General features: G+C 73.6%; 38 protein-coding genes and 1 tRNA gene. 17 read left to right on the top strand and 22 right to left on the bottom strand.

Annotation, left to right across the window (positions count from 1 at the left end):
* Positions 1-179: 179 nt before the first annotated feature.
* A complete protein-coding gene (locus tag ACWGKU_RS22210; protein WP_452179622.1) occupies positions 180-380 on the bottom strand; it encodes a DUF397 domain-containing protein in 201 nt (66 codons plus the stop codon).
* A gap of 402 nt (positions 381-782) precedes the next feature.
* Between ACWGKU_RS22210 and ACWGKU_RS22205 the strand changes: the two genes are divergently transcribed.
* The 3 genes from ACWGKU_RS22205 (at position 783) to ACWGKU_RS22195 (ending at position 2552) form a co-directional block, all read left to right on the top strand.
* Complete coding sequence (locus ACWGKU_RS22205; RefSeq protein ID WP_452179621.1) at positions 783-1880, top strand: N-acetyltransferase family protein; 1098 nt, start codon at positions 783-785, stop codon at positions 1878-1880.
* Positions 1877-2230, top strand: a complete 354-nt coding sequence (locus tag ACWGKU_RS22200; RefSeq protein WP_452179620.1) for an antibiotic biosynthesis monooxygenase family protein — start codon at positions 1877-1879, stop codon at positions 2228-2230. The genes ACWGKU_RS22205 and ACWGKU_RS22200 overlap by 4 nt, the downstream gene beginning before the upstream one ends.
* Before the next feature lie 64 nt (positions 2231-2294).
* Positions 2295-2552: a hypothetical protein gene (locus ACWGKU_RS22195; RefSeq protein ID WP_380539172.1), complete on the top strand. Its 258-nt coding sequence runs from the start codon at positions 2295-2297 to the stop codon at positions 2550-2552.
* 97 nt (positions 2553-2649) lie between these two features.
* Here the strand turns inward: ACWGKU_RS22195 and ACWGKU_RS22190 are convergent, their stop codons facing one another.
* The 3 genes from ACWGKU_RS22190 to ACWGKU_RS22180 all read right to left on the bottom strand — a co-directional run bounded on the left by ACWGKU_RS22190 (position 2650) and on the right by ACWGKU_RS22180 (position 4238).
* Positions 2650-2775: a hypothetical protein gene (locus ACWGKU_RS22190; protein WP_452179619.1), complete on the bottom strand. Its 126-nt coding sequence runs from the start codon at positions 2773-2775 to the stop codon at positions 2650-2652.
* 83 nt (positions 2776-2858) lie between these two features.
* Positions 2859-3530, bottom strand: coding sequence for a DsbA family oxidoreductase (locus ACWGKU_RS22185; protein WP_452179618.1), 672 nt, complete (start codon positions 3528-3530; stop codon positions 2859-2861).
* A gap of 198 nt (positions 3531-3728) precedes the next feature.
* The gene (locus ACWGKU_RS22180) at positions 3729-4238 is read right to left on the bottom strand and encodes a hypothetical protein (RefSeq protein ID WP_452179617.1); all 510 of its coding nucleotides are present in this window, start codon (positions 4236-4238) and stop codon (positions 3729-3731) included.
* Between the two features lie 51 nt (positions 4239-4289).
* Here ACWGKU_RS22180 and ACWGKU_RS22175 point away from each other — a divergent pair, with 51 nt between their 5' ends.
* Positions 4290-5153 (top strand): hypothetical protein, encoded by an 864-nt coding sequence (locus ACWGKU_RS22175; RefSeq protein WP_452179616.1) that lies wholly within the window; start codon positions 4290-4292, stop codon positions 5151-5153.
* On the opposite strand, the gene ACWGKU_RS22170 is transcribed toward ACWGKU_RS22175, so the two are convergent.
* Positions 5123-5572 carry a MerR family transcriptional regulator gene (locus ACWGKU_RS22170; protein ID WP_452179615.1) on the bottom strand — a complete coding sequence of 150 codons (450 nt, stop codon included), beginning with the start codon at positions 5570-5572 and terminating at the stop codon, positions 5123-5125. The genes ACWGKU_RS22175 and ACWGKU_RS22170 overlap by 31 nt on opposite strands.
* A 74-nt stretch (positions 5573-5646) precedes the next feature.
* Here ACWGKU_RS22170 and ACWGKU_RS22165 point away from each other — a divergent pair, with 74 nt between their 5' ends.
* Positions 5647-6633 (top strand): SDR family NAD(P)-dependent oxidoreductase, encoded by a 987-nt coding sequence (locus ACWGKU_RS22165; RefSeq protein ID WP_452179614.1) that lies wholly within the window; start codon positions 5647-5649, stop codon positions 6631-6633.
* Positions 6634-6955: 322 nt separating this feature from the next.
* On the opposite strand, the gene ACWGKU_RS22160 is transcribed toward ACWGKU_RS22165, so the two are convergent.
* Positions 6956-7672, bottom strand: a complete 717-nt coding sequence (locus tag ACWGKU_RS22160) for a chitinase (RefSeq protein WP_452179613.1) — start codon at positions 7670-7672, stop codon at positions 6956-6958.
* A gap of 236 nt (positions 7673-7908) precedes the next feature.
* On the opposite strand from ACWGKU_RS22160, the gene ACWGKU_RS22155 reads away from it, so the two are divergent.
* Positions 7909-9882 (top strand): tetratricopeptide repeat protein, encoded by a 1974-nt coding sequence (locus ACWGKU_RS22155; RefSeq protein ID WP_452179612.1) that lies wholly within the window; start codon positions 7909-7911, stop codon positions 9880-9882.
* 52 nt (positions 9883-9934) lie between these two features.
* On the opposite strand, the gene ACWGKU_RS22150 is transcribed toward ACWGKU_RS22155, so the two are convergent.
* The gene (locus ACWGKU_RS22150; protein WP_452179611.1) at positions 9935-10201 is read right to left on the bottom strand and encodes a DUF6011 domain-containing protein; all 267 of its coding nucleotides are present in this window, start codon (positions 10199-10201) and stop codon (positions 9935-9937) included.
* Between the two features lie 60 nt (positions 10202-10261).
* Between ACWGKU_RS22150 and ACWGKU_RS22145 the strand changes: the two genes are divergently transcribed.
* The gene (locus ACWGKU_RS22145; protein WP_401045907.1) at positions 10262-11029 is read left to right on the top strand and encodes a TetR/AcrR family transcriptional regulator; all 768 of its coding nucleotides are present in this window, start codon (positions 10262-10264) and stop codon (positions 11027-11029) included.
* On the opposite strand, the gene ACWGKU_RS22140 is transcribed toward ACWGKU_RS22145, so the two are convergent.
* Entirely contained in the window at positions 11013-11414 is a 402-nt protein-coding gene (locus ACWGKU_RS22140; RefSeq protein WP_359899842.1) for a winged helix-turn-helix transcriptional regulator, read from the bottom strand. The two genes, ACWGKU_RS22145 and ACWGKU_RS22140, sit on opposite strands and share 17 nt — an antisense overlap.
* A 101-nt stretch (positions 11415-11515) precedes the next feature.
* Between ACWGKU_RS22140 and ACWGKU_RS22135 the strand changes: the two genes are divergently transcribed.
* Both ACWGKU_RS22135 and rarD read left to right on the top strand, forming a co-directional pair.
* Positions 11516-12364, top strand: a complete 849-nt coding sequence (locus ACWGKU_RS22135) for an SDR family oxidoreductase (RefSeq protein ID WP_452179610.1) — start codon at positions 11516-11518, stop codon at positions 12362-12364.
* A 142-nt stretch (positions 12365-12506) separates the two neighbouring features.
* Positions 12507-13475: an EamA family transporter RarD gene (gene rarD / locus ACWGKU_RS22130; RefSeq protein ID WP_387692705.1), complete on the top strand. Its 969-nt coding sequence runs from the start codon at positions 12507-12509 to the stop codon at positions 13473-13475.
* Here the strand turns inward: rarD and ACWGKU_RS22125 are convergent.
* From ACWGKU_RS22125 to ACWGKU_RS22115, 3 genes are read right to left on the bottom strand one after another with little or no spacing between them, the layout of a single operon-like run.
* Positions 13465-14358 (bottom strand): ABC transporter permease, encoded by an 894-nt coding sequence (locus ACWGKU_RS22125; RefSeq protein WP_401045901.1) that lies wholly within the window; start codon positions 14356-14358, stop codon positions 13465-13467. The two genes, rarD and ACWGKU_RS22125, sit on opposite strands and share 11 nt — an antisense overlap.
* Complete coding sequence (locus tag ACWGKU_RS22120) at positions 14345-15439, bottom strand: ABC transporter ATP-binding protein (RefSeq protein WP_452179609.1); 1095 nt, start codon at positions 15437-15439, stop codon at positions 14345-14347. The genes ACWGKU_RS22125 and ACWGKU_RS22120 overlap by 14 nt, the downstream gene beginning before the upstream one ends.
* Positions 15440-15442: 3 nt before the next feature.
* Positions 15443-16693 carry a LolA family protein gene (locus ACWGKU_RS22115; RefSeq protein WP_452179608.1) on the bottom strand — a complete coding sequence of 417 codons (1251 nt, stop codon included), beginning with the start codon at positions 16691-16693 and terminating at the stop codon, positions 15443-15445.
* A 183-nt stretch (positions 16694-16876) separates the two neighbouring features.
* Between ACWGKU_RS22115 and ACWGKU_RS22110 the strand changes: the two genes are divergently transcribed.
* Both ACWGKU_RS22110 and ACWGKU_RS22105 read left to right on the top strand, forming a co-directional pair.
* Positions 16877-19465 carry a bifunctional FO biosynthesis protein CofGH gene (locus tag ACWGKU_RS22110; protein WP_401051937.1) on the top strand — a complete coding sequence of 863 codons (2589 nt, stop codon included), beginning with the start codon at positions 16877-16879 and terminating at the stop codon, positions 19463-19465.
* Between the two features lie 161 nt (positions 19466-19626).
* On the top strand, positions 19627-20742 hold the full coding sequence (locus ACWGKU_RS22105) for an ADP-ribosylglycohydrolase family protein (RefSeq protein ID WP_401051935.1): 1116 nt from the start codon (positions 19627-19629) through the stop codon (positions 20740-20742).
* A 107-nt stretch (positions 20743-20849) separates the two neighbouring features.
* Here the strand turns inward: ACWGKU_RS22105 and ACWGKU_RS22100 are convergent, their stop codons facing one another.
* The 3 genes from ACWGKU_RS22100 to ACWGKU_RS22090 all read right to left on the bottom strand — a co-directional run bounded on the left by ACWGKU_RS22100 (position 20850) and on the right by ACWGKU_RS22090 (position 23257).
* Positions 20850-21065 carry a DUF397 domain-containing protein gene (locus ACWGKU_RS22100; RefSeq protein WP_359899826.1) on the bottom strand — a complete coding sequence of 72 codons (216 nt, stop codon included), beginning with the start codon at positions 21063-21065 and terminating at the stop codon, positions 20850-20852.
* The gene (locus ACWGKU_RS22095; RefSeq protein WP_359899824.1) at positions 21062-21925 is read right to left on the bottom strand and encodes a helix-turn-helix domain-containing protein; all 864 of its coding nucleotides are present in this window, start codon (positions 21923-21925) and stop codon (positions 21062-21064) included. The genes ACWGKU_RS22100 and ACWGKU_RS22095 overlap by 4 nt, the downstream gene beginning before the upstream one ends.
* A 591-nt stretch (positions 21926-22516) precedes the next feature.
* Positions 22517-23257 carry a GOLPH3/VPS74 family protein gene (locus ACWGKU_RS22090; RefSeq protein WP_452179607.1) on the bottom strand — a complete coding sequence of 247 codons (741 nt, stop codon included), beginning with the start codon at positions 23255-23257 and terminating at the stop codon, positions 22517-22519.
* A 298-nt stretch (positions 23258-23555) separates the two neighbouring features.
* Between ACWGKU_RS22090 and ACWGKU_RS22085 the strand changes: the two genes are divergently transcribed.
* The gene (locus tag ACWGKU_RS22085; protein WP_401053855.1) at positions 23556-26006 is read left to right on the top strand and encodes a hypothetical protein; all 2451 of its coding nucleotides are present in this window, start codon (positions 23556-23558) and stop codon (positions 26004-26006) included.
* A 191-nt stretch (positions 26007-26197) separates the two neighbouring features.
* Here the strand turns inward: ACWGKU_RS22085 and ACWGKU_RS22080 are convergent, their stop codons facing one another.
* Positions 26198-27736: a glycosyltransferase family 39 protein gene (locus ACWGKU_RS22080; RefSeq protein ID WP_452179606.1), complete on the bottom strand. Its 1539-nt coding sequence runs from the start codon at positions 27734-27736 to the stop codon at positions 26198-26200.
* A 177-nt stretch (positions 27737-27913) separates the two neighbouring features.
* On the opposite strand from ACWGKU_RS22080, the gene ACWGKU_RS22075 reads away from it, so the two are divergent.
* Positions 27914-27986 (top strand) — tRNA-Arg (locus ACWGKU_RS22075).
* Positions 27987-28277: 291 nt separating this feature from the next.
* Positions 28278-30746 (top strand): FtsX-like permease family protein, encoded by a 2469-nt coding sequence (locus ACWGKU_RS22070; RefSeq protein ID WP_452179605.1) that lies wholly within the window; start codon positions 28278-28280, stop codon positions 30744-30746.
* Between the two features lie 80 nt (positions 30747-30826).
* Here ACWGKU_RS22070 and ACWGKU_RS22065 read toward each other — a convergent pair whose 3' ends face one another.
* Positions 30827-31708 (bottom strand): carbon-nitrogen hydrolase family protein, encoded by an 882-nt coding sequence (locus ACWGKU_RS22065; RefSeq protein WP_401050919.1) that lies wholly within the window; start codon positions 31706-31708, stop codon positions 30827-30829.
* 101 nt (positions 31709-31809) lie between these two features.
* Positions 31810-32658 carry a phosphatase PAP2 family protein gene (locus ACWGKU_RS22060; RefSeq protein ID WP_401050918.1) on the bottom strand — a complete coding sequence of 283 codons (849 nt, stop codon included), beginning with the start codon at positions 32656-32658 and terminating at the stop codon, positions 31810-31812.
* 424 nt (positions 32659-33082) lie between these two features.
* Between ACWGKU_RS22060 and ACWGKU_RS22055 the strand changes: the two genes are divergently transcribed.
* Positions 33083-34054: a sigma-70 family RNA polymerase sigma factor gene (locus ACWGKU_RS22055; protein WP_359899812.1), complete on the top strand. Its 972-nt coding sequence runs from the start codon at positions 33083-33085 to the stop codon at positions 34052-34054.
* 177 nt (positions 34055-34231) lie between these two features.
* On the top strand, positions 34232-34453 hold the full coding sequence (locus ACWGKU_RS22050; RefSeq protein WP_359899810.1) for a hypothetical protein: 222 nt from the start codon (positions 34232-34234) through the stop codon (positions 34451-34453).
* A 35-nt stretch (positions 34454-34488) separates the two neighbouring features.
* On the opposite strand, the gene mscL is transcribed toward ACWGKU_RS22050, so the two are convergent.
* The 5 genes from mscL to ACWGKU_RS22025 form a co-directional block, all read right to left on the bottom strand.
* Positions 34489-34908 (bottom strand): large conductance mechanosensitive channel protein MscL, encoded by a 420-nt coding sequence (mscL, locus tag ACWGKU_RS22045; RefSeq protein ID WP_452179604.1) that lies wholly within the window; start codon positions 34906-34908, stop codon positions 34489-34491.
* A gap of 30 nt (positions 34909-34938) precedes the next feature.
* Positions 34939-35223, bottom strand: coding sequence for a hypothetical protein (locus ACWGKU_RS22040; protein ID WP_452179603.1), 285 nt, complete (start codon positions 35221-35223; stop codon positions 34939-34941).
* 338 nt (positions 35224-35561) lie between these two features.
* Entirely contained in the window at positions 35562-35879 is a 318-nt protein-coding gene (locus ACWGKU_RS22035) for an FmdB family zinc ribbon protein (RefSeq protein WP_359899804.1), read from the bottom strand.
* Positions 35880-36005: 126 nt separating this feature from the next.
* Positions 36006-37379 carry an MFS transporter gene (locus ACWGKU_RS22030; RefSeq protein ID WP_452180967.1) on the bottom strand — a complete coding sequence of 458 codons (1374 nt, stop codon included), beginning with the start codon at positions 37377-37379 and terminating at the stop codon, positions 36006-36008.
* Positions 37380-37763: 384 nt separating this feature from the next.
* On the bottom strand, positions 37764-39248 hold the full coding sequence (locus ACWGKU_RS22025) for a potassium/proton antiporter (protein ID WP_401051715.1): 1485 nt from the start codon (positions 39246-39248) through the stop codon (positions 37764-37766).
* Between the two features lie 239 nt (positions 39249-39487).
* On the opposite strand from ACWGKU_RS22025, the gene ACWGKU_RS22020 reads away from it, so the two are divergent.
* The gene (locus tag ACWGKU_RS22020; protein ID WP_452180966.1) at positions 39488-42208 is read left to right on the top strand and encodes a penicillin acylase family protein; all 2721 of its coding nucleotides are present in this window, start codon (positions 39488-39490) and stop codon (positions 42206-42208) included.
* Positions 42209-42313: the final 105 nt, after the last annotated feature.

The following is a 42313-nucleotide window of genomic DNA, read 5'->3' as shown; positions in this document are numbered from 1 at the left end:
ATGGTACTGCAGGGGGGACCCTGTGGGAGAGTAGGACGCCGCCGAACAATTCTTCAGAAGAACCCCCATCCGGGATCCGGATGGGGGTTCTTCGCATTTCCCGGCCGGACGGACGCCTCGGAACAAGCCCTCGGAGTGAAGACCGCCCGCTCGCCGGAGCGGCGAGCGGGCGGGGAGCTTCAGATGAGGTGGTCGAACTCGCCGGCCTGGGCGCCGAGGAGGAAGGCCCGGAGCTTGGTGGCTGTGGTGGTGAGGATGACGGAGGGGTCATCGGATTCGCGGAGGTGGCGGATGTCGTGTCCTCCGGTGGCCAGCTCAACGCAGGTGCTGCCGCCATCGACGTCGCTGAAGGACGACTTCTGCCAGGCCAGGTCGGACATTGGATGCCTTTCAGTGCTGGAGCTCGTAGAGAATGTGTTGAGGCAGCCCCCAGGAGTCGCGAGAGCTTTCACGCCGGGGCTGGCTGGTGTCGACAGCGGGTAGCGCGAGATCCCGGAATTCATGAAACTTCTGGTGGTAGGCCGCCACGTCGTCCGGGTCGCCAAGGTGAACCGCCCGCTTCGGTCCATCCAAGATGATGGTCGAGAGGGCCGTGCACGGCGCCCGCCTCCACGCTCTTCAACCTCCTCACCCTCCTCTTCGACGCCGGTCACGGCGAGCGCCGGCGACCTCCGCGCGCAACCTTGCAAAGCCCGACGAACAGGAGCCCCCCACCCCCGCGCCGACGCCGTCCCCGGCCCGCGGTAGGCGGTGGCATCGGCCCGGACTGGCAGCATGTCCCCATGGACGCAGTGGACCTGGGCGAGTTCGTGGTGCGGCGCGGCAGGGAGGCCGACGCGGACGCGTTGGTCGGTATCGACTCGGTCGCGCTCGAAGGCGACGAGGACCGGGCGGCGAGCATCCGCAGGTGGTGCCGACAGGGCCCGATCAGCCCGCTGTTCGTGGCGGAAGGCGCGGCCGGCCCGCTCGGCTACTGCGTCGTCGAGTACACGTTCTTCGAGCAGGGCTTCGTCACGATGCTGATGGTCGGACCGTCCGCTCGTGGCACCGGCGTCGGCCGTCGGCTGCTGGACGCCGTGGCGGCCTCCTGCGAGACCCCGAAGCTGTTCACCTCGACCAACGTCTCCAATCATCCGATGCGGCGACTGCTGCAACGGGCCGGGTGGCGGCAGGTCGGCCTTCTCCACGGCCTCGACGAGGGCGACCCGGAACTGTTCTACCTCCACCGACCGCGGAGCGGCACGCCCGGATCTCCGTCGCCGACCGGGTTGCGACCCGGCCGGGTGGACGAGTTCACGGCGCGTCTCGACAGCGCCTGGGAGTGGTGGCACGCCGCCGTCGAGGATGCCCAGGAGGGCCGCTGGACCCGCACCGCCCTCGAACGGCAGGTGATGGACGACCTCGCCGCCGCGACCGTCGGACTCGGATACCTGGACCCTTCCGTCGAACTGCCGTTGCGCAACAGGCTCTGCCGGATCGCCACCTGGGCGGGTGTGCTCCGGCTCGCCGCCCGGGCGGGCGGCTGGGACCTCGTTCCCGTCACCGGAGCGGTCCCACCCCGCCCGGCGGGGATGGCCGAACTGCTCTCCGCGGTCCACGCGGTGGGGGAGCAGGGCGAGGCCTGGCTGCGGCGGCTCTCCGCTGACGGACCGCCACCGCTCCGCGCGGTCAACGGGTTCGAGGCCTTCCTCTTCGGCCCGGGCTCGGTCGAGGACCTCCGCCAGTTCTTCTACGACGAGGACCGCACCGGCCGGCGTGCGCCCCGGTGTTCCTCGTCGGAGGGGCCCGGGCGGCTTGGCAAAGATCTGGATCCCTTGTGGATCCCGTTCGGCAAAGACGCTGGTACGCCGGGCGGGTCCCGCTCTACGGTGACGCCGTGAGCAATGATGCGAATGCGCCTGCCGTGCCCGTCGAGGCCTTTGAAACTCCCTACTACGCGGCGGTCTTCACCGCGGTGCCGACCCAGGACCGGGCCGGCTACAGCGAGACCAACGACCGCATGGAAGACCTGGTGAGGGACATCCCGGGGTACCTGGGGATGGACCACGCGCAGACTCCCGGCGGGCTGTCCATCACCGTCGGGTACTTCCGTGACGCCGACGCCCTCACGGAGTGGCGGACCAACGCCGAGCACCGCGCGGCGCAGAAGCGCGGGCGGGCCGAGTGGTACGAGCGCTACACGCTGCACGTGGCGAAGGTGGAGCGGAGCCACGGGTTCGTGCGGGAGTAGTTCCCCGAAGCCCGGCCGCATCGTCGGGTCCGGGACGGCGGGGCGAGGCCCATAACCTGGTGGTATGACGACTCCCTGGCCCGACGAGGCCACGTTCGCCCGCGGTGAGCGGGTGGCGCTGACCACCCCGGACCCGCCTCGCCCCGAACTCGGCCACCTGGGCGGCGAGATCCTCGGCACCCGGGGCGTGGTCCTCGAATGCGCCGTCGAGGCCGATGACCGCGACGGTGGCCACGTCGGGCCCGTGTACCAGGTCGAGACGGAGGACGGCAGTCCTTGGCGGCTGCGGCCGGAGTTCCTGAGGTCCCTCGACCGCCGGTAGTGCTTCGTCAGATCGGTCCCGGGCATGGTCCCGGTCCCGGGCGTGGGCGCGGGGCGGCATCGGCGTAGTGATCGGGCGGACCGTCCGGGCCTCGTCGTCAGCGGCCCGAGCGGTCCCCCGTCCGGTCGGCGAGCCAGACGGTGATGCGCCGCTTCTCCTCGCGGGTGGCCCAGGGGATGCCGGGCTGCGCGAGCCACTCCAGGGTGGACGGCGCCCGTCCCACTGCTTTTCGCCGCCTCCGCCCGACCGGCAGGACCGTTCCTGGAGCAGGAAGTCGGCCGGGCCGACTTCCTGCTCCTCGGCTGCTCAGTCCTTGGGCACGAGCGGCGTCAGCGGCAGGGCGACCCGGCTCTCCCAGGCCTGCTCCAGCGCCCGGCCGAACGTCTCCGCGGGCTGAGCGCCCGAGACACCCAGCCGCCGGTCCAGGACGAAGAACGGCACGCCCGTCGCCCCCATGGCGCTCGCCGTGGCCTCGTCCTCGCGCACCGCCTCCGCGTACGCCTCCGGGTCGGCCAGGACCGCCGCGGCCGCCTCGCCGTCCAGCCCCGCGTCGACCGCCAGCTCGACCAGCCGGCCCGCCTCGAAGGCCGACCGCTCCTCGGCGAAGTTCGCCCGGTACAGCGCGTCCAGCAGCTGCCCCTGCCGGCCGTGCTCCTCGGCGAAGTGCAGCAGACGGTGCATGTCGAAGGAGTTCGCCGCGTCGCGCCCCTCGCGCAGGTACGGCAGTCCCTCGGCGTGCGCGTTCTCCGCGATCCGGGCCTCCGCCGCCTCGGCCTGCTCCAGGCTCATCCCGTACTTGGCGGCGAGCAGCGGCAGCACCGGCCGGGCCTCGTGCGGCGCCCGCGGGTCCAGCTCGAAGGAGCGGTGGACGACCTCCACCTCCTCGCGGTGCGGGAACGCCGTCAGCGCCTGCTCGAACCGGGCCTTGCCGATGTAGCACCACGGGCAGTTGATGTCGCTCCAGATCTCCACGCGCACGGCGCCGCACTCCTTCCAGCCTCGCGCGGACCTCCCGCGCCTACTCCTGCCGGAACGCCTCCGTCCACCTGGATATTTCTCTCACTGAAATATCCAGGTCGGTCGGCGGCCTCCTGTCTCAGCGCCGATCCCGGGCCTCGCGCTGGGCGGACACCGTGGGGACGGCGGCGACGGCCTCGGCGTAGTGGCCGTGCCTGCTCAGGATCTCGGGGCGTGCTCGTACGGGGCGGGTTCCACGTGCTCGCCGGTGGCCAGCTCGCGGAGCCGGTCGATCCGGCCCTGGCCGGCGAGGAGGTCCGCGTACCGCCAGGCGATGCGCGGGACGACGGGCAGGACCGGGCCCAGCAGCCGGATCGCCTCGTCCGCCCGGCCCATGCGCTCCAGGACCCGACCGAACAGCGCCAGCACCTCCGACGGCTGGTGCCGGCACTCGCCCTGACCCCCGGCCGCGGAGCACCGGCAGTCCGCCATGCCGCCCAGGGCCCGTTCGGCGCCCTGGGCGAGCAGCTCCAGGACCGTCAGGGCCCGTTCGAACGCCCCCACCGCGCACAGCTCACTGACCGCCACCTCGGCGCAGAACCACTCACCGCGGTCCCGGGGGGTCTCGATCAACAGCTCCAACTGCCCCTGGCGGGCCAGGTATTCCGCCATGGGAGGCGTTATTCTGCCGTCGAACTGCCGCTGCCGGGCGAGATCGTCGAGATTCACCGGGCCACGCTGTGGGACGGGGGCGACGTCCTGCCCGGAGATAATCGGCGGATGTCCGAAACCTTCGTTGACCTGGGATTTGTCACGGCGCCCTCCGGGGTGGTGGTGCTGGCGATGGCCAGCTGGATCGACGAGTGGCCGAGGGTGGGGGAGCCGCTGTCGGTGCGCGCCGCGGCTGCGGCGGAGGCGGGTGGCGGGCACCTCCAGGAGTGGGAGTACGAGGCGGTCGCCGTTCCGGCCGCCGCCGACCGGCCGCTGGCGGTGCGGGCCACCACCGCGCCGTCGGTGTTCGACGAGGAGCCGACGATCGCGACGCTGGAGATCGCCCTCGGCCTGCCCTGGCCCGAGGGGGTGGACAGCCCGGTGCTGCTCGGGGACCTGCCGGTCGACCGGGGCGGTACGGCGGTCGGCGACGCCGTGGGGCTGGACGCGTGGACGGGGCTGGAGCACGAACCGGCCGACGGACTCGCCGACCTCTCCTTCTGGGGCCGGTACGGGAAGGACGCGCACGAGCGGTTCGGCGGCGAGCGGCTCTCCCCGCACGGCGGGGAGGACGGGCCGTACGGGCGGCTCGACCTCCCGGTCGCGGAGGCGGTCGCGCGGGAGGTCGAGATCGGCACCTGGCAGGGCGGCCTGCGCGGCAGGGGAGTGGCCACCATGGTGGAGAAGCACGTCGACTACCTCCGCTTCCGGCGGGCCGGCCTGCACCACCCGCTGCACGTGGGCGCGATCGAGGTCGGCGGCTGCCAGGTGCTCGGGATCGACTGGGACCCGGGCGACCATGCCGTCCGGCACCACGGTGGGCGGGACTGCGGCCAGGTCTTCCCGGTCACCCTCGAAGCCGACGGCGCCGGCGGCACGGTCCTGCGCTGGACCGTCCCGCCCTACGACCTCGACGAGAGCGAGGACGACTGACCGGGAGCCGCCGGCGAGCCCGCCGTCGGGTCCCAGAGCCCGGCGGCCTCGCCGCGCGCCAGGTGGTCGGCGTAGACGGCGGTCTTCCAGGCGATCAGCGAGCGGCACTCCTCCAGCTCCCGGATCCGCTCGTCGACCCGTTGCCGGTGGGCGTCCAGCAGCCGCAGCCGTTCGGCCTCGTTGCCCGGGCCCTGCCGCACCAGGTCGGCGAAGCGGCGGAGGTCGGCGAGCGGCATGCCGGACTCGCGCAGCCTGATGCAGATCTCCAGCCACTGCACGTCGAGCACGGCGTACCGCCGGCGTCCGCCCGCCGTGCGCCGCACCGGGCCGACCAACAGGCCCTCGCGCTCGTAGAAGCGCAGGGCGTGCACGCTGAGCCCGGTGCGCTCGGCCACTTCGCCGATGCTGAGTTCCGTCATGGCGTCAGAGCATAGGAGCGGCGAGGCCCGCGGGGCTTGATCTAGACCGCGCTCCACTTCCTACCGTCGTCTCCATGACCACCACCAACAAGGCCGTCGTCGACCAGCAGCCGACCGGTTCGCCCTTCTCCGCCGCCAGCACCGCCGAGGACGTCCTGGCGGGCCTCGACCTCTCCGGCCGCACCGCCGTCGTGACCGGCGGCTACTCCGGCCTCGGCCTGGAGACCACCCGGGCGCTGACCGGCGCCGGGGCCACCGTGATCGTCCCGGCCCGCCGCCCGGACGTCGCCCGTGCCGCCCTCGCCGGAACCGGCGGCCGGGTCGTCCCCATGGACCTCGCCGACCCCGTGAGCGTCCGTGCCGCCGCCGGGCTGATCCGCGAGGCCACGGACCGCCTCGACCTGCTGCTGGCCGTCGCCGGCGTCATGGCCACCCCCGAGCGGCGCGTGGGGCCGGGCTGGGAGGGGCAGTTCGCCACCAACCACCTGGGGCACTTCCTCCTCGTCTGCGAGCTGTACCCGCTGCTGGCCGCCGCCCCGGACGGCGCGCGCGTCGTCGTCAACAGCTCCGCCGGGCACGCCCTGACCGACATCCGTCGGCACGACCCGCACTTCCGCACCGGCTACGACAAGTGGCTGGCGTACGGCCAGTCCAAGACCGCCAACGCCCTGTTCGCCGTGCACCTCGACGCGCTCGGCAGGGGCGACGGCGTCCGGGCGTTCGCGCTCCACCCCGGGAAGATCATCACCGGGCTCCAGCGGGAGATGACCTGGCGGGAGCAGGTCGAGCGCGGCTGGGTGGACGACCGGGGAAACGTGATCGGCGCGGACTTCAAGTCCCCTTCCCAGGGCGCGGCCACCGGCCTGTGGGCGGCCACCTCCCCACTGCTCGACGGCCGCGGCGGGCTCTACCTGGAGGACTGCGAGGTGGCCCGCGTCAGCGGCCCGGACACCCCGATGGACGACGGTGGCGTCCGCCCGTACGCCCTCGACCCGGACGGGGCGGCCCGCCTCTGGGAACTCTCGCTGGCCGCGACCGGCGCCACCCCGGTGCCGCGCTGACAGGGTCGCGACCGGCGCGTCCAGCGGTGCGGCCGCCGGCCGTCGCCCGCCCGCGTCCGGCGGGGGCGGCAGCGACAAGGAGCGGGAAGTCGGCCCGGCCGACTTCCCGCTCCGCGACGGCCCGGAGGGGGGCCCCCCCCCACCGGCCGGGCGTCCGGCCCCGCCCCACCCCCCCCCCCGCGACGGCCCGGAGGCGTCAGGCGGTCAGCTCGGGGCTCCACGTGACGCCCACGTTCCCGCCCCAGGTGACGATGAGCCGGGTCTGGTGGACGTGGCCCGGGGTGGGGTTGGGACACCGCGCACCGAGTGGCCGAAGCGCCCGTCAGCAGGAGATGTTGCCGCCGCCGGCGTCGGTGCCCAGCACGCCGACGAACTGCTTGTAGAGGTTGATCCGATCGTTGCGCTGGTCCGGGTTCTTGCCGTCGCACTCCAGCGCGCCGTTGATGGTGCGGATGGTCTCGCCGAAGCCCTTGTTGTTGACGACGGCGTCGTGCGCGGTCATCCGCCCGGCGCCGCTCTGGGTGTTCCAGAACCAGAGGGCGGTCTTCCAGGACGTCGCCGGGTTCTTCTCGACCTGGTACGGGTCGTGCAGCAGGTCGATGTGCAGGGCGTCGCCGGCCGCCTTGTAGTTGAAGTTCCAGCTCAGCTGGAGCGGCCCGCGCCCGTAGTACGCGGACTGCCCGGCCGGACAGCCGTACGACTGCGAACTGTCGCAGTAGTGCGGGTAGTTGGCGGTGTTCTGTTCGACGACGTACCGCAGGCCGCCGGTCTCGTGGCTGACGTTGGCCAGGAAGGCGGCCGCTTCGCGCTTGCGGGTGGCGGTGTCGCCGGTGGTGGTGAACCCGGGGAAGGCGCCCAGGGCGTCGGTGAGGCCCTGGTAGCTGTAGAAGGAGTTCCGGTTCGGGAACATCTTGTTGAACTGGGCCTCGCTGACCACGAAGGACCCGGCGGCGGAGGCCGGGGCGGTCTGGCCGGCGACGGCGAGGGTGCTCAGCACGGCGGCGGAGGCCGCCAGGGACAGGGTGCGCGAGAGCTTCATCGATCTCCTCGATTCCGGTGGCGGGACTGGCATTTCGCGTGCGAAGAGCCTTCGTCATCCTCACGGTCGGAAAACGTCAAATATGGCCATCAGAGGTCTAAACCACTCGTACGGGTCGTATCCGGTCCGGTCGCTGGACGCCGCCCGTCGGCGGGGGCCCACCGGGCTGTCGGTCGCACCGGATAGCCTCCTTCCGAGCGGGACGGCACCACCGGGGGAACGGGGAGCAGGGGCGAATGAGCGGGCACACCGACGACACGGGCGACGGGCGCCTGGCCGCCGAGGGCGAGGTCGCCCTCGCCCGGCTGGCGATCGACTCCGGCGACCTGGCCCACGCCGCCGACCACCTCGGCGACGCGATCCTCGCCGACCCCCAGCTGCCCGAACTGCACGAGGCACTGGCCGAGTTGTGCGCGGCGGCGGGCGGACCGGCCGCGGCCCGCGCGCTGTTCCCGCTGGACGGCCAGGTGTATCTCGGCACGGTGGCCTGCCGGGCCCACGTGGAGGCCGCCGCCGGGGACTGGGACACCGCCGTCGGCCTGCTCGCCTCCGCCGTCCAGCACGAGCCGGCCCGCCCCTGGGCGCACGCCGCCTGGCTCGCCCGCGAGGACCTGCCCGGCCTGGTCGACCCGGACGCCGTCGCCCAGGCGGTGGCCCGCGCCACCGGCGCGCTGCCCGACCCGCTCCCGGCCGAACCGGCCGAAGCCGTACGGCCGTTCCACGACTTCGTGCGGGCCGTCCTGGCCCGGCACGAGGACCACGTGCCGCTGCTGGCGATGGTCTCCGGCCTGACCCGCCGGCTCGGCGACACCGACCGCGCCGTCGAACTCGCCGATCGGGCCCACCGGTTGGCCCCCGGCTACCTGACCGCCGTGATGCTCGGCAACGCCCTGCGCTCGGCCGGCCGGCCGGAACGGGCGCTCGCCGTCTGGGAGGCCGAGCTGGCCCGGGTCGCGCCGGACCGCGACGACTCCAGCAGCTACCTCGCCGTCGACGTCGCCGAGCTGTACGGCGCCCTCGGGCGCCCCGCCGAAGGCCTGCCCTGGCTCGACCGGGTGCTCGCCGCCGAGCCCGACCACCCCAAGGCGGGCCCGGCCCGGTACGGGCTGCGCCACGCCCTCGACGGCGACCCGGCCCACCTGCTCGGCCTGGCCGACCACCACCGCTCCCACCCCGAGCACGAGTACGCCCAGGAACTGCTGGAACGGCTGAGCCACCGGGAGCCCTGGCTCGGCCTGGTCTCCGGCGCCACCGAGGCCACCGTCAACGTGCTGCACCAGGTGCTCGCCGCCCCCGACACCGGCCGCGACACCGAGATCGACTGCACGACCTCCACCGTGGAGCCGCCCAGCTCGGTGCTGGCCGTCCGGCTCGCGCTGCCGCGCTCCACCGTCGGCTACCGGGCCGTCGGCGAGCCCGACCCCCGGCTGCCGCTGACCGAACCCACCACCCGGATCTGGGCCTGGGACGGCACCGACCCGCGCCCGGCCGTCGCCCCGCCCGCGCCGCGCAGCGCCGAACTCGTCCGCGCCACCGCCGAGATCTTCTGGCCGACCGTCCCCGCCGCCTACGACCACGCCGTCCGGCTGGCCGGACTGCCACTGGACGACCTGCTCGGCGTCCTGGTCCACCCGCCCGTGCCGCGCGAGGACGAACTCGGCCGCGCCCTGCTCGCCCACCAGCCCGAACTCTGGGTGCGGGCCGTCCAGGTCTTCGCCTGCCTCGGCATCGCCCACCACCGAACCGACCAGCCCTGGGCCGGCTCCGAGCGCCGCCGGGTGCTGCGCGACCTGCTGCTCGGGCCGGAGGACTGGGTGGTCGAGGCGGCCGGCTTCGCGCTGGTCGCGATCGGCTGGACCCAGCCGCAGACCCGGGCCGACGTCGCCGCCCTGCTCCAGCAGCGGCTGCACCACGGCGCCCGGGCCCGCCGCACCCGGGCGGTGACGATCCTCCGCTCGCTGTCCGCGCTGGTGCTCGCCGCGCCCTGGACGTCCGACGAGGACCGCGCGCTCGCCCGGCACCTGATGGAGCAGGAGGACGCCGCCGACGCGGGGGCGGAGGCCGCACCGGAGGCGGCGGACCAGGCCGAGGCGGCGGAGCACCCGGGGACCGGGGAGCACCCGGAGGCGGCGGAGCGGTCGGAGGCCGAGCGGGCCGCCGGGGAGGAGCCCCGCCCCGGCCGCCTGCGCCGCCTCTTCGGCCGGGGCTGAGGCGCCAGATCTGAGGCCAGGTCTGAGGCCAGGTCTGAGGCCGGGGCCGGCCCTAACCCATCCCCGGCAGCGGTTCCTGGTCGACGTCGAACCGCGCGACCCGCTCCGCCGGGTCCCGGCACTCCGGTCCCAGCCGCAGCATCCGCGACTCGGGGTCGTGCAGCGGCCGGTGGCAGCGGCGGCAGGTCACCCGCGGGCGGAGGGTCTGCGCGGTGTCCGTCCCGGGAAGCGGCTCGGGGCCGGACGCGCCGGACGCGCGGGTCGGACCGGTCGCGCCGGGCAGGCCGGTCGAGCCGGGAGGGTTGGTCGGGCTGGTCATGCTGAGACGGTAGCCGCCCACGCCGTCAAGGCCCCTGCCGGTGCGTGAAACGATGGCCCCATGGCGAGCGACCGCAGCAGCGCAGGAGACCCGGCACGCACCCTCGCTCTGCTCTGGGGGCTCACCGCCGAGGAGAAGCCCGGCCGGCGCGGGCCCCGGCAGGCGCGCTCGACCGGTGAGATCGCCACCACCGCGATCGCCCTCGCCGACGCCGAAGGAGCGGACGCCGTCACCATGCGCCGGGTCGCGCAGGAGCTGGGGCTCTCCCCGATGGCGCTCTACACCTACGTGCCCGGCAAGGCCGAGCTGCTCGACCTGATGCTGGACACCGTCTACGCCACGATGCCCCGCAGCACCCCCGCCGACGAGGGCTGGCGCTCCCGGGTCACCGCCGTCGCGGACGACAACCGGGCGCTGCACCGCGCCCACCCGTGGGTCGCCGCCGTCTCCACCAGCCGTCCGCCGCTGGGGCCCGGCCTGATGGCCAAGTACGAGTACGAGCTGCGTGCCTTCGAGGGCACCGGGCTCTCCGACGTCGACCTGGACGCCGCGCTGACCCACCTGCTCGGCTTCGTCCAGACCTGTGCCCGGATGGCCGCCGACGAGCGCGCCGCCCGGCAGGACAGCGCGATGACCGACGCGCAGTGGTGGGCGGCCAACGCCGGGCTGCTCGCCCGGGTCTTCGACCCCGAGCGCTATCCGGTCGCCGCCCGGGTGGGTGCCGCGGCCGGTGCGGCGCACGGCGGCGCGTACAGCCCGGACCACGCCTACGCCTTCGGTCTGGCCCGGGTCCTGGACGGGCTCGACGCCCTCATCGCGGGGCGGTAGCCCGCCCGTCGTACTCCTGGCGGGCCGTCTCGACCTCCGGTACCCGCCGCTCCGACCAGTGCGCCAGCGCCGCGACCAGCTCCGCCGCCTCCCGCCCCAGCGGGGTGAGGCTGTAGTCGACCCGGGGCGGGATCACCGGGTGCGCCTCGCGCAGCACGAAGCCGTCCCGCTCCAGCGTCTGGAGGGTCTGGGCGAGCATCTTCTCGCTGACCCCGGTGACCTTGCGGCGCAGTTCGCTGAACCGGTAGCCGCGCTCGTTCAGCGCACCGAGCACCAGCACGCCCCAGCGGCTGGTGACGTGCTCCAGCACGCCCCGGGACGGGCACATCCGGTCGAAGACGTCGGCGGGGGGCAGCCCGCCGGCCTTCAGCTCGCTTACCTTCATGTCAGTACCCTACTTTGAAGTGCGTACTTTCGAAAGGTTAGTGCCACCCCTAGGGTGAGTTTCGAGGCCAGAACCCCGTAGCAACCCCTGAGGAGCACGCCATGTACGTCGTCACCGGTGCCACCGGCCAGCTCGGCCGTCTCGTCGTCGAGGGCCTGCTGGCCGAGGTCCCCGCGAGCGAGGTGGCCGTCGCCGTCCGCTCCGCCGAGAAGGCCGCCGACCTGGCCGCCCGCGGCGTGACCGTCCGGGTGGTCGACTACGACAAGCCGGAGACCCTGGCAGGCGCCTTCGCCGAGGGCGACCGGGTGCTGCTGATCTCGGGCAGCGAGGTCGGCCGCCGGATCCCGCAGCACCGGGCCGTGGTGGAGGCCGCCAAGGCCGCCGGCGTCGCGCTGCTCGCCTACACCAGCATCCCGGGGGCGGCCACCTTCCGGCTGGCCGACGAGCACAAGGCGACCGAGGAGCTGATCCTCGCCTCCGGCCTGCCGCACGCCTTCCTGCGCAACGGCTGGTACACCGAGAACTACCTGGGCGACGCGGCCGGCGCGGTGGCGCGCGGCGTGGTGCTCGGCAGTGCCGGGCAGGGCCGGGTCGCCACCGCCCCGCGCGCGGACTACGCGGCCGCGGCGGTCGCCGTCCTGGTCGGCGAGGGGCACCGGGGCGAGGTGTACGAGCTGAGCGGCGACGCCGCCTGGAGCCTGCCCGAGCTGGCCGCCGAGCTGGCGAAGGCCTCCGGCCGGCCGGTCGGGCACCGGGACGTCACCCCGGCCGAGCACCTGGACGCGCTGGTCGGCGCGGGCCTGCCGCAGGGCTTCGCCGAGGCCCTGGTGGACGTGGACGCGGGCATCGCGCGCGGCGAGCTGGCCGGCACTCCGGGCGACCTGGCCCGGCTGATCGGCCGTCCGACCGTCCCGCTGGCCGAGTCCGTCCGCGCGGCCCTGAACTCCTGAGGCGCGGCGCTCCGGGCCCGGAGCGGCGGCGCCGTCCGGCCCGCAAGCAATGTCATGACCAAAATCCGGAAACGGAGATGACAGCCTGCCCTCCCGCCCGCTACCGTCGCCTCGACACACGCGCGCGGGAAGGCACTCGGCCATGGCGGGAACAGACCAGCAGGACTACGGCCGGGGCCTCTGGTCCGGCGTCGCCGCCTACGGCATCTGGGGGCTCTTCCCGCTGTTCTGGCCGCTGCTGGAACCGGGTGCCGCCGACGACATCCTGGCCAACCGGATGGTCTGGTCCCTGGTCGCGGTCGTCCTGCTGCTGATCGCCCAGCGGCACTGGGGCTGGATACGCCCGCTGCTGCGCCAGCCCCGCCGGCTCGCCATGCTGGCCGGCGCGGCCGCCGTGATCTCGGTCAACTGGGGCGTCTACATCTGGGCCGTCAACGCCGGGCACGTGGTCGAGACCAGCCTCGGCTACTTCATCAACCCCCTGGTCACCATCGGCTTCGGCGTCCTGGTGCTCAAGGAGCGGCTGCGCACCGCGCAGTGGACGGCGGTGGGCATCGGCGCCGCCGCCGTCGCGGTGCTGGCCGTCGCGTACGGGCAGCTGCCCTGGATCGCGCTCACCCTGGCGCTCTCCTTCGCGACCTACGGCCTGCTGAAGAAGCAGGTCGGGCTGAGCGGGCTGGAGAGCCTGGCCGCCGAGAGCGCCTTCATGTTCCCGTTCGCCCTCGGCTACCTGGTCTACCTGGAGGTCAGCGGGCGCGGCACCTTCGGGCACACGGTGGCCGGCTCGTACGGCTGGGGGCACTCCGGGCTGCTGATGCTCAGCGGGGTGATCACCGCGATCCCGCTGCTGCTCTTCGGCGCGGCCGCCGTCCGGGTGCCGCTGACCGTGCTCGGGCTGCTGCAGTACCTGGCGCCGGTGTTCCAGTTCCTGATCGGCGTCGCGGTGTTCCACGAGTCCATGCCGCCCGCCCGCTGGGCCGGCTTCGGCCTGGTCTGGGCCGCGCTCGCGCTGCTGACCTGGGACGCGCTGCGCCAGGTGCGGGCCGACCGCGCGGTGCGGGCCGCGGCACGGCCGCAGCCCGCACCCGCCGAGGCGGCCGTCACACGCTGATGTCCCGGCTGGTGAAGCGGGACCAGGCCGCCGAGCCGAACACGGCGACGTAGGCGGCCTGGAGGCCGAGGTCCTTCAGCACGCCGTCCCAGTACATCGGCGCCCGCAGCAGGTCCGCGAAGCTCAGCCAGTAGTGGGAGAACAGGAACGGGCTGACGGCGTGCAGCTGCGGGAAGACGTCCAGGATCTGGACGGTGACCACCAGCCCGACGGTGGCGGCCATCGCCGCGATGCCGCTGCCGGTGAGGGTGGAGACGAACAGCCCGATCGCCACCAGCCCGGCCAGCGAGGCCGCGACCACCAGGGCCACCAGCAGCGCGCGCAGCAGCGCGTCGCCGAGGCCGATGGTGTCCCCGGAGAGCAGCGTGACCCGGCCGAGCGGGAAGAGCGCGGCGCCCGCGGCCAGCGCCGTCACCGCGACCGTCGCCGTGGCGGCCGCGCAGAACACCAGCCCGGCGGTGAACTTGGCGGCCAGCAGCCTGGTCCGCCCCGCCGGGGCGACCAGCAGGTAGCGCAGCGTCCCGGCGGCCGCCTCGCCCGCCACCGAGTCCCCGGCGACCACGCCGACCGTCATCGGCAGGAAGACCGGCAGCGCCACCGCGAGCGCGGTGAAGACCAGGAAGAGCCCGTTCTGCGTGGTCTGCGCGATGAAGCTCGGACCGCCGCCGCCCTCGTGCGGACTGTCCGTGTTGAGCTTGACCACCACCCCGATCAGGACCGGCAGTGCCGCCAGGATGCCCAGCAGCACCGTGGTGCGCATCCGGCGGAAGGTCAGGTGCAGCTCGCTGCGGAACAGCGCCAGGAACCCGGCCGCGGTCTGCGGCCGGCGGCCGGTGCCGATCGGCGGCGCCCCGGCCCGCGACAGCGCCTCAGCCCGCGACATCGAAGCCCTCCCCGGTCAGCGCCACGAAGGCGTCCTCCAACGTGCCCCGCTCCAGCCCGAAGCCGTGCACCCGCACCCCGGCCTCGACCAGCGCCGCGCACAGCCTGGGCAGCGCCTCCTCGCCCAGGACGCCCGGCTCGCCGTCCACCCGGTCCTCGCCCGGCACCAGGGCGGTGACCCGGTGGGCCGCCAGCACCTCCGCGGCCCGCGCCACGTCCGGGGTCCGGACCACCAGCCGGCCCTGCGCCCGGGCGGCCAGCTCGGCGACGGTGCCCTGCACCACCAGCCGGCCCCGGGACATCACCGCGGCGTGGGTGCAGACCTGCTCGATCTCGTCCAGCAGGTGCGAGGAGAGGAACACCGTGGTGCCCTCCGCCGCGACCTCCCGGACCAGCGTCCGGATCTCCCGCATGCCCTGCGGGTCCAGCCCGTTGGTCGGCTCGTCCAGCACCAGCAGTTCGCGCGGCTGCAGCAGCGCGGAGGCCAGGCCCAGGCGCTGCTTCATGCCCAGCGAGTACGCGCGGGCCTTCTTGCCCGCCGCGGCGCCCAGGCCGACCCGCTCCAGCGCCGCCTCGACCCGCTGCCGGCGGGTGCGCGGGTCGGCGGTCGGGTCGGCGGCGTCGAAGCGCACCAGATTGTCCCGGCCGGAGAGGAAGCCGTACAGGGCCGGGCCCTCGATCAGCGCGCCCACCCGGGGCAGCACGGTGGCGACGGACTGCGGCATCGGCTCGCCGAGGACGCTGGCCGCGCCCGAGGTGGGGGCGATCAGGCCCATCAGCATCCGGATGGTGGTGGTCTTGCCGGAGCCGTTGGGGCCCAGGAAGCCGAAGACGGAGCCGCGCGGCACGGCCAGGTCCAGGCCGTCCACGGCGAGCTGGCCGCCGCGGAAGCGCTTGGTCAGGCCGCGGGTCCGGATGACGTCGTCGGCGGCCTCACGCGAGGCCGGAGCGGCCGGGGAGGCGGCGGAGACGGGGGAGGAGGCGGGGGAAGCGGATCGGACGGGCGCGGGGGCCGGACGCGGCACCGCGCCCGTACCCCCGGCCGACTCCGTAACGTCCCCCGTTACGGGAGCCTTGGTCATCCGTCAGTTCACCCCGGCGGCGTGCTGGAGGACCGGCAGGGTCACCGCGCCGGCCAGGACCCGGCCGTCGTCGGTGAGCAGGACGTTGAGCACCTTGGTGCTCACCAGGGTGCCGCCGGCGACCGGCTTGCCGAGCGACTTCACCATCGCCTGCGGGTTCAGCGACTGCGCCGCCCCGTTCCCGCGGCCGCCGTGCTTGCCGCCCTTGGCGTCGCCCTTCGGCGCCCCGTCCACCGCGTCGGGCAGCCGAGTGGAGACGACCGTCGTCCAGCCCTCGCCGATCACGTCGACGCCCTCGGGCGCCCCGGTGCCCCGGTGCTCCCGGGCGTCGCCCGGCGCGCCCTTGGCCACGTCCCCGGCCTTCTGCTCCGTCACCTTGGCGCCCTTGGGGGCGGAGAAGTCGAAGGTCTTGTCGGCCGGCTTGGCGAAGGACACCTGGGTGAAGCGGACGTTCAGCACGGTGCTGCCGTCGACGGACTTCACCGCCACCGCCAGCGGCACCCCGTTGTCGGCGGCCACCGCGATCCGGACCTCGGCCAGCGTCGAGCCGGACTGGGTGGGCTTCACGCTCAACTCGTAGGCGTTCTGCCCGGCCACCTTGGCCGTCCCGGCGACGGTCACCGAGGTGGTGCCGGCGCTCCCGGTCAGGAACTGCCTGGCGGCCTCCTGCGGGGTGGTCGGCAGCTCGGACAGCGGCGCCTTGCCGTGCTGCTCGGCGGCGGCCGCCCGCCCGGTCATGTGCACCGCGGAGTTGGACGAGCTGTCCCAGGCCCAGGCCTGGTCGCCGTTGCGGACCAGGGTGTAGCCGGCCATGTTCTCCAGCACGTCCACCCGCTGGCGGTCCGGGCCGTCCACCGCGACCCGCAGCGTCTGGTCCCCGCCGAGCAGGCCGAGCAGCTTGGACTGCGGGTCCGCGGCGGAGCCCCGGCCGTCACCGCCGTGCCCGCCGACCGCCCCGCCGAGGCCGCCGGCCGCGCCGAGCAGCTGGCCGGGCACCCCGAGGTCGGTGCTGATCGACACCGTCCCGGACAGCGTCTGGGCCTCCGACCCGAGCACCTTGGCGACCAGCTGCTCCGACGTCAGCGTCGGCAGGTCGGGCGCGCCGTCGGCGGCCAGCGCCGGGACCAGCCCCACCCCTGCGGCGATCACCGCGACCACCGCCACCGGCACCCCGGCGCGCATCAGGACGCGTCGCCGGGAGCGGTACGGCGCACCGCCGTCCAGATCGTCCCCCGCCGCCTTCTCGTTGGTCATGGCGTCCTCAACTCCTCCGCGAACACGTGTGATTGGCCTTGCCCGTCCATTAGAGGCCGCCGCGGCGCCGCCGTCATCGCCCTGTGGGGCCAGATCGGGTTGACCTTCTTGGGTACGCCGACCCTGAGACGGCCTCAGGGTTGTCTCCACCCGCGGTACCACCGCCTGGCGTAGGGTCGCGCCATGGACGGAACCGCCATGGACGCCAGCACCCCGCCGACCGAGAACGCGATGCGCCGAGCCCTGCGCCGCGCCCGGGACGGCGTCGCCCTCGACACGACCGAGGCCGCCGTGCTGCTCCAGGCCAGAGGCGACGACCTGCTGGACCTCTGTACGAGTGCCGCCAGGGTCCGGGACGCGGGCCTCGAAGCCGCCGGCCGTCCCGGCGTCATCACCTACTCCAAGAGCGTCTTCATCCCGCTCACCCGGCTCTGCCGCGACAAGTGCCACTACTGCACCTTCGTCACCGTCCCCGGCCGGCTGCGCCGGGAGGGCCACGGGATGTACATGTCCCCGGACGAGGTGCTGGACGTGGCCCGCCGGGGCGCCGAACTCGGCTGCAAGGAAGCCCTGATCACGCTCGGCGACAAGCCCGAGGACCGCTGGCCGGAGGCCCGCGAGTGGCTGGACGCGCACGGCTACGACGACACCATCGCCTATGTGCGCGCCATGTCGATCCGCATCCTGGAGGAGACCGGCCTGCTGCCGCACCTCAACCCCGGGGTGCTGAGCTGGACGGACTTCCAGCGGCTCAAGCCCGTCTCCGCCTCCATGGGCATGATGCTGGAGACCACCGCCACCCGGCTGTGGAGCGAGCCCGGCGGCCCGCACCACGGTTCCCCGGACAAGGAGCCGGCCGTCCGGCTGCGGGTGCTGGAGGACGCCGGGCGCAGCTCCGTCCCGTTCACCAGCGGCCTGCTGATCGGCATCGGCGAGACGTACCAGGAGCGCGCCGAGTCGCTGTTCGCGCTGCGCAAGGTCTCCCGCGCCTACCACGGCGTCCAGGAACTGATCCTGCAGAACTTCCGGGCCAAGCCGGACACCGCGATGCGCGGCATGCCGGACGCCGAACTGGACGAACTGGTGGCCACGGTGGCGGTGGCCCGGCACCTGATGGGCCCGGCCGCCTGCCTCCAGGCCCCGCCCAACCTGGTGGACGGCGAGTACGAGCGGCTGATCGCGGCCGGCATCGACGACTGGGGCGGGGTCTCCCCGCTCACCCCGGACCACGTCAACCCCGAGCGCCCCTGGCCGCAGATCGAGCGGCTGGCCGAGCGCTCGGCGGCGGCCGGCTTCGAACTGCGCGAGCGCCTCGCCGTCTACCCCGAGTACGTGCGCCGCGGCGAACCCTGGCTGGACCCGCGGGTGCTGCCGCACGTCCGCGCCCTGGCCGACCCGGCCACCGGCCTGGCCGACCCGGACGCGGTGGTCCGCGGCCTGCCCTGGCAGGAGCCCGAGGACCTGCCGGTGTCGTACGGCCGCACCGACCTGCACGCCACCATCGACACCGAGGGCCGCACCGGCGACCGCCGGGCCGACTTCGAGGACGTGTACGGCGACTGGGAGGTGCTGCGCGAGCAGGTGCTCGCGAAGGGCGCGCCCGAGCGCCTCGCCGGAGACCTGCGGGAGGCCCTCGCGGTGGCCGCCGACGACCCGACCGGACTGACCGACGACCAGGCGCTGGCCCTGTTCCACGCGGACGGTCCGGCCCTGGACGCGCTCTGCCGGATCGCCGACGACGTCCGCCGCGACACGGTCGGGGAGGACGTCACCTACTGCGTCACCCGGAACATCAACTTCACCAACGTCTGCTACACCGGCTGCCGCTTCTGCGCCTTCGCCCAGCGCCGCACCGACGCGGACGCCTACACCCTCTCGCTGGAGCAGGTCGCCGACCGGGCCGCGCAGGCCTGGGAGGTGGGCGCCACCGAGGTCTGCATGCAGGGCGGCATCCACCCGGACCTGCCCGGCACCGCCTACTTCGACATCGCCCGCGCGGTGAAGGAGCGGGTGCCCGGCATCCACGTGCACGCCTTCTCGCCCATGGAGGTCGTCAACGGCGCGACCCGCACCGGGCTGTCGATCCGGGACTGGCTGCAGCGGGCCAAGGAGTCGGGCCTGGACAGCATCCCCGGCACCGCCGCCGAGATCCTGGACGACGAGGTCCGCTGGGTGCTCACCAAGGGCAAGCTGCCGGCCGCCACCTGGGTCGAGGTGGTCACCACCGCGCACGAACTGGGCCTGCGCTCCTCGTCCACGATGATGTACGGGCACGTGGACACCCCGAAGCACTGGCTCGGCCACCTGCGGCTGCTCGCCGGGATCCAGCAACGGACGGGCGGCTTCACCGAGTTCGTGACCCTGCCGTTCATCCACACCAACGCGCCCGTCTACCTGGCCGGCATCGCCCGGCCCGGCCCGAGCGCCCGGGACAACCGCGCGGTGGTCGCGATGGCCCGGCTGCTGCTGCACCCGCACATCCCCAACATCCAGACCAGCTGGGTCAAGCTGGGCGCCGAGGGCGCGGCCGAGATGCTCCGCTCGGGCGCCAACGACCTCGGCGGCACGCTGATGGAGGAGACCATCTCGCGGATGGCCGGCTCGGCGTACGGCAGCTACAAGTCGGTGCGCGACCTCCAGGCGATCGCCGAGGCCGCGGGCCGCCCGCACCGCCAGCGCACCACCACCTACGGCGAGGTGCCGGCCGAGCGGCGGGCCGCGGCGCTGGCCTCGGACGGGCACCTGCCGGAGCTGCTGCCGGTGCTGGACTGAGACCCGTGCCGTCCCGGCCGCCGCCCGCACGGCGGCCGGGACGGGGGCGCCGAACTCCCGGGGAGGGGCCGATTCGATCGGCTCTTCGAATACAGTGCCAGGGCGCGCTCCCGGCCGAGCGACGCGCGGACCCCACACCCGAGGAAAGGCGCCCCGTCGTGATGCCACTGTGGTCACGCGCCCAGCAGCAGGACTACCGCAGCCGGGTGCGGGGCTGTCTGCTCGGCGGTGCCGTCGGGGACGCGCTCGGCGCCGGCGTCGAGTTCGAGTCGCTGGAGAAGATCCGGGCCCAGCACGGCCCGCAGGGCGTCACCGGCTACGTCCCCGCGTACGGGCGCACCGGCGCCGTCACCGACGACACCCAGCTCAGCCTCTTCACCGTCGACGGGCTGATCCGCGCCCACATCCGGCGCGACACCGGCAGCTGGCACCCGCCCACCGACCTCCACCTGGCCTACCTGCGCTGGGCCGCCACCCAGCGCGACTGGGGCCCCGACGAGCGCCGCCCCGACCTCGGCTGGCTCGGCCGCGAGGAGTGGCTCTACGCCCAGCGCGCCCCCGGACAGGGCTGCCTGTCGGGCCTCAGCGGGGCCCACGCCGAGCGGCTCGGCACCCTGGAGGTCCCCAAGAACCCGCACTCCAAGGCCTGCGGCACGGTGGTGCGGGCGGCGCCCTTCGGGCTGCTCACCACCTGGGAGCCGGGCCTGGTGTTCCAACTCGCGGTGGAGTGCTCGGTGCTCACCCACGGCCACCCCACCGGATACCTCGCGGCGGGCGCGTTCGCGGTGATCGTCCAGTCCGTCGCCCGCGGCGGCACCCTGGAGGAGGGCGTCCACCTGGCGCTCGCCCTGCTCTCCGAGCGGCCGGCGCACGAGGAGACCACCGCCGCGCTGCGGGCCGCCCTGGACGCGGTGCGGGCCGGCGAGCCGTCCGCCGACCGGGTCGAGGCGCTGGGGGAGGGCTGGGTGGCCGAGGAGGCGCTGGCGATCGGCGTCTACTGCGCCCTGGTCGCCCACGACGTGCGCTCGGGCCTGCTGCTCGCGGTCAACCACTCCGGGGACAGCGACTCCACCGGCGCGATCTGCGGCAACCTGCTCGGGGCGCTGCACGGAGACACCGCGCTGCCGCCGGGCCTGCTGGCCGGGCTGGAAGGGCGCGGGGCGATCCTCGAACTCGCCGACGACTTCGTGCTGGAGCTGGTGCACGGCACCGAACTGCACGACCGGCGGACCCCGGATGGCGCCAACTGGGCCACCCGCTACCCGGTGACGGGCTGAGCGACCCGGGACCCCGGAACGGGAGTTGCCCGTAGCGCGGGCCGCCGCCGGGGGGCGACGGCCGCCGCTACGGGCAACTGGTCCGAGTGCGGAACCGGGCGGGAGGGTCAGTCCGGGAGGCCGCCGAAGGCGCCGTCCCCCACCGCCGAGGCGAAGGCGTTCCAGGCATCGGCCGAGAAGCGCAGCTGGGGCCCCCGGGGGTCCTTGGAGTCCCGGACGGCCACCTCCCCCGCGCCTGGGACGGCGATCTCCACGCAGGCGCCTTGGCCCCCGCTGTGACTGCTCTTGCGCCAACGGGTTCCGTACTCGGACGGGGTGATCATTCGTGGAATTCCTTCTCGATGTCGGCTATCAGCGACCGGCTCTCCGCGACACCGAGTGCGGCCGCTCTCAGGTAGTCGTATAGACCGGTATAGCGGCGCACGTCCGCCTCCTTCTCCAGGTAGAGATCGCTCGTCACACCTTCGAAGTAGACAACTGTGGAATCGGCTGACTCCGGGAACTCCAGCAGCGAGAATGTCCCGGTCATGCCGGGATGGGCGCCGTGCGAGAACGGGATCACCTGGATCGTGATGTTCGCGCGCTGGCTGAGCTCCAGCATCTGCTGCAGCTGCTGGGCCATCACGGCCTTGCTGCCGACCTCGCGGCGCAGCACCGCCTCGTCTATGACGGTCCACAGGCTGCCCAGCTGGTTCTCGCCGTGGATGCGCTCCTGGCGCTTCATCCGGACCTGCACCCGGCGCTGCACGGCGACCGCGTCGGTGTCCGGCTGGGTGCCCTCGACCACGGCCTGGGCGTAGTGCTCGGTCTGCAGCAGGCCGGGGACGAAGGAGGACTCGTACGCGCGGATCGAGGAGGCCTCGGCCTCCAGTCCGATGTAGACGCTGTACGGGGTCGGCATGTCGTTGAAGTCGTGCCACCATCCGCGCTGGCGCGACTCCTTGGCCATCTCCATCAGGCTGGCGCGCAGCTGGTCGTCGGGCACGTTGTAGACGTCGCAGAGGTCGCGCACATCGCGCTGGCTGATGCTGCGGCGGCCGTTCTCCAGCCGGCTGATCTTCGACTGGGAGACCATCAGCCGGCCGGCGACCTCCTCGGCCGTCATGCCCAGGCCCTCGCGGAGCTTGCGCAGCTCCGAACCGAGGCGCCGGCGGCGCACGGTGGGATTGACGTTGGCGGACACTTCGACCTCCGGCCGGACCTCTGGTGCTCGTTGGAGCGGCAGCCCTCGGAACACTTCGGACATTGGGACCAACCCCCCTGACTTGGAGCAGCATGTCACCTTGGGCCAGGTCGGCGCCGGGGAATCACAGCAGCGCGGTAGCACAGATCATCGGAAAAGCACTTCCGCGAGACAGCGAAAGCCCCCAGGTGGTAATGCGGCTCGGACGACTCGGACAGGTACTGCGGAGGCCGCCCCCGGACCGGCCCGCACCTGCCCCGGCACGTGCGGGGGCGGGCGGTTGCCGGGCGTCCGGGGACGGCGAAGGGGCGGTCGCCGGGCGACTCGCGTCGCGGGGCGACCGCCCCTCGGTGCTGTTGGTGGTGCCGGTTGTGCCGGTGGCACCGGTGGTGCGTCGGGGCGCTCAGCGCCTTCGGGTGGTGCGAGGGGGACGGCGTGCGCCGCCGGGTGCGCGGCCGGTGGTGTCGGGCGCCGTGATGGCTGCCCGCCGGGCCGTGCGGACCGCTGCGGCCGTCGAAGCCCTCCAGGACTCCCCGGCCCTCGTGCCCTCCCCGGTTCTGGTGCCCTCCCGGGGTCTGGTGCCCTCCCGGGTCAGCGGACGCCGACCCGGGAGGCGGGGACCCGCCCGCCCGAACCCCGGCCCGCCGTACGGGCGCCGGGGCGGCCGGCAGCGGCCCCGGAAGCCTGGGAAGAACGGTTCTGCTGCGCCGGCAGGCCGTTCTGCACGTCCATCACGGCGTGCGCGACCATCCCGCCCAGCGGGTCGTACCGGATCAGGTCGCGCAACCGCGACCGTGAGGACCGGCCCTCGTTGCCCGGGTACAGGTGCTTGCCCAGCCCGACCGAGTGGGCGAGCGCGGCGAGCGCGGCCGTCCGCGGATCCGGCGGAACACCGGTGCGGATCGCGGTGTCCAGCCGCTGCTTGATCGCGGCGTTGGTGCAGTCGTCGGACGCCTGGTACCGGGTCGTCGGCAGCACCCCGCACACCTGGCCCGGCACGGCCGTGACCATGCCGCAGCGCTCCAGGTGCGCCAGATAGGTCTGCCGCAGCCCCAGCCGGGGCCCGCCGATCCAGTGCGCCGCGCGGACCGGACTGCCGCGTCGGCGCAGCAGTTCCAGTGCGTGGTCAAGGGTCGGGTCGCCGGTCGGTCGTGCGAGCACGACGGCGATCCGGTCTCCCTCCGGTACGATCCGTCCGGCCAGGGACAGCTCGACGAGCTGCGCCCCGGCGAGTCCGAGGTCGAGGGTCTGCGGCTGCGCCGTGGTACCCGTGGTCGGGTCCAAAGCGAGCAGCAAGAGTTCCTCGGGAACAGTTCTGCGGCTCTTGCCCATCCAAGCCTCCCCGCGTGGATGAGAGACAGGGTGACGCCTCTCACACGGGCTTGTCGAGTACGCCTCCGAATCGTGACCTTGCGGTGAAGGTGCGGAACCGGCGGCGGCGGGCCTTGCGTCTGATCGGTGAACAGGCCGCGGCGCGACCGGGTGGCGACAATAAGCGCCGGTCGGGCGGGGTGTGTGCGGCCGGAACGGTCGCCGGTGGCGGAGACTGTACAGGTACACGGGGCGGGGCGTCGGCTTCCCGAAATCGGGTTCGCCGGTGCCCCGCCGGGCGTTGAGGAGGCTGGGATACGTGGGCGAGTCCCCCGACAGGGTGCTGAGGGACGGCGACGAGCGGCAGCGCGACCGCGAGCGCGAACGGACCGGTACGGCGGCCGACGCCGCCGGGCCGGCCGAGGGCGGCTCCGGTACGGCTGCTGACGGGCCGTCGGCAACGGCCGCCGCCGAGGCGACCGCCGAGACCTCCTCCGACACCTCCTCGGACAGCCCCGCGGAGGCCTCCGGTGAGGCGGCCCCGAAGGCGCCCGTCGACGCTCCGGAGGCGGCGCCCAAGGGCGGTTCGACCGTACAGCTCCGCGTCCGGGATGTGGACAGCCGGACGACGATGCTGCGGCTGCCGGTGGACAACAGCACCACCGCGCTGCGGCTGCCCGATGAGCTGGTGAAGGCTGCCGGCAAGGGGAGTTCCGAAGGTGGGGAGGGGGAGAAGGCGACTTCGCCGGAAACCGCGGAGGAGGCCGAGCCCGCCGGGCGTCCGGTCGCCGCCGACCCGCGTCTCGCCATGCGGACGGGTGCCACGGCGGCCGGGAAGGCCGGGCGGAAGGCGGCCGAGCCGTCCGGGGAGACCGGCTCCGAGGGCGGTTCCGAGGGCGGCCCGGGGTCCTCGGCCGCACCGGCCGGGACGGCGGACGAGGCGGAGAAGGCGGCCGACGAAGCAGCCGACGAAGCGGCCGACAACGCCGACAACGCTTGTAACACGGACAACGCCCGTAAGGCCGACGGCACCGACGAGGCCGACGGCGCGGAGCGGACCGGGAAGGCCGAGCAGACCGGCCCGGCCGAGCAGACCGGGAAGGCCGGGGACGCCGGAACCGAGGACGACCCGGAGGACACCGGGGACGCCGAGGACGCCGACGCCGACGCCGAGGACGCTCCCGCCATCGGCTCCGTGACCCTCGCGCTGACCAGGACCGGGCAGCCCGGTCAGCGGCCGGACCGGGCCGAGAAGCCGGAGAAGCCCGCGCCGCCGCGCGCCTCCGCCGCGGGCACCGCCGCCCCGGCCGGCACCGTGCCGGAGCCGAAGCCCGAGCCGCGTCCGGAGCCCGGGCCCGTTCCCGAGCCGGAGCCGACCCCCGGCCCGACGCCGCTGCCGAAGCCGGCCCCCGTGCCCGCGCCCGTGCCGGCCCCGAAGCCGCTGCCCGAGCCCGAGCCGCTGCCCGCACCGGAGCCGCTGCCGTCGCCGGAGAACACCGCCGAGGCGATGGAGGTCCTGGCCTCCCTCAACGCCCGCCCGGTCTCACCGCTGCGGCGCGCTCTCAAGCGGGTGACCATCTGGACGGTCTTCCTCGCCGTGGTGCTCGGCGCGCTCGCGGTGGCCCAGCTGCTGCGCCCGCTGCCGGACCCCAGGCTGAGGTCGACCGCCGCCGGCAGCTACAGCTTCTCCGGTGACGCGCTCGACCTGGCCTGGCCGGCCAAGGGCCAGTCCGCCGCCGAGGTGGTCGGCGTCGGCAGCCTCGGCAGTTCGGGTCCGGAGACGCCGGCCTCGATCGCCAGCGTCACCAAGGTGATGAACGCCTACCTGATCCTGCAGAAGTTCCCCCTGAAGAAGGGGGAGGCCGGCCCGAAGATCACCGTCGACAAGCAGGCCGCGCAGGAGTCCGGCAACGTCGACGAGTCCAAGGTGACGCTCGTCGAGGGCCAGGTGCTCACCGAGTACCAGGCCCTGGAGCTGCTGATGCTGCCCTCGGCCAACAACGTGGCCCGGCTGCTCGCCCGCTACCACTCCGGCTCCGAGGCCGAGTTCGTCAAGCTGATGAACGACACCGCGACCAAGCTGGGCATGACCAACAGCATCTACGCCGACCCGGCGGGCTACAACCCGGACACCAAGTCCACCGCCAAGGACCAGCTGAAGCTGGCCGAGCAGGTCATGCAGGACGAGATCTTCCGGCAGATCGTCTCCACCCCGGAGACCAACTTCAACAACGCGAAGGTCCCCAACACCAACAACCTGATCAACCCGAAGACCGGCGTCATCGGCGTCAAGACGGGTTCCAGCACCCCGGCCGGCGGCTGCCTGATGTGGGCCGCCTACAAGGAGGTCGGCGGCGTGAGGCGGCTGATCCTCGGTGTCACGCTGGGCCAGCAGGCCACCTCGCCCAACCCGGGCGACGGCATCCTGCCGACCGTGCTGAAGGTCAGCGGCAAGCAGATCCAGGCCGCGCAGAACGGCGTGACCGGCCAGACCGTGGTGAAGAAGGGCGACGTCGTCGGCTCGGTGGAGGACGGGCTCGGCGGCAAGGTCGCGGTCGTCGCGACCAAGGACCTGGTGGTGGCGGGCTTCCCCGGCATCACCGGCACGGTCACCCTGGACACCTCGAAGATCGACCACAGGGAGACGGCCGGCAAGGAGGTCGGCGTGCTGCGGGTGGGCGCGGGCGACGACAAGGCGGAGGTCCCGGTGGCCCTCCAGTCCGACCTGAACCCGCCGTCCATCCAGTCCCGGCTGCTGCGCACGCTCTGAGCCGTCGAGCCGTCGAGCCGTCGAGCCGTCGAGCCGTCGAGCCGTCGAGCCGTCGAGCCGTCGAGCCGTCGAGCCGCTGGGCCGTCGAGCCGCTGGGCCGTCGAGCCGCTGAGCCGCTGAGCCGCTGAGGCATCGAAAGAAGAAGGGGAGCCGGTCCGCACCGGCTCCCCTTCCTCCTTCTCCGCCGGAGGCTAGGCGTCCCGGTCGAGCAGCGCGAGCGTGAGACCGCCGAGCGGCGTCACCCGGTCCGGGTCGCCGTACTGGGCGCGGAGCACCTGCGCCTGGTCCGCGGGCATCGCGCCCAGCGGGTCCTGGGTGTCGCCGAGGACCAGCAACCAGATCCGGGACACCCCGCCCAGGCAGTCCGCCGGCTGCGGGCAGGGCATCGGCGAGAGCTCCCCGGCGTCGTCGGCGCTCTGCGCGACGAAGACCGGATAGGGGCGCACGTCCGAGGGCAGGTAGTAGTCGACGCCGGGCCAGGCCAGCGCCCAGGACTGGTCGCCCAGCGGGGCCGCCATCCCGTCCCCGGAGCGGTAGCCGGCCGAGATCTCCCGGGCCGCCGCCTTGAACGGCTCCTCCGAGCCGTTGTGCGAGCCCACGTACCGCACCTCGGGCTGCTGCGGCAGCGACGCCACGGCCGGTGCCGCGAGCAGCCCGACCGTCAGCAGCCCGGCCGCCGAGACGACCCCCCGGGGGGCCCGGCCGCGTCGCCGGGCCAGGGCCGCCACCGCGCCGTACAGCGCCCCGGCGCCGCCGCCGGCCAGCACCGCCCAGGCGGGCACCGTGAACAGCAGGTACCGCCCGAGGAAGTACGAGGTGTCGGTCAGGCGGGACACCAGCCAGACGCCCACCACCGGCAGTTCCGCGAGCAGCAGCGCCTGCCAGGCCCGGATCCGCCGGCCGGGCAGCGCCAGTGCCAGCAGCGCCAGCGGGACGAAGGCGTAGAACACGACGTCCGAGCCGAACAGGCGCTCCCCGAAGTAGGCGAGGCCGCGCAGGGAGGGGGTCGGTATCCAGCCCAGCTGCCGGTCCGACTGCCGGCTGCCCAGCAGCACCACCGGCAGCACCGGCAGCGCCGCCACGGCGACCGCTAGCGGGTAGTGCCACAGCAGCCGCCGGTCCGTCTCCGGGCGGGTGCGCCACAGGTGCAGCGCCAGGAGCGCCACCTGCCCGGCGACCGTGCTGAAGGACACCAGGTGCCCGGCGCCGGCCAGCGCCATGGCCACGCAGTACGGCGCCCAGCGCCGCCAGGTCGGCCGCTCCAGCGCCCGCAGCAGGAAGTACGAGGCCGCCGCGATCGCGCAGGTCACCAGCGCGTAGGAGCGCGCCTCCTGGGCGTAGCGGGAGATCTCCGAGGGGACGGTGAACAGCAGCCCGGCCCCGACCGCCGCCACCCTGCCGCCGAACAGCCGCTCGGCGGTGAGCGCCACGAACGCCGCCGCCCCGGCCATCGCCAGCACGGAGGGTATTCGCAGCGAGACCGTCGAGTCGCCGAACACCGCCGTCCAGCCGTGCATCAACAGGTAGTACGCGCCGTTGCTGGCGTCGACGTGCTGGAGCAGCCGCAGAAGGTCCCCCAGGGAGCGGGTGGCCACCGTCCAGGTCGCCATCTCGTCCCGCCACAGGTCCGGCGTCCCCAGCCGGTACCCGCCCACCGCCAGCATGACCACCGAGGGCCACACCCACACCTGCCCCAACAGCCGGCCCACCGGGTGCACAGCAGGTTTCATCAGGTCCTTCGTCTCCTTAGCGAGGCGTTCCGGGGCGGATCCCACCCTGCCCGGCAGGCTACTTGAACCGCCCTGACACCCCGTCGGCCGCCCGCACCCCGCCCGCACCCCCTCCGTCACCCCGTGCCCCACCCCTGATCCGGTACGCTGTGAGCGGCCTGGTAGCACCCGGGCCGCGCCTCAGTAGCTCAGGGGATAGAGCACGGCTCTCCTAAAGCCGGTGTCGCAGGTTCGAATCCTGCCTGGGGCACAACGAACACGCAGGTCACAGGCCCTCCGCCCACTCCGGGCGGGGGGCCTGCGGCGTTCCCGGGCCCGGCGCCGCCCGCCGTCGACCGCCGGGTGCGACCGGCGGCGGGCGGACCGGTCGGCGTCAGGGGCGGCGTACCTCTCCGGGAGGAGACGGCGGGGGCCGCCGTGCGCCCGCGGGTTGATCATGAAACAGACCTCGTGCCGACGGGGCGCGGCCGCCGCGCTCCTAGGCTCGTAGAGACCCCTGCCGGAGCACCGTTCCCGGTCAGGGCGGACGAGCCGGGGAACCATGACGACCTACCGATACACCGTGGCCGAGCTGCGCGGCCAGCTGCGCCAACTGCTCCTGAGCGGCGCCGCGATCGCCCTGGGGGTGGCCTTCCTGATCGCCTCCGTCAGCGGCAGCGGGGCGCTGGTGGACTCCTACAGCCAGACCGCGGCCGCCGAGGTCGGCCCCGGAGACATCCAGGTGACCAGGAAGGCCGCGGCCGGCGGGCTGGACGCGGCCGCCGCCGAGCAGGTGCGGCAGACCCCCGGGGTGGCCGCGGTGGCCCCGCGGCTGACCGGCAGGAGCGCCGTGCTGGCCGCCGACGGGCGGCCGCTCGACCGGACCGCCGCGGTCAGCGCCGTCGCCGAGGACCCGGCGCTGCGATGGCAGCTGCTCAAGGACGGCCGCTGGCCCGCCGGCCCCGGCGAGGTGCTGCTCGACACCGGGACCGCGCACCGGCTGGACTCCGCCGTGGGCGCCGAGGTCCACCTGACCCGGGCCGACGGCACCGCCGCCACCGCCCGGCTGGTCGGCACCCTGGACGAGCGGGGCGCCCCGAGCCTCGCCGGAGCCCCGATCATCGGCGTCCCGGCGAGCGCGGTCGCCGGCTACGCGACCGGCGTCACCACCGACCGACTCGACGTCAGGGCCACCCCCGGCGCCTCCCGGACCGGGACCGTCGACGCCCTGCGCGCCGCCCTCGGCGCCGACGCCCAGGTGCACACCCGCGCGGCCTCGGTCACCGAGGCGACCCGGCAGAGCAACACCCTGTACGGCGTGGTGCTGGTCGCCGCGCTCTCCTTCGTCCTGATCGCGCTCGCGGTGGCGCGGATGGTGGTCGGCAACACCTTCACGGTGGTGCTCGCCCAGCGGACCCGCCAGCTCGCCCTGCTGCGCTGCGTGGGCGCCGACCGGCAGCAGCTGCGCCGGCTGATCCGCCGCCAGGGACTGCTGCTCGGGGCGGGCGCCTCGGCGGCGGGCGTGCTGCTGGGGGTCGCCCTCGGCGCGCTCGGCACGGCCGTGGTCGGCGGGCTCGACCTCGGACCGGTGCACCTGTCGCTGATGCCCTCCCCGCTGACCTGCCTGCTGGCCGGACTGTTCGGCGTGCTGCTGACCCTGCTGGCCGTACGCGGCCCGGCGAAGGCCGCCGCAGCCGTGCCGCCGATCGCCGCCCTCGGCGGCACCCCCGCGCCGGCCGTCGGGGCGGCCAGGGCGCGGGCCGCGGTGTGGACCTCCGGGCTGCTGCTCGCGGGCACGGCGCTGCTGGTGGCCGGGGCGCTGACCCCGCCGCCGCTGTCGCTGCTCGCCGTCACCGTCGGTGCCATCGCCAACTTCTTCGGGGTGCTGCGGCTGTCCCACCGGGTGCTGCCCGCGGTCGTCGCCGTACTGGGCCGCCCCGCCCGCAGGCTCGGCGGGACGGCCGGCCGGCTCGCCACCCAGCAACTGCGGCTCAACCCCGGCCGCACCGGGGCCACCGGCTCGGCGCTGCTGCTCGGCGTGACCGTGATGGTCGGCGCGGTCACCGCGCTCGACATCACCTCGCAGTCGCTGGTGCCCGTGATGTCCGCGCGCCAGCCCGGCGTCTTCTCGGCGGCCGCCACCGGCGGCGGCGCCCTGCCCACCGGGGCACTCGGTGCCCTCGGCGCCGACCACGGGCTGACCGTCACCCCGGTCCGCTCGGCCACCGTCGACCTCGACGGCCGGCCCACCGTGGTCGCCGCCGTCGATCCCACCCGGCTCAACTCCTCGACGGACGACGTGGACCGGGCCCGCGCACTCACCGAGGGCACCGCACTGAGCGGACTCGGCGAGACCGGGGTGCGGCGGGCCGGCGGCGTCGAGCTGAGGCTCCAACCCGGCCGCAGCAGCCTGCCGTTCACCCTGCAGAGCGGCGCCACCCTGCTGGTGACGCCCACCACCCTGGACCGCCTCGCCCCCGGCGCGCCCGTCACCACGGCCTGGATCTCCCCGGCCGCCGGCGACGACCGGCCGACCGCCCGCCGGGCCCTGGACCGCGCCCTCGCCGACCACCCGCAGGTGACCGTCGCCGACACGGCCGCCCAGGCGGACACCCTGCGCTCGCTGCTGGACCGGCTGAAGACCGTCAGCATGGCCCTGCTGTCCTTCTCCGTCGCCATCGCCGGCCTGGGCGTCGCGGCCACCCTGATGCTCAGCATCAGCGAACGCTCCCGCGAGATCGGCATGCTGCGCGCGATCGGGATGTCGCGCGAGCAACTGCGCCGGATGCTCACCCTGGAGGCGCTGCTGCTCTCCCTGGCCGGCGCGCTGGTCGGCACCGGCCTGGGCGTCGCCTACGGCTGGGCGGCCGCCCGCTCGATCACCTCGACGCTGGGAACGGTCGGCACCCCGCCGGTCCTGCCGGTGCTGGCCGCCCTGACCCTGACCGTCCTGGTCGGCCTGGCCGCCGCGGTGCTGCCGGCCCGCCGGGTCGGACGGATGACCGCGGTGGCGGCGATGCGCGCCTCCTGACCGGGCCGGCCAGCCGGTGCACCGGAGCCGACCGCGCCCCGTGCCCTGACGCTCCCGGCGGGTGTGGCCGCCGAGGTGGGTCAGGCCAGGGTGAAGCGGGCTCGGGGGGCCTGCGGGCGGGCGGTGGCGAGGGCGAGGTCGGCGAGGAGGGACTCGGTTTCGCGGGTGCGGCGCAGGACGTCCGGGTCGAGGTCGACGACGACGAGTTCGCGCCGGTCCTCGCTCGCTTCGGCGATCAGCCGGCCGTCCGGGCCCCAGACCGCGCTGCCGCCGCAGGTGTGCCAGCCGCCGGTGCGGCCGATGTGGTTGGCGAGCACTGTGTAGAGGGTGTTGTCGAGCGCGCGGGCCGGGAACCAGGTGCGGGACTCGTGGTGGCCGTGTCCCATGCTGAACAGCGCGCCGACCAGGTAGGCGTGGCAGCCGTCGAGCGCGGCGGCCCGGGCGTGCTCGGGGAAGCCGGAGTCGTAGCAGACGCCGAGCCCGAGCCGCCAGCCGTCCAGCTCCAGGGTGCAGCCGGCCGTCCCGGGGCGGTAGTGCTCGCGTTCGGTCATGAACAGGTGCTGCTTGTCGTAGCGGGTGACGAACTCGCCGTCCGGGCCCAGGACGAGGGCGGAGACGCGCAGGTCGGCGCCGTCCCGTACGGCGGCGCCGACGATGGCGGCGGTGCCGGTCTCGCGGCAGGCCTCGGCGATCGGCGTGAGGCGCGGATCGCCGGGCTGGACGGCGTACTTGACGGGGTCGGCGCTGATCAGCTCGGGCTCGTACCCGGAGAGGACCTTCTCCGCGAACAGCACCAGCCGGGCGCCGGCCCGGGCGGCCTCGCGGATCAGTTCGGCGGCCTGGGCGACGTTGGCGGGTATGTCACCGGCCACGGCCTGGGCCTGGACGGTGGCGATCCGCAGCGGGCGCTCGGGGTAACCGGCGGGCGCGGCGGGGGAGATGGGGGCGGTGGTGTCGGGCATGGCCGTCACGCTAGCGTGGTGGCCGGTGGTGGCCGGTGGTGGCCGGTGGTGGCCGGTGGTGGCCGGTGGTGGCCGGGAGCGGGCCGTGGGGTGACGAGGCCTCAGCGGACGGTCTCGTCGGCCCGGCCGGACGGGTCGCCCGGGACCTCCTCCGGCGGGCCGTGCGGCCCGTCCTCGTCCAGCGGGGCGGCCGTGCGCGAGGAGCGCCCGCCCGACACGACGACCCGCTGGACCCGGTCCCTGGTGCGCCAGTTGACCCGCCGTACATCCCGGGCCAGGGCGCCGGGGCGCCAGACCTGGATCACGGCGGTCACGGTGCCCAGCACGATGCCGGCGGCCAGCCAGCCGGCCAGGACGTCGCTGGGCCAGTGCACCCCGAGCGCGATCCGGGTCCAGCCGATGGTCAGCACCGTGGCCGCCGCCACCAGGCAGGCGGCGGTGCGGCCGCGCCGGCGGACCCGGTACCAGAGCAGGCCGACCAGGACGGCGCAGGTGATCGCCGAGGCCATGGCGTGTCCGGAGGGGAAGGCCGGGCCGTCGGCGTGCGAGACCGGATCGGTGAAGGAGGGGCGGCTGCGGCCGAAGGCCAGCTTCAGCGCCCACTGGGCGCCCCAGCCGACCAGGGCCTGGGCGGCCACCCAGCCGGCCAGCACCCGTGCGCCGATCAACCAGAGCCACCCGGCGGCGATTCCGAGCAGCGTCCGCATCGTGACGGTGCCGCCGATGTCCGAGAGCGTCTGCACGGAGGCGGTCCACACCCGGTGTTCCCGGGCGTAGGTGTGCAGTTCGCCGATCCACTCCTGGTCGAAGCGGACCAGCGGGTGCCACTGGCCGGTCACCGGAGCGGCCAGCAGGCCGAACAGCGCGGCACAGCCCAGTGCGAGCGCGGTGTCCCGAAGGAGACTGCGGTTGCGCGCAGTGAGGCGGTTCGTGCTGTTGGTCAGGTGCATGACTGACACCTTCCCAGTGTCCCGTGCCGGGCAAGAGCCGGAGTGATAGCGATTCGGCATCGTTTGTGAGGAGGACCTGCGTGTGCCGGGGTGCGTGCGGCGGCGGAAAGCGGGGAACGCGGGGAACGCCGGCGGCCGTTCGCGGGTTCAACGGGTGGGCGGCGGCAGCGTGTGGGTCGAGTGAAGACATCGCTCCCGGAGCGGCCGGCCGATGGCACGGGACGCGCCCGACCGATCACTCAGCGTTCGAGGCCGGGGTGAAAACCGGCAGGATACTGCATCGCCGGGAAGAATCTGAGTGACTTGGGAATGTTGTCCGGATTCTGTTCGTTGGATCGTTACGTGTGTGCCTCCAGGGGCCCGCACTTCTTGCCCTCACGAGGCAGGCAGGCAGACCTCGGCAATACCAGCAAAGGGAGCAAGCATGGCCACCCGTGCCGTCGTTCGCGACAGGGCCGACCGGAGTCGCGCGGCCCGCCCGACCAACCTTGAGGCCGACCGCGACCTGGTCGGCATGTACCTCGACGAGATCGCCAGGACACCCCTGCTCGATGCCGCCGAGGAGGTCGAGCTCTCGCTGCGGATCGAGGCCGGCGTGTACGCCCAGCACCTGATGGACGAGGGCGGACTCCCCGACGGCGTCACGCGCGAGGAGCTGGAGACGATAGCCGCCGACGCCGAGCGCGCCAAGGACGTCTTCATCCGGTCCAACCTCCGGCTCGTGGTCGCCGTCGCCCGTCGCTACCCGCGCAGCGGCCTGCCGCTGCTGGACCTCATCCAGGAGGGCAACGCGGGCCTGGTGCGCGCCGTCGAGAAGTTCGACTACGCCAAGGGCTTCAAGTTCTCCACGTACGCGACGTGGTGGATTCGGCAGGCGATCACCCGGTCCATCGCCGACCAGTCCCGCACCATTCGGCTGCCCGTGCACCTGGTGGAGGAGCTCGGGCGGATCCGGCGGGTGCAGCGGGAGAAGTCCAAGGAGCTGGGCCGTGAGGCGGAGCCGGCCGAGATCGCGGCCGAGCTGGACACCACCGAGGCCCGGATCAAGGACGTGCTGGACTGGGCGCGCGACCCGGTCAGCCTCAACATGTCGGTCGACGACGAGGGCGAGACCCAGTTCGGTGACCTCGTCGAGGACACCGGGGCCACGTCCCCCGAGGACGCCGTGATGGTCATGCTCCGCCGCGAGGAACTGGACGACCTGATCGGGCGGTTGGACGACCGCACCGCCTCGATCATCCGCTCCCGCTACGGGATGGAGGACGGCCGCGAGCGCACCCTCACCGAGGTGGGCAAGCAGCACGGCCTCACCCGCGAGCGGATCCGCCAGATCGAGAAGCACGCGCTGGCCGAGCTGAAGAAGATCGCCGACCACGCGGGCTTCGAAGCCGCCTGACAGGCGAGCCGACAGGCCACCCGACAGTTCCGCCTGGCAGGTTGCCCGACGGACCGGTCGGGCCCATGGGCCGAGCCCTCATCCGGGCCCTGGCGCGGAGCGTTCCGCACCGGGGCCCGAGGCGTGCCGCGGGGCTCTTAGGCTGGAGGGGAGGGACGAGTGGACGGAGTGGACGGCGTGAGCGAGCAGGGGCAGGAAAAGGGCCAGGAGCAGGACCGGGCGCAGGAGCCCCGGGAGGCTGCGGCCGCCAAGGCCCGGCTGGTCTTCCGGGACCCGTTGGACCAGCAGTCCAGTGACGACACCGATGCGGGCTGGGGTGCCCGCCCCGGGGCGGGGGAGGGTGGTGGACGGGGGCTGGACTGGTACCTGAGCCAGCGCCCGCCACACCACGGGGGCTGAGGAACGGGGACCGGGCGCCGACCGGCACCCGTCGGTCAGCGCAGCGGCGCGACCAGCGCGTCGCGGATCTCGGTCAGCAGGGTGACCTCCTTGGCTTCGAGGTCCGCCGCCTTCTCGGCGAGGGTCTTGCGGTGGGCCGCCAGCTTGTTCATGGGCACGATCAGAACGAAGTAGACGACCGCCGCGGTGATCAGGAACTGGATTGCGGCGCTGATCACCGATCCCCACAGGATGAGGATTCCGGACGTGACCTCGCCGGTCGGGCTCGCCTCGCAGGGCCCCTTGAGGCAGGAACTGTAGGACGCGAGGTCTTTTGTCCCGAAGACGCCGACGAGTGGATTGATCACGCCCTTGACGAAGGCGTTGACGATGTTGGTGAAGGCCGCGCCGATGACCACGGCCACGGCGAGGTCGATGACATTTCCACGCAGCAGGAATTCCTTGAAGCCCTTCATGCCGCCTCGAACGACGAAGTCGCCCCCCGGTTACGGGTGATCTTCCGTAGTCCCGGATTGACAACCCGTCCGGCCCAGCGCGCCCCCCTGGGGAGGCGGCAGACCGGCCCGCGCGGGCCCCAGCGCCAGCGCCGCCGCCACCGCGAGCAGCACCAGGACGGGCACCCCGGCCCGCCGTCGCACCGCACTGCGCCAGCGGTGCCACCCGCCGCACCCGCGCCGGATCGGCGGGAAGCCCGGCAGCTCCTGCCGGGGCGGCACGGCGGGCGCGGGCAGCGGGAGGGGCAGGGGCAGGGAGAAGTTCGCGGTCGTCATCGACGCACCTCCGGAGTGTCGGCGGCCCGGCCCCTCGCGGACCGGATGCCCACACGATGAGCGTTTCCGGCGAACTCGGACAGCATTTTCCCCAGTCCTGTGGATAACCGGGCCCTGTGGACAACTTCGTTCACCCGCACGAGGTGCTCCGGCCCGTCCGGGGTGACGGAAAAGCCCATGGGGCCGCAGCGGGGGAAGAAGGGGGAGGGGGAAGAGGGGAGGTCGACGGCTGGAGTCGGCGGAAACGCGGAGAGGCCCGCCGTCCCCGCGTGGAAGCGGGGCCGACGGGCCTCTCCGAGGTCTGCGGGCCGTCCCGGGCCGATGGCCCGGCGCCGAGGTCAGCTCGCGGCGGGAGCCGGGCTGGACGACGACGAGGAGCCGGAGCTCGACGACGAGGACGAAGCCGAGGAGGACGTGGACGTGGCGGACGACGTCGAGGGGGTCGACGACGACCCGGCGCCCACCGTGCTGCTGGAGGACGAGCGGCTGTCGGTCCGGTAGAAGCCGGAGCCCTTGAACACGACGCCCACGGCCGAGAAGACCTTGCGGAGTCGTCCCTGGCAGTCGGGGCACGTGGTCAGCGCCTCGTCGGTGAACTTCTGCACCGCCTCCAGGCCGTTGCCGCACTCGGTGCACTGGTACTGGTACGTGGGCACTTGTCTTCCTCCTGGCACTCTCGCCTGATGAGTGCTAACGATGGTCAATGATGCGGCATTCCGCGGGATCAGTCCAGCGACTCCGGTGTGAGATGGGCCGGGCCCGGCCGCCGGACCGCCTCCCGCTCAGCCCTTGGCCGCGCCCACCAGCCGCCCGGCACCGCCGTGCTCCGCCGGGACGTCGCCCGAACCCCGGGCCGGAGAGGTGCCCGCGACGGCCGCCCCGGGTCCCGGTGCCACCAGCAGGTGCCGCAGCGAGAGCAGCACGATCAGCCCCAGTCCGGCCCCGGCCACCGGCACCAGGAACCCGGTCGAGGGCCCGTGCCCGTCGATCAGCCGGCCCGCCGCCATCGAGCCGACGGCCAGCCCCAGCCCGATGGCGCCGGTCAGCCAGGTGAAGGCCTCCGTCTTGGCCCCGTCCGCGACCAGCGTCTCGACCAGGGTGTAGCCGCTGATCAGGGTCGGTGCGATGGCCAGCCCGCAGACCAGCCCGGCGACGGTCAGCGCGACCAGGTTGGGCATCGCCCACAGCACCGAGCAGCCCAGGACCAGCAGCGTGTAGCTGATCAGCATCCGCTGCTGCACCGGCCGCCGCCAGGCGATCACGCCGTACAGCACGCCGGCCAGCATCGAGCCGCCGGCGAAGATCCCGTACACGGTGCCGCCGGCGTCGTGCTGCCCGACCGAGTCGGCGAAGGCGTTCACCGATACCTGCATGCCGCCGAACACCGCGCCGACCCCGAGGAAGGTCCCGGCCAGCAGGCGGACGCCGGGGGAGGCGAGCGCCGAGGCGCGCTTGGTGCCGGGCTGCGGCACGATCCGGGCCGGGGCGGTGCGCCGCTGGGCGGCGAAGGCCAGGCCGCCGACGAGGGTCAGCGCGGCCTCGGCGACCAGGGCGGTGGCCGGGTTGGCGAGGGCGGCGATGCCGGAGGCCAGGATCGGGCCGATCACGAAGGTGAACTCGTCCGTCACGGACTCGAAGGCGAAGGCGGTGCTCACCCGGGCCGCGGAGGCGTCGGAGGCGCCGTCCGCGGTGAACGTGGCCACCCAGCGGGCCCGGACCATCGCGCCGACCTGCGGAACGCTCGCACCGGCCGGGACGGCGGCCAGGAACAGGCTCCAGGCGGGCGCGTGACCGAGCGCGAGCGCGATCAGCGCGCCGACCGCGGCCGCGTGCACCAGGACGGTCGGGACGAGCACCGCGGCCTGGCCGTAGCGGTCCGCGAGCCGCCCGGTCTGCGGCCCGACCAGGGCCTGGGCGACGGCGGCGACGGCGGTGACCGTACCGGCGGTGCCGTACGAGCCGTGGGTCCGGGTGACGAGCAGCAGGATGCCCATGCTGAGCATCGCGTACGGCAGCCGCGCGACCAGGGCGGGGGACAGGAACGTCCAGGCCCCGGGCGTGCGCAGCAGCTCGCCGTACCCGACGCGGGCGGGGGCCGGAGCTGCGGGGGTGGCCGCGTGGTCCGCGGCGGTGTCGACCGTTCGGCGCGCCGTCACGGTCGGTCCTTCCTGCTGCCTGGTAGCGCGGCAGGGCATGGTGTGGCCCCGACGGCGCCGAGAGTCGTCCTCTCGCGCGTCGACCGGGGTAGATACCGGGCCGGTCCGGCGTGGTGGCCGGGAGCCGGACCGCGGCCGCCGAGCGGTCGCGCCAACTCTGCGTCAGGCAGAAATTGGGGGTGGTCTAGCGATGGTTATACGGATGATCGAACCATCGTATCAGTTACGCGCGTAGATACCCTCGGCCGACCCCGGCCCAGGCGGCCCGCCCCAGCCGTGACGGGCCGGAGGGGCCGGGGCGGGCCGAGGAGTGCAGGGCGGGCCGGGTGAGCCGGAGCAGCCGGTTCGAGCAGTGAAGGGGCCGAGCCGAGCCGGCCCCCGCGCTCACCGCCCGTTCAGCCACCCCGCGAGCTTGCCGCCCTTGTCCACGGCCCGCAGCCGCCGCTCCGCCGCCTCGCCGACCTCGTCCGTGGTGACCACCAGCAGTTCGTCCCCGCCGCGCAGCACCGTCGCCTTGTCCGGCACGAAGGAGTTCCCCTCCCGCACGACCAGGGTGACCGCGGCCCCCTTGGGCAGCCGCAGCTCGCTGATCTCCACGCCCGACATCTTCGAGGCGGGGGAGAGTGCGACCGACAGCAGGTGCCCGTGGAGCTTCTCCAGCGGGGCGGACTCGATGCCCAGGTCCTGGCCCATGTCGCCCTCGTCGATCCGCAGCCGCTTGGCCACCCACGGCAGGGTCGGCCCCTGGAGGAGGGTGAAGACCACGACGAGGATGAAGACGATGTTGAAGACGTCCTCGGCCCGGTGCGCGCCGGACACCACCGGGATGGTGGCCAGCACGATGGGCACCGCCCCGCGCAGCCCGGCCCAGCTCAGCAGTGCCTGCTCGCGGGCCGGCACCTTGAACGGGGTGAGCGAGACCATCACCGACAGCGGCCGTGCCAGGAACACCAGCACTCCGCCGATCACCAGCGCGGGCACCACCGCGTCGCCCATGGTCTCGGGCGTGACGAGCAGCCCGAGCAGCACGAACATGCCGATCTGCCCGATCCACGCCAGTCCGTCGGCGAAGCCCCGGACGGCCGGGCCGTGCGGCAGCTTGGAGTTCCCGAGTATCACCGCGCTGATGTAGACGGCGAGGAAGCCGGAGCCGTGCAGCAGCGCGCCGCCGGCGTACGCGAGCACGGTGAGCGCCATCACGGCGATCGGGTAGAGGCCCGAGGAGGGCAGTGCGACGTGCTTGAGCCCGTAGGAGCCTATCTTTCCGACGGCGAGGCCCACCGCGGCGCCGATCGCCAGCTCGGCGGCGATCGTGCCGATCAGGACGTACCAGGTGTCCAGTTCCCCGGTGGTGGCGAAGGCGACGACCAGGATGACCACGGGCGCGTCGTTGAAGCCGGACTCGGCCTCCAGCAGGCCGGTGAGCCGGTGCGGCAGCGGGACCATCCGCAGGACGGAGAAGACGGCGGCCGCGTCGGTCGAGGAGACGATGGCGCCCAGCAGCAGTGAGGTGCGCCAGTCCAGGCCGACCAGCCAGTGCGCGCCGGCGGCGGTGGCGAAGACGCTGATGCCGACGCCGACGGTGGCGAGCACGGTCGCGGCCGGCATGACCGGCTTGATCTCCCGCCAGCTGGTCTTGAGGCCGCCTTCGGCGAGGATCACCACGAGTGCCGCGTAGCCGAGCACCTGGGTGAGCTCGGCGTTGTTGAACGTGACGCCGATCCCGTTCTGTCCCAGCGCCACGCCGATCCCGAGATAGATCAGCAGGCTGGGCAGCCCTGATCGGGTGGAGAGGCGGACGGCGCCCACCGCGAACAGCAGGATCACGGAGGACTCAAGCAGGAGCTGGTTCAGATGGGAGACGTTCACGCAGGGGCACCTCGGGCAGGCATGGGCGGGCGGGGTGTCTGGTGGTGCTGTGGGGTGACCCGTTAAGAAGTCGTCAATGCTCCTCTTGCGGATCGTTACGCAGTCTAACATTTTGCCATATCTTTAGCTTGGTCCCCCGTTCACGGTGCCCGGCCGACTCGGCCTAATGTGGTGCCCTGTCACGGCCGCAGGCCCTGGACACGCCCGCCCGCCCCGAAGTCAGGACCGCAAGGACCCAGATGCCCCGCTCGAAGAAGTTCCGGCGCGCCCGTCTGATCGTGATCGTGCTGGTCGTGCTGCTGGTGGCCGGCACCGGCTACGGCGGCTACCGCGGGGTCTCCGCGGTCCGCGCCTCCTTCCCGGAGGTCGACGGCAGCGTCAAGGTGCCGGGCCTGAGCGCGCCCGTCGACGTCAAGCGGGACGCCAACGGCATCCCGCAGCTGTACGCCGACACCGACGAGGACCTTTTCCGTGCCCAGGGCTACGTCCAGGCGCAGGACCGTTTCTGGGAGATGGACGTCCGCCGGCACATCACCGCCGGCCGGCTCTCCGAGATGTTCGGCGACGGCCAGGTCGACACCGACGCGTTCATCCGCACCATGGGCTGGCGGCAGGTGGCGCAGAAGGAGTTCGACACCAAGCTGTCGCCGGAGACCAAGAAGCACCTCCAGGCCTACTCGGACGGCGTGAACGCCTGGCTCGCCGAGCACCCCGGCGGCGCGAAGGCCTCGCTGGAGTACGGCCTGCTCGGCGTGGTCAACGGCGGCTACCGGCCCGAGCAGTGGTCCCCGGTCGACTCGGTGGCCTGGCTCAAGGCGATGGCCTGGAACCTCTCCGGGAACCTCCAGGAGGAGATCGACCGCTCGCTGCTGGCCCAGGACTTCGGCCCCGACAAGATCGCCGAGCTGTACCCGGACTATCCGTACGCCCGCAACGGCACCATCGTGAAGACCGGCGCCGTGACCGGCGACAACTACCGTCCCGCCGACGGCTCCCCGCAGTCCGGGACGGCCGCCGGAACGGCCGCCACCGCCCAGGGCGCGGCGGCCACCAAGGCGATGCTGCAGGGCCTGACCGACCGGGTCGACTCGATGCCGCAGCTGCTCGGCCGCCCCGGCCAGGGCATCGGCTCCAACTCCTGGGTGGTCGCCGGTTCGCACACCACCACCGGCAAGCCGCTGCTGGCCAACGACCCGCACCTCGGCCCCGGCCTGCCCTCGGTCTGGTACCAGATGGGCCTGCACTGCCGGACCGCTTCCCCGGCCTGCCAGTTCGACGTCTCCGGCTTCACCTTCGCGGGCATGCCCGGCGTGATCATCGGACACAACAAGGACATCGCCTGGGGCTTCACCAACCTCGGCGCCGACGTCACCGACCTCTACCTGGAGAAGGTCACCGGCCCGGAGACCTACCAGGTGGACGGCAAGGACGTGAAGTTCGACCTCCGCAAGGAGACCATCAAGGTCGCCGGCGGGGAGGACCGCACCATCACCGTCCGCACCACCCAGACCGGCGCCCCGCTGATCTCCGACCAGAGCAGCGAGCAGCAGAACGTCGGCAAGTACGCCCCCAACGGCCAGTCCGCCCCGGACCGCGGCACCAGCGGCTACGGCGTCGCCCTGCAGTGGACGGCGCTCAGCCCCGGCAAGACCATGGACGCCGTCTTCGAGCTGGACAAGGCGAAGAACTGGGACGAGTTCCGCGCCGCCGCCAAGGACTTCACCGTCCCCGCGCAGAACCTGATCTACGCCGACGCCAAGAACATCGGCTACCAGGCCCCGGGCAGTATCCCGGTCCGCGGCAAGGGCGACGGCACCCTCCCCTCGCCGGGCTGGGACTCCGCGTACCAGTGGAAGGACCCGATCCCCTTCACCGCGCTGCCCTGGAGCCTCAACCCCTCGGCCGGCTACATCGTCACCGCCAACCAGGCCGTGGTGGACCCGAGCTACAAGTACAACCTGACCAGGGACTGGGAGTACGGCACCCGCGCCAAGGAGATCACCGACCAGATCGAGGGCCTGCTCAAGAACAACGGCAAGATCTCGCCGGACGACATGCAGACCCTCCAGCTGGACAACACCAGCGTGATGGCCAAGACGCTCGTCCCGCTGCTGCTCAAGCAGCCGATCAGCGACCCGTACGTGCGCGAGGCCCAGGACCTGCTGAAGGACTGGAACTTCCACCAGGACGCCGACTCGGCCGCCGCCGCCTACTACAACGGCGTCTGGCGCCAGCTGCTGATCCTGGCCTTCGGCCAGAAGTTCCCGGCCGACCTGCGGGCCAAGGACAACTGCCTGCTGGTCCGCCAGCAGGACGACCCGACCAAGCCGGACAGCTCCACCAAGATCGTCACCGAGTGCGGCACCCGCGAGCCGGGCAAGGCCCAGCCGGACGGTGGCGACCGCTGGACCGAGGTGGTCCGCCAGCAGCTGGAGAAGCCCGACAGCTCGTGGTGGACGTACATCGACGATCAGCACAAGGAGCAGAAGGGCCTGAACAACCTGCTCCAGGAGGCGATGAAGAACGCCCGCCAGGAGCTGACCTCGCTGCTCAGCAAGGACGTCTCCACCTGGAGCTGGGGCCGCCTGCACAAGCTGGAGCTGCGCGAGCAGACCCTCGGCACCGACAACTCCTCGATCGCCTCCGGCGCGGTGCACAAGCTGCTCAACCGCGGCCCGTACCGGCTCTCCGGCGGCTCGGCGGCGGTCGACGCGGCCGGCTGGAACGCGGCGGCCGGCTACCAGGTGGACTGGATCCCGTCGATGCGCATGGTGGTCGACCTGAACGACCTCGACTCCTCGCGCTGGATCAACGTCGGTGGCGCCTCCGGCCACGCCTTCCACGACAACTACAACGACCAGACCGACCTCTGGCTCAAGGGCAAGCTGCTGACCTGGTCCTACTCGCCGGACGCGGTCGAGAAGGCCACCAAGCACAAGCTGGTGCTCACCACCGGCTGACGCCCGGACGGCCCGGCCACCGGCGGCCCCGCTCCCCCCGAGGGGGCGGGGGCCCCCCCGGTGACCCCCCACCCGGCGCCCCCCCCAGGGCCGCACCGCCCCGGC

The organism is Kitasatospora sp. NPDC054768, assembly GCF_053612025.1.
The sequence above is the reverse complement of the archived record's forward strand: the minus strand, read 5'-3'. Positions and strand labels throughout refer to the sequence as shown.

Bases quoted from the DNA above. Each gene is read 5' to 3' on its own strand.
- ACWGKU_RS22210 (WP_452179622.1), bottom strand. From the start codon at position 380: ATGTCCGACCTGGCCTGGCAGAAGTCGTCCTTCAGCGACGTCGATGGC.
- ACWGKU_RS22205 (WP_452179621.1), top strand. From the start codon at position 783: ATGGACGCAGTGGACCTGGGCGAGTTCGTGGTGCGGCGCGGCAGGGAG.
- ACWGKU_RS22195 (WP_380539172.1), top strand. From the start codon at position 2,295: ATGACGACTCCCTGGCCCGACGAGGCCACGTTCGCCCGCGGTGAGCGG.
- ACWGKU_RS22175 (WP_452179616.1), top strand. From the start codon at position 4,290: ATGTCCGAAACCTTCGTTGACCTGGGATTTGTCACGGCGCCCTCCGGG.
- ACWGKU_RS22170 (WP_452179615.1), bottom strand. From the start codon at position 5,572: ATGACGGAACTCAGCATCGGCGAAGTGGCCGAGCGCACCGGGCTCAGC.
- ACWGKU_RS22165 (WP_452179614.1), top strand. From the start codon at position 5,647: ATGACCACCACCAACAAGGCCGTCGTCGACCAGCAGCCGACCGGTTCG.
- ACWGKU_RS22160 (WP_452179613.1), bottom strand. From the start codon at position 7,672: ATGAAGCTCTCGCGCACCCTGTCCCTGGCGGCCTCCGCCGCCGTGCTG.
- ACWGKU_RS22155 (WP_452179612.1), top strand. From the start codon at position 7,909: ATGAGCGGGCACACCGACGACACGGGCGACGGGCGCCTGGCCGCCGAG.
- ACWGKU_RS22150 (WP_452179611.1), bottom strand. From the start codon at position 10,201: ATGACCAGCCCGACCAACCCTCCCGGCTCGACCGGCCTGCCCGGCGCG.
- ACWGKU_RS22145 (WP_401045907.1), top strand. From the start codon at position 10,262: ATGGCGAGCGACCGCAGCAGCGCAGGAGACCCGGCACGCACCCTCGCT.
- ACWGKU_RS22140 (WP_359899842.1), bottom strand. From the start codon at position 11,414: ATGAAGGTAAGCGAGCTGAAGGCCGGCGGGCTGCCCCCCGCCGACGTC.
- ACWGKU_RS22135 (WP_452179610.1), top strand. From the start codon at position 11,516: ATGTACGTCGTCACCGGTGCCACCGGCCAGCTCGGCCGTCTCGTCGTC.
- rarD (WP_387692705.1), top strand. From the start codon at position 12,507: ATGGCGGGAACAGACCAGCAGGACTACGGCCGGGGCCTCTGGTCCGGC.
- ACWGKU_RS22125 (WP_401045901.1), bottom strand. From the start codon at position 14,358: ATGTCGCGGGCTGAGGCGCTGTCGCGGGCCGGGGCGCCGCCGATCGGC.
- ACWGKU_RS22120 (WP_452179609.1), bottom strand. From the start codon at position 15,439: ATGACCAAGGCTCCCGTAACGGGGGACGTTACGGAGTCGGCCGGGGGT.
- ACWGKU_RS22115 (WP_452179608.1), bottom strand. From the start codon at position 16,693: ATGACCAACGAGAAGGCGGCGGGGGACGATCTGGACGGCGGTGCGCCG.
- ACWGKU_RS22110 (WP_401051937.1), top strand. From the start codon at position 16,877: ATGGACGGAACCGCCATGGACGCCAGCACCCCGCCGACCGAGAACGCG.
- ACWGKU_RS22105 (WP_401051935.1), top strand. From the start codon at position 19,627: ATGCCACTGTGGTCACGCGCCCAGCAGCAGGACTACCGCAGCCGGGTG.
- ACWGKU_RS22100 (WP_359899826.1), bottom strand. From the start codon at position 21,065: ATGATCACCCCGTCCGAGTACGGAACCCGTTGGCGCAAGAGCAGTCAC.
- ACWGKU_RS22090 (WP_452179607.1), bottom strand. From the start codon at position 23,257: ATGGGCAAGAGCCGCAGAACTGTTCCCGAGGAACTCTTGCTGCTCGCT.
- ACWGKU_RS22080 (WP_452179606.1), bottom strand. From the start codon at position 27,736: ATGAAACCTGCTGTGCACCCGGTGGGCCGGCTGTTGGGGCAGGTGTGG.
- ACWGKU_RS22070 (WP_452179605.1), top strand. From the start codon at position 28,278: ATGACGACCTACCGATACACCGTGGCCGAGCTGCGCGGCCAGCTGCGC.
- ACWGKU_RS22065 (WP_401050919.1), bottom strand. From the start codon at position 31,708: ATGCCCGACACCACCGCCCCCATCTCCCCCGCCGCGCCCGCCGGTTAC.
- ACWGKU_RS22060 (WP_401050918.1), bottom strand. From the start codon at position 32,658: ATGCACCTGACCAACAGCACGAACCGCCTCACTGCGCGCAACCGCAGT.
- ACWGKU_RS22055 (WP_359899812.1), top strand. From the start codon at position 33,083: ATGGCCACCCGTGCCGTCGTTCGCGACAGGGCCGACCGGAGTCGCGCG.
- mscL (WP_452179604.1), bottom strand. From the start codon at position 34,908: ATGAAGGGCTTCAAGGAATTCCTGCTGCGTGGAAATGTCATCGACCTC.
- ACWGKU_RS22040 (WP_452179603.1), bottom strand. From the start codon at position 35,223: ATGACGACCGCGAACTTCTCCCTGCCCCTGCCCCTCCCGCTGCCCGCG.
- ACWGKU_RS22020 (WP_452180966.1), top strand. From the start codon at position 39,488: ATGCCCCGCTCGAAGAAGTTCCGGCGCGCCCGTCTGATCGTGATCGTG.